The organism is Burkholderia sp. 22313, assembly GCF_052045245.1.
In the GTDB taxonomy this organism is placed as follows: domain Bacteria; phylum Pseudomonadota; class Gammaproteobacteria; order Burkholderiales; family Burkholderiaceae; genus Burkholderia.
The window spans coordinates 1-45,371 of record NZ_JBQEON010000047.1; the positions used below are offsets into that span (position 1 = coordinate 1).

Below are 45,371 nucleotides of genomic sequence, written 5' to 3' on the forward strand. Positions count from 1 at the left end.
CATACAGGCGCGACCTGCAAAGTCGCTATCACAACTGTCTCGCCAATAGCAATTGGACGGGACCTGCTGTTCTGCCAGCAGTAGCCTACTCGATCGTGCGTCGCTGGTAACGGCGGGGTGCGGAGCATCGAGGACAACGACTGGGGCCGCAAGGCCTAGCCCGAGCCGCGAGGCGAAGGCGACACCTGCAAGCATCGACGCGGGAGCCGGAAGGGCTCGGGTGGCACGGTTAACGGAAGTGAATTCTCGCAAGCGTCGTGATTACAGTCCAGCCAAAGATGCTGACAGGCTGAGGGCAAAAGCTACGCGACCGGGTGCATTCAGTCTGTGGTGAATGCACGCAGACCACGGTGTCGCCGGCGTAAAGAGGAAACCGTCGTCATCCCGTTGCGACAGCGGAACAGGGTAAGCCCATCTCGTCGCCCCCAGGGGCAGGCCAACCGCGAGGGAGGCTGCGGGCGGAGCGGGTAAAGGAGGTTGGAGAAAGCGAACGCCAGGCCGTAATGGCCGGGATACGAGCTGAAACATCGCTCGACACGAAAGTGGGCAGACTTCCAACTGGTCTCTCATCACGAGATAACTTGCGTAATCTTTGAAGGCGAGAAAGCAAATGAACGGGCTGTCAACGTGTGCACTGGCCGACCAAGGTACGTCGTGGCACAGCATCGACTGGGACGCGGCCCACGCCATGGTCAAAAGAATGCAAGCGCGTATCGTGAAGGCGACACAGGCCGGTCGCTGGAACAGGGTCAAGGCTCTGCAACGGCTACTGACCACCTCGTTCTACGGCAAAGCGTTAGCCGTTAAACGAGTGACGGAAAACCAAGGCAAACGTACACCGGGCGTTGACAAAGTGCTTTGGTCGACCCCGGATGCCAAATACATGGCAATAGGCTCGCTGACGCGGTGTGGGTATCAACCGCTGCCGCTGAAGCGTATCTATATACCCAAGAGTACCGGCAAGCTGCGCCCGCTGAGCATCCCCACGATGCGAGATCGGGCGATGCAGGCCCTTCACCTGCTCGCCCTCGACCCCGTATCCGAAACGATCTCTGATGGACAATCCTATGGATTCCGAAAAGAGCGATCTACCCATGACGCGATAGCGCAATGCTTCATGAACGCCCGATACCACGGCAACCCAAAAGACCGGGGCGCACGGGTCTCGGCGCAGTGGATTCTCGAAGCGGACATCCGCGGCTGCTTCGACAACATCGACCATGCGTGGCTCTTAAAGCACGTGCCGACGGACAAGGCCGTGTTGGCGAAATGGCTGAGGGCCGGTTACTTGAAGGACGGTGTATTCGCGAGGACGACCGAAGGGACGCCACAGGGCGGCATCATCAGCCCTGTGCTCGCCAACTTTGCGCTGAACGGGCTGGACAAGGTTTTATCGTCCGTTTTCAAATATCCGTCACATCGCGTAGCTCACAAGGTCAATCTCGTGCGATACGCCGACGACTTCGTCATCACTGGAGTGAGTCGGGAAGTGTTGCAGGACACAGTCACCCCGGCAGTCACCACGTTTCTTGCATCTCGAGGACTGGAACTCGCCCCGGAGAAGACGAAGATCACCCACCTGACGGAAGGCTATGATTTCCTTGGCCAGAACGTCCGGCGATACGGCAAGAAACTGCTTATCAAGCCGGCGCGGAAGAACGTGCAGTCCTTCCTGCAAAAGGTTCGAGACATCATCCGAAGGCTAAGACCAGCACCGCAGGACGTGCTGATCGACGCCCTCAATCCTGTGATCACCGGCTGGGCAATGTACCACCGTCACGTCGTTGCACAGGAAGCCTTCACCCGCGTGGACAGCCATATCTGGTACGCAATATGGCAATGGGCCAAGCGACGCCATCCCAAGAAGCCTGCGGAATGGGTGCGGCAACGTTACTTTCATCGGATTGGGCTAAGGCAATGGGTATTTGCCGTCGCCACTGATCATGTGGACGATAACGGACGCCCTATCCTCCGGTCTCTCCGGACAGCGGCGAGTACACCCATCGAACGACATCCGAAAGTCCAATCGGACGCCAATCCCTACGATCGTGAGTGGTACACCTACTTTGCGCAGCGCGCTGCGATTCGAAGTCGGATCTCCCGGGCACGTCGCAAGGGCAACGGCCGCAGCTAGTCTGCACGCTGCCATGAAGCAGGTACATAGGCCGGTCGGTACGTGGTGCCGCCGGGTTGGTTTAATCACTGGCCTTATAGAGGCTTGAGCCGTATGCGGGGAAACTCGCACGTACGGTTCTTAGGGGGCGGCGGCGCAGCAATGCGTCGCTGCTACCCGACTTTTCCACGAATGGCCGAGCGCCACCCTCCCCGGCCTTTCATCGCAGGCAATCCCGGGCTCAGCCGCCGCCCACCATCGCATACGCAATGCACGCGCGCGCGAGCACGTCGGTCGGATCGACGAGCGTCGCTCGCCGGCCGTCGCGCGCGACGTATTCACCGCCCGGCAACAGAATCGGCAATTCGGTACAGCCGAGCACGATCACGCTCACGCCCTCGGCAATCAACGCGTCGATGGCCGCACCGACATCGTCCTCGCACTGTCCGGTCGTGAAGCCCGCCTTGACACCGCGCTTTCCGTAGATCGCTTCCATCACGCGCGCCTGCAACGCGGGCGCCGGCGCCACTTGCCGGAGCCCCTGCGATTCCAGCGCCTTCCGGTAGACCCCGCTTTCGATCGTGCCGGACGTCGCCAGCACACCAACCTCGCGCAACGCCGGCCAGGTGTCGCGCAGGTGGGCGACCGTGACGGTCAGCATGTTCACGATCGGAATGCCGAGGTACGGCTGAATCCGCTCGACGAACGCATGCGCGGTGTTGCACGGAATCGCGATGACGTCGGCATCGCCATCCTCGAGCTTCTTGCAGGTCGCGTACAGGGCGACCGTCGGATCCGCGCCGGCGCCCACCAGGTTCTCGGTTCGATCGGGGATCTGCGGATTCTGTTCGACCAGCAGCTTGACATGGTCCTGATCGCGCGACGCCGGCGTGTTGCGCACGATCTTGTCCAGAAAATCGACCGTCGCGGCCGGGCCGACGCCACCGACCACGCCGATCTTGAACGTCGCCGCACGCGCATCCGGCTGCCCGGTCACCGCGTACTGCGCATACGCCAGATTCGAATCCACGAGCGGCACGCGCTGCGGGCCGATTTCATCGGCGACCAGCGCGATCTCGGTCAGGCCGGGGACGATCACCTGCACGCCCTGGTCGGCCAGGTCCTCGCACGCGCGGCGCAACAGCTCGACCGGACGGCCGCGCAGATTGCCGCGCTTGATGCCGTCGGCGCCGTAGATCGCTTCGGTCACGAGATCGATACCCTCGTGCGACCGCGGATAGACGATGTCGAATTGCGGTGACGGGAAATACACGTCGAACAGGCGCTTGTCCCGCACGTAATCGGACGCCAGCACGCCGATGCGCGTCGCGTCCGGATACTTGCGCCGCACATGGCTGCGCACCGCTTCGACGATATCCACGATCGGCAGGCGGGTGTTCGCCTTCAGCTCGTCGATGAACGTATGGCTCAGGAAACACGGCAGCACGACGGTCGTCACGCCACGCTGCTCGAACCGCCGGATCATGTCGAACACGTACAGCTTGCGTTCGATCGTCGCCGCACTGCCCGACCCCGCCCCCTTGAACGGGTGCTGCTCGAAAATCATCTCGACGTGCTCCTCGTCCGACGACGCCGGCGTCGCCTTCACCATCTTGAAGAACACGTCGGCGCTGCCGAGCGGCCCGAGGCCGCCGATCACGCCGAATTTCCGCCGGGCATTCATGTGATCCGTGCGCATCATGCGTTCAGCTCCGGCTGCTCGAACCCGGCGCCTTCCGACTTCGCGGCGCGCCGGCTCTCCCACTTCGCGATCACCGCCGTCGCCACGCTGTTGCCGATCACGTTCGTCATCGTGCGGCCCATGTCGAGGATCTGGTCGATCGCGAGGACCATCGCGACGCCGGCCACCGGCAGATGGAACATCGGCGCGACCGCCGCGACGACGACCACCGAGCCGCGCGGCACGCTCGCCATGCCCTTGCTGCTCAGCATCAGCACCAGCAGCATGAAGACCTGCTGCGACAGCGGCATGTGCACGCCGAACGCTTGCGCGATGAAGATCGCGGCGAACGCCTGATACATCATCGAGCCGTCCAGGTTGAACGCATAGCCGAGCGGCAGCGTGAAGCCCACGACCTTCTTGTCGACGCCGAACTTCTCGAGCTGCTCGGTCAGGCGCGGATACGCGGCCTCGCTGCTCGCGGTCGAGAAGGCGATCAGCGCGGGTTCGCGCACGGCCTTCAGCAGGCTGCCGACGCGTCGCCCGAGAAACACGTAGCCGGCGCCGATCAGGATCGTCCAGAGCACGAGCAGGCCGAGGTAGAACGCGCCGATCAGCTTGCCATACGTGACGATCACATCGAGCCCGCGCAGCGTGACCGACGCGGCAATCGCGCCGAATACGCCGAGCGGCGCCGCGCGCATCACGTAGTTCGTCAGGCGCAGCATCACCGGCACCATGCCGTCGATCGACTGGATCACGACGCCGACGCGCCTGTCGTGCTTCAGCGCACTCAGCGCGACGCCGAGAAAGATCGAGAACACCAGGATCTGCAGGATGTCGTTGCGCGCCATCGCGTCGAGCAGGCTGGTCGGGAACGCATGCGTGATCACGTCCCGCGCGTTCAGCGCGGCGGTATTCAGGCCGGTGTTGACCTCGCCGGCGGTTTCGGTGAGGTTCAGCCCGGCGCCCGGCTGCAGCGCATTGGCCATGACGAGGCCGAGGCTCAGCGACATCAGCGACGCGCAGAGGAACCACCCGATCGAGCGCAGGCCGATGCGTCCGACGTCCTCGCCGCTGTCCATGCCGGCCAGGCCGGACACGAGCGTGACGAACACCAGCGGCGCGATGATCATCTTGATCAGGCGCAGGAAGATGTCGGTGACGATCGAGAAATAGCCGGCGACCGCCTTGAGCGTGGCCGGGTCCGCTATGCTGGCGTGGCACGCATAACCGGCGACGACACCGAGGATCATGCCGATTGCAATGCTCAGGGTAAGGCGATTTTTCATGTCCATCCGTCCTTGGGTGGCACCCGGCCGCCGGGAGGCGAACGAGCGCTGCGAAGAAGGCCGCGCGACGCCGGTCAAGCGTCACAGTTGCCGCTGGAACGAATGGTAGGGAGGGTCAAAAAATCCGTGATGCCGGTGCAACATGGCGGTATGCGAGTTCCGCATAAGGCGGGAAAACCCTTGCTTATCCTGGCCGGGAAGGCGCCGCGCGCAGATGCTGCCAGAGCGTGTCCAGGAATTCGCTGCGGTTCGACACGTCGCGATACACGCGCAGCTCGACTTCCAGGTTCCACGCCGCCGGCCCGGCCGGCACGAGTTCGCCGGTCGCCAGTTCGGCGGCGATCGCGCTGCGGGGCAGCCATGCGATGCCCTCGCCTTCCATCACGAGTTTTTTCAGCACTTCGGCCATGTCGGATTCGTAGTGCAGTTGCAAGGCCGGGGCATCCGGTGCACGGCCGAGCAGCAGCGCGAGGCAGCGACCGAAGTAGCTGGTTTCCGTGTACGAAATCAGCGGCAGCGGGCTCTGCTTCGTTCCGGGCAGGCGAAACGCGGGCGCCGAGCGCCGGTTCGGCCGGCACGCGGGCATCAACGTGTCGAGGCCCACCGTCAGGTGCTCGTATTTTGCGGGGTCGAGATGAAGCGGCAGCTCCGGATGGTGATAGGCAAACATCAGCTCGCAGTTGCCGTTGACGAGCATCAGGATCGAGTCATGGACGTTGGTCGGAATGACGCGCGCCCGCACTTCGCCGAAATGCGGGGCCAGCGCCTTGAGCCAGGCCGGCAGGAAACTCAGCGCGATCGTGTGGCCCGCGGCGATCTGCAGGCTCTTGCCGGCGATCCGCTGCTCGGTGCGGATGATGGCCCGCGTGTCGAACAGGCGGCTGAGCACGTCTTCGGCCGTCTCGCGAAACAGGCGCCCGGCCGGCGTGAGCACCGGCGGGAAGCTGCTGCGGTCGATCAGTTCGGCGCCGATCCACTGCTCGAGCGACTGGATCCGGCGGCTGAAGCCCGACTGCGTGACGTTGCGAAATTCAGCCGCGCGGGAAAAGCTCTGGTATTGCGCGAGCGCGAGGAAATCCTCGATCCATTTGATTTCCATGTTGGCCTTGGAGGGTCGCGGGGGGATCGGCCTGCGCGTGCCCCAGGTCGGGGGAAGCACAGGCCGGCAGACGCACACATTGTATGTGCTCGATCCCGCGCACCGCGTCGGCCGTCGCCCCGGTGGCCGTGACCGATCCGGACGCCGTCGTTCGGCATCGTCGTCGACGGGACGATGCTCGCAGACGACAGCCTCGCCGACACCGGCGTTTCAGCTGCACGGCCAGCAGGCCCTCCCTGCTTCGCTACGCCTTTTTCGTATAAGAGTTGCACCAGCCTTTCGCACTGACCTGCTTGCCGGCGAAAACAAGGCACGGTCCCGTCGCGGCGCCGGTCTTGCCCTGGAAGAACTGGCAGTTCGCACAGGCCTGGCCCGCCTGAAACTTCGGGAACTTCGCATGGTCGACCCGGCTGGCATCCGTCTTGTAACCGAGCGCCTGGGCATTTGCATCGGATTCCTGCACGACACCGGCATCCGCCGCCACCGCGCGACGTCCAACGGCCAGCGCGGAGGCAAGAAGGGTGGTGGCTGCAATGAAGCTACGGCGTGAAGATCTCATGGGGTTCTCCGTTGAAGTTTGCGTGAACGGACGTCCGGAAGCGTCGTTCCCCGATGACGGGACGCCGTCCGTCCCGAAACGGGGTCGGTCGATGGCGCACGTATCGTGCCCGCCGCCATGCGAAGCGCCCGTCGTCCGGTGCACGGCGGGCGCCGGGGTCAGTGGAAGAAGAGTGCCCGCATGCCGAACGTATGATGCGCTTCGGCGGCCATCAGCACCATGAGCACCAGCAGGCACAGCGGCGGGATCAGGATCGCGTACACCAGCGCCAGCCGTTCCCACATCATGTGCATGAAGATCGACACGATCAGCCCGGCCTTGGCGATCATCAGCACGACGATCAGCACCCAGCGCGGCAGGCCCTGCACGTTGAAGTAATCCACCAGGTACGACAGCGTGCTCAGCACGAACAGCAGGCCCCAGATCTTCAGGTAGAGGCCGATCGGATGCTGCTGGCCGTGCGCGGCGTGGGGTCGATCGGCGGGATCGGAGTGGTCCATGGCCTGCCTCACCACAAATAGAACAACGCGAAGATGAACACCCACACCAGGTCGACGAAGTGCCAGTACAAGCCGGCAATCTCGACGATCTGGAAGTTGCCGTGCTCGGTAAACCCCGGCTGCAGGATCTTGCGTGCGATCAGCAACAGGTAGATCACGCCGCAGGTCACGTGAAAGCCGTGGAACCCGGTGATCGTGAAGAAGCACGCGCCGAACTGTGCCGCGCCCAGCGGGTTGCCCCACGGGCGGATGCCTTCCCGGAAGATCAGGTTGCTCCATTCGAAGGCCTGCAGCGACAGGAAGGTCGCGCCCAGCAGCGCGGTCGCCAGCAACAGCGCGGCGGCGGGCCGGGCGTTGCGCCGGTAGCCGAAGTTGACGGCCATCGCCATGGTGCCGCTGCTGCTGATCAGCGTGAACGTCATGATGGCGATCAGCAGCAACGGCACTTCCACGCCGCCCACGGTGAGCCCGAACACCTTCGCGGTATCGGGCCACGGCGCCGTGGTCGACATGCGCACCGTCATGTAGCCGATCAGGAAGCTGCTGAAGACGAAGGTGTCCGACAGCAGGAAGATCCACATCATCGCCTTGCCCCACGGCACCTTGAAGGCTGCGCGGTCGGCCGACCAGTCCGTGACGATGCCGCGCCAGCCGTCGGGCCCGGCGTCGGCCGGCGCGGTGTCGGCCGATTCGCCGGCCGATTCGCCGGCGGATTCGGAGCGCAGCGTGGGCGAGGTCATGGCGCGGCTCCATACGGCGGCCCGCAGAGGGCGGCGACGATCCCGGGGGTGATCCACCACATCGCCGCCAGCAGCACGAGCCAGACCGCCAGCAGGAAATGCCAGTAGGTCGCGCACAGCGCGATGGCACGCCGGGCCTGGAACGGGTCCGCGCGCCGCGCCGGCACGATCGTGACGGCCCAGGCCACCAGCCCGCCCAGCACGTGCAACGCGTGCAGGCCGGTGAGCAGGTAGAGGAAGCTGTTGGAAGGATTGACGTCGATGGTCTGCCCGGCCGCGGACAGCAGGCGCCAGGCGCTCAGTTGCCCGATCACGAACAGCGCCGCCAGCACCCCGCCGGATACCAGCCACGCCATGCGGTGCAAGGTCAGCTGCCGGGCACGCTGCATCGCGACGCTTGCCAGCGCCAGCGCGCCGGTGTTCCACCACAGCAGCGCCGGATGCGGGATCGGCTGCCAGTCGGGCTCGCGCATGCGCATGCCATAGGCGAGCAGCAGCAGGGAAAACAAGGTCGTGGCCACTGCCATGAAGACGAGCAGGCCCGTGCGGCCCGCATTCGGTGCGACGGGTCGCGCGTCGGGAGCGAAGGGGCGCGGCAGCGTGGTCATTCGTGTGCCTCGCCGGGGTGCAATGTCGGCCGGGCCGGCTCGGGTTCGGGTGCCGTCGCGGGCGGCTGGTTTTGCGGGACGAAGTCCTCCTCCTGCCCCGGCGGGCTGTATTCGTAGGCCCAGCGGTAGACGACCGGCAGCGCGGCGCCCCAGTTGCCGTGCGCCGGCGGCGTTTGCGGCGTCTGCCATTCCAGCGTGGTGGCGCGCCACGGGTTGCCATCGGCACGCTTGCCACGCACGAGGCTCCACGCCAGGTTGAACAGGAACAGGAGTTGCGCCGCCGCGACGATCAGCGCGACGACGGTGATGAAGGCGTTGAGCGTCTGCGCCGAATGCGGAATGAAACTGTAGCCCTGATACGCGTAATACCGTCGCGGCATGCCCAGGATGCCGAGATAGTGCATCGGGAAGTAGATCGCATAGGTGCCGACGAAGGTGACCCAGAAGTGCACGCGCCCGAGCGTGTCGTCGAGCATGCGGCCCGTCACCTTCGGATACCAGTGGTAGAGGCCGCCGAACACCACCAGGATCGGCGACACGGCCATCACCATATGGAAGTGCGCGACCACGAAGTACGTGTTCGACAGCGGAATGTCCACGCTCACGTTGCCGAGGTAGAGCCCGGTCAGCCCGCCCAGCACGAAGGTACTGATGAAGCCGATCGCGAACAGCATCGGCACGGTCAGGTGGATATCGCCGCGCCACAGCGTCAGCACCCAGTTGTAGACCTTGAGCGCGGTCGGCACGGCGATGATGAGCGTGGTGGTGGCGAAGAAGAAGCCGAAGTACGGATTCATGCCGGCGATGAACATGTGGTGGGCCCAGACCACGAAGCTCAACGCGCCGATCATGACGATCGCCCACACCATCATCCGGTAGCCGAAGATGCTCTTGCGCGCGTGCGTGCTGATGAGGTCCGACGCAATGCCGAAGGCCGGCAGCGCGACGATGTAGACCTCCGGATGCCCGAAGAACCAGAACAGGTGCTGGAACAGCAGCGGGCTGCCGCCGGCGTGCTTGAGCGTTTGCCCCATCGACACGACGGCCGGCACGAAGAAGCTGGTGCCGAGCGTCCGGTCGAACAGCATCATCACCGCGGACACGAACAACGCCGGAAACGCCAGCAGCGCCATGATGGTCGCGATGAAGATGCCCCACACCGTGAGCGGCATGCGCATCAGCGTCATGCCGCGCGTGCGTGCCTGCAGCGTGGTGGTGACGTAGTTCAGGCCGCCCATCGTCGCCGCGACGATGAAGATCGCCAGCGACACCAGCATCAGCACGATGCCCCATTCGACCCCCGGCGTGCCCGGCAGGATGGCCTGCGGCGGATACAGCGTCCAGCCCGCGCCGGTCGGCCCGCCCGGCACGAAGAAGCTCGCCACCAGCACCAGCACGGCCACCAGGTAGACCCAGTAGCTCAGCATGTTGAGGAACGGGAACACCATGTCGCGCGCGCCCAGCATCAGCGGGATCAGGTAGTTGCCGAAGCCGCCCAGGAACAGCGCGGTCAGCAGGTAGATCACCATGATCATCCCGTGCATGGTGACGAACTGGTAGTAGTGGTTCGCGTCGATGAATGCGAACTTGCCGGGGAAGCCGAGCTGCAGCCGCATCAGGTCCGACAACACCAGGCCGACCAGGCCGATGGCGATGGCCGTCAGCGCATACTGCACGGCGATGACCTTGTGGTCCTGGCTCCAGACATAACGGGTCCAGAAGCTGCGCGGGGCGTGGTCGGGGTGCGCGTACGTCATGGCATCTGCTCCGCTAGCGCCGGGCCGCGCTGCCGGCGTCCGGCCCGCCTTGCGCCTTGATGTAGGCCACCAGCGCGGTCAGTTCCTGGTCGCTCAGGTCGAAGTGCGGCATGATCGGCGAGAAACCCTTCACGACGCGGGCCGTCGGGTTGCTGATGAACGCGCGCAGATAGGCTTCGTCCACCTTCGCGGTGCTGCCGTCGGCCATCGTCTCGGTCTTGCCGTACAAGCCCTTCCAGGTCGGGCCCACGAGCGGGCTGCCGTTCACGGTATGGCAGGCGACGCAGCCCTTGGCCGCCGCGAGCGTCTTGCCCAGCTCGACAAGCGCCTGGCCGCTGCCGCCCGCGGCGGCCGGTGCGGCCTGCACGGCGGCCTGCTGCCGCTGCGCGAAGGTGGGCTGCCGCGCGAGCCAGCGCGAGAACGACGCTTCGTCTTCCACCACCACCACGCCGCGCATGTTCGAGTGCCCGATCCCGCAGAGCTGCGCGCACAGGATGTCGTAACGCCCTGCCTTGGTCGGCGTGAACCAGAAGGTGGTCACCATGCCCGGCACCATGTTCATGCGCGCACGAAACGGCGGGACGTAGAAGTCGTGCAGCACGTCGCGCGACCGTGTCAGGACCTGGACCGGCCGGTTGAGCGGCAAGTGCACCTCGGGCGCCTCGATCAGGTAGTTGTCGCGACCGTTGGGGTCGCCGGGGTTCAGGCCGAACGGGTTGTCGTTGCTGATGTAGCGCACGTCCGTCGTACCCAGCTTGCCGCCCGGCCCGGCAAAGCGGAAGCGCCACTGCCATTGCTGGCCGAGCACTTCCATCTGCAGCACCTTGGGCGGCGGCCGGATGTAGTCCGCATAGACGAACAGCCCCGGTGCCAGCAACGCGGCCACGCCGATCGAGGTCAGGCCGATCAGCCACCATTCCAGCCGCTTGTTGTGCGGCTCGTAGGCGGCGCGATGACCGCTGCGGTGGCGGAAGCGCACCAGCGCGATCGCGATGAACAGGTTGATCGCGATGAAGAACGCGCCGGTGATGACGAGCGTGATCGCCAGCATGTCGTCCATGCGCACCCAGTTCGACGCGATCGGCGTGATCCACCACGGACTGGCAAAGTGAAACCCCACCGCCAATGCGATGATCAGGACCAGAGCAATCGCAAGGGCCATAGGCCGCCTCGCTGCGTGTCACTCGCCGGTGCCCCTCCGGCACGACGCGCCCGGCGCGTCGTGCCGCGTTACCGTGCTGCGTATTCGTTGTTTGCGTTGTTTGCGTTGTTTGCGTTGTTTGCGTTGTTTGCGTTGTTTGCGTTGTTTGCGCCGATATGTCCGTCACGGCTCTAAAGAAAAGGTAGTCCCCGGCTCCGCGTCGTGCAAGGCAGCGCAACGGGGAAGCGCGCCCCAACCCCGAACCGCCTGGCGGGCGGCGTCGCAGGTCGCGACGGCAGGCACAACGGCCGCTTCCGGCATCGGTTGCCGACGCGGCCGTCGCCCGGGCCGCCGGGTATTCCAGGCGGCAAGGCGGGAATCAAGGCGCCGCGTCAGTCCCCCCTGCTCAGCCTGCGCCATCGCTCCAGCCGGCCGTACGCGACGGCGGCGACCACGCCGAACAGCAGGTTTGCCAGCAAGGGGCCCGAACCCCGTTCCGAGACGAACCACGGGAACACGGCCGTCATCACGTAGAAGTTCCACCCATACGCGACGATGCCGAACGCCAGCCCGATGACCGCCTCCATGCCGACGCTCGAATCGAAGCGGAACGGTGCCATGATCGCGGCGAGCATCATTCCCATGACCGCACCGAGCACGTAGTGCAGCAGCAGCGCCATCGCGACGATTTCGAGGCTGAATTGCGACATCTGGCCGAGCGCACTGCGGCCCATCACCATCGCCGCGATCTTGTGCGTCGGTTGCCACGGGCTTTCACCGATCACCAGGGTCGACCAGAAGAATTCCAGCGCGATCACCAGCGCGCCGCCCGCCAGACCGGCCACGGCAGCGGAGATCCAGTCGGGCGTGCGTCGCTCCCAATGGTGTGATTGCATGTGCAGTTCCATACGACCTCCTTGCTGACGGTTCAGCTTCAGCACTCAGGTTCAGAAGGCGCCATTCGCGTCGGACAGTACGCCCCGTGCGCGATTCGGAAAGGCCGGACACGGCGCCGGCGCACGGCACGAAAGGCGGTGCGCCGCATCGAAAGGCGCCGGCATGCCGCCCAGGGTCGCGGCCGCGCACTCGCGTGTTCAGCGAGTCGCGTCGAGGTGCGCCGATGTTCTTGTATGCGGTTGTTCGCGTGTCAGGGGAAGATCGGCGTCGTGCACTCGCCGCCCTCCCGGTTCGCATTGGGAAAATGCTGGGCGACCATCTCCTCGATTTCCTGCTCTCGCAGCGGCGGCACGTCGGCCATGATCAGGATCTGGCCTTCCTTGATCGCGTCGCGAAAGCGCGCGAGCCGCACATTCGGCTCGGCGATGCCGATCATCCCGGCCGTCCACGCCCCGAAGCCCGCCCCCGCCACCGTCAACGCGACGACGGCGCCGCCCGCGATCACGAGCTCCGCGGGGGGAAATACCAGCGCGACGAGACCGATAAGCGCGCCTGTCGCGCCGCCGAGTGCGACGCCGCGCTCGAGCGCATGCACGACGTCGCTGCTTTGCAACAGCGATGCTTCGGGTAACTGATCGAGTGTGACGCTGTGATCGGCGAGAACGTGAATATGGCGCCAGATGATGCGCGCGCGCAGCAAGTCATCGACGATCGCCTTCGCCATCTTCGTATCGGGTACGAGAAAATAAAGGCGTCTCATGTTGGCACCCCTCTTTTGCCATCAGCTCATACGCAACAGAGCATGCTCTATTTTATGTCAGCATCGGCGCTGCGGTGCCCGCGCGTATACGCGCGTTGGCGCCGCAACACACGCGAACTTCGTCGAACGAACGATCCCGCCCCGGTGCGGTCGTTCAACACGCGTGACCCGTGCGCGTGACAACGAGCCGGCTGCGTCGATGGCGGCGGGTTGGCGCTAGCCGCGCTTGCGCAGCGGCTCCAGCAGGCTCCTCAGCCCGTTATGGTCGATCTCGTGCATCAGCGCGAGTTGCCGGCCGATTTCGCCGCGCGGGAATCCTTCGCGCGCCAGCCAGTTGAGGTAGGGCCCGGGCAGGTCGGCGATGAGCCGACCCTTGTATTTGCCGAAGGGCATGGTGACGGTGACAAGGCATTCAAGATCTGGGGCTCGCATGCCGGTATTGTGCCCGGCTTTTTCGCTCGCGCACGCGCGCCACGGCCTGCATCCGGCCGGGACCGCACGGAAACGGCGCGGCGAACCGCTGCCCCGCTTCCTGCCTGCTAGACTGGAATTTCCCCCTGCAAACGATGGAGGGAATCATGATGTCCATGTACGTCGTGAAGACCGGTGAGCAGTTTCTCTGCGCCGCGGAGGACGGCGACATCGGCATGGCACCGGCCATTGAAAGTGCCACGTCCTTTGGTTCGTATGAAGAAGCGGAAAAGGCCGCCAACACGCATGCCGACCCCGGATACGAAATCGTGGCCGTCTGCGTGATCCGGCACTGATCCGCTGCCCGCGGCGAATGAGGGCAGGCGTGCCGGCCGCGCGTCGTCGTGCGGCAACGTCGTCTGTGCGACGACGGCGACGCCGCACACGCCCCGCGTGACGCGTTGCCTGCCGCGACAGCCGGCGTCACCGGACGGCGCCGCTGCCGCCAGCAAGCCATTCGCTTGCGACGGCCACGCGTGCGGCAACGCGGCCGCCGCGGCTTATTTCCGCAGCGAAATTTCGACCCGGCGATTGCGCGCCCGCCCGTCGGCGGTCTCGTTCGATGCCGCCGGGTTCGCCTCTCCATGCCCCGTCGCGGCGAACGCATCCGCCTTCAGCCCGTGTTCGCGCAGATACCCCGCGACAGCGTCGGCCCGGCGCTTCGACAACGCCTGGTTGTGCGCGTCCGAGCCGGTCGCGTCGGTATAGCCGTCCACTTCCACGCGCGAGAAATGCTTGTCGCCCTGCTGGTTCAGCAGCGTGTCGAGCGCGGTGGTGGCGGCGGACGTCAGCACCGCCGAGTCGGTCGCGAAATACGCGTCGCCCGTCAGGCTCACCTTCTCGACCGGCGCGGCGGCCGCGGCGGCCGGCGCCGGTGCGGCACCGCACTGAAACACCATCGAGTGCGGATCGGCGCCGTCGCGGTACGGCGTCGTGGAATCGACCACACGCACGGCCTCGTTGCCGCACATGCGGGTCGCAACCTTCATGCAGGTCTTCGCGCTCGACAGGATCCCGTGGCAGTCGACGCGAAAGGTCCGGATGCCGTCGCGAGGCTGCAGTTCGTAGGCGTTGTACGTCGGCCCCGACGCACTCGAGCAGGCAGCGAGGGAAACGACGGACGCCAGCAGTGCAAGATGGATGTTTTTCACTTGGTTACTCCGAGAATGCGATGGGTGCGGCGCGGGCGGCGCGATGGCGCGGCCGCATCCGCGTGCGTGTGCGTGTGCGTGTGCGTGTGCGTTCGACGCGGTCCGCGCCGGCCGTGCGAGCCGGAACGAACCGCTGCGCGCGATCACTTCCACTGATACAGCATGCCCGCGCCGACGACGCGCTGGCTGCCGGCGAAGCCGCCATTGATCGTCGCCTTCAGGTTCTCCGTGATGCGCGCCTGCACGCCGACGGCCATGGCCTTCTGACCCTGGAACGTCGCCGTACCGACACCCATCGCGAAGTTCGAATCGCGATCCATGTGCGGGATCGACGCCATCGCGGCGGTGGCGGCGATCCCTTCGCGCGCCATCGAATCGGTCTGCTGGATCTGCTGCTGCATCTGCGTGAGCTGGTTGTTGACCGTGTTCAGCGACTGCGTGAACTGGTTCGACACGGCATTCAACTGGTTCACGTTCACCGCATCCGTGCCCTGCGTGCCCGCCGCGACGTTGACGACCTGTCGCGCCGAATCCGCGGAGCCGACCGCGACGACGTTCGACCGGCCGCCGTCGTTGCTGCCCGCGCCGACCGCCGCCGAATTGCTGCCCGAGGAACTCGCGCCGACGCCGATCGCCGTCGAGCCGTTGCCGGATGCCGTCGAACTGTTGCCGACCGCCGTGCTATTCGAACCCGAGGCCACCGCGCCCGAGCCGCCGGCCGACGAGTTCGAACCGCTCGGCCCCGGCGGCACGTTGCCGCCGGACGGGTTCGACGTGTACGACCCGCCGAGGTTGGACGTGCGCTGGGTAATCAACGTCGTCAGCTGGTTCGCGACCGAATCGAGCTGCGACACGTTGACCGCGTCGGTGCCGTTCTTGCCGGCGGCGAGGCCGGTGATCTGCCGGTTGCCGACATTGACTTCACCGGCCGACGACTGCGGGCTGCTCAGGCCGTACGCGATGTAGTTCGTCAGCGCGCCGACCGTGGTCAGCGAACCCGCCCCCAGCGCGACGCTGTTCGCGAGCGTCGCCGATGCACCGGCGCCGAGCGCGAGCGCATCGGTCGCGCTGCTGTGCGCGCCGGAGCCCAGCGCGACGCTGCCCACGCTGACCGCCGACGCATTGGCGCCCTGCGCGACCGACTGCGCGCCGAGCGCGGACGCACCGCTGCCGAGCGCGATCGCATCGGCCTGCCCGGAGCTCGCCGCCTGCCCGATCGCGACGCCGCCAGGCGCGGTCTGGTCGACGATCGCACCGTTGCCGATGCCCACGCCGTTGTCGCCGTTGACGACCGTCGTCGGGCCGACCGCCACCGATTCCGCGCCGACCGCGAGCGAGTCCGTCGCCGTCGAATTCGCGTGGAAGTACTTCTGGCCCGTGACCGCGAACGACTGCAATGCGCCGGCCAGCTGCCGCACCGTCACCGCGTCCTGCTGTCCGGTGCCGTCCGCGACGTTGGTGATCTGGCGATAGGTCTTGCTCGTCGCGTTGCCGACCGACACCGCACCGAGCAGCGTCTGGTCCGTCGTGTTGAACGGGATCGACGCCGTGCCGTTGCGCAGGATGCCGGACGACGGCGTCGTCGCGCGATCGGATACCGAGCCCGAACCGAGCGCGACGCTGCCGTCCACCCGCGAGATCGCGTTCGGCCCGATCGCCACGCTGTCGACGCCGATCGCCTGGCTGTCGGGCGCGGTCGAGTTCGCGTGGAAATACTTGATGCCGTGCGCGTTGATGTTCTGGATCGCCGAGCCGACGTTGTTGTTGATCGTGGTCGAGCCGTCGCTGTTATACGTCACGTACGACGGCGCCGAAATCGTGCCGGTGGCCGGGTCGTAGGCGGCACCGCCGCCGATCGCGCCGGCCGTGCTGTTGCCGAGGTTGGTGTTGTTGTTCGCGATGGAACTCAGGCCGGTCGACAACGAACTGATACCCGTCGACGTCGCGGTCGACAGCGAGGTCAGGTTGCTGTTCGTCGCGCTCAGGCCGGTGGACAGCGAGCCGACGACCGTCGACGTGGACGTCGACAGCGACGTGATCGTGCTGTTGGTCGCGCTCAGGCCGGTCGACAGGGAACTGATGCCCGTTGACGTCGACGTCGACAGCGACACCACCGTGCTGTTCGTCGAGCTCAGGCCGGTCGACAGCGAGCTGATGCCCGTCGACGTCGACGTCGACAGCGACACCACCGAACTGTTGGTCGCGCTCAGGCCGGTCGACAGCGAACTGATACCCGTCGACGTGGAGGTCGACAGCGACGTGATCGAGCTGTTCGTCGAGCTGAGACCGGTCGACAACGAGCTGATGCCCGTCGATGTCGACGTCGACAGCGACACCACCGCACTGTTCGTCGAACTCAACCCCGTCGACAACGAACTGATACCGGTCGACGTGGAGGTCGACAGCGACACGACCGAACTGTTGGTCGAGCTCAACCCCGTCGACAGCGACGTGATGCTCGACAGCGTCGACGTCGACAACGAAGTCACCGCCTGGTTCGTCGCGTCGAGCTGCGAGCCGTTGATCGCGTCCGTACTGGTCGAATTGATCTGCCCTGCCGCGACGTTGGTGATCTGGCGCTCCTTGCCCGCCGCGCCGACGCTGACGACGCTGGTCGGATTGACGCCGTTGAACGTGTAGGTGACGCCGCCAATCGTGGCGGTCGCCGTCGGATGCGGCGCGGCCGTCACCGAACCGGAGCCGAGCGCGACATCGTTCGCGTTGTTCGCCATCGCCGACGCGCCGAACGCCACGGCACCCGCCGCTGCCGCCGTCGACGTACTGCCCAGCGCGAGCGAGCCGGTGCCCTGCGCAACGTTCGAATCACCGATCGCCACCGCGCCGTCGCCGATCGCGGTGTTGTTCGAACCGGCCGTGACCGCGCCGGTGCCGATCGCGGTGCTCGGGTCGCCGATCGCGACCGCGCCGTTGCCGCTGACGGTCTGGCCGAGGCCAAGCGCGACGGCGCCGGTGCCGCCCAGTACCTTCGAGTTGTTGCCGCCCGCGATCGAGCCGGCGCCGGCCGTTGCCGCGACCGAGTTGCTGTCGCCGATGGCGACGGTGGAGCCGGCCGCCGCGACGCTGTTGATGCCGATCGCGGTCGCATTCAGCGCCGACGCCGTCGCGCCGGGGCCAAGCGCGCTGGCCGACGTGCCGGTCGCGAGCGCGAGATTGCCGAGCGCGACACCGAACTGCTGCGTCGCGGTCGACTGCACGCCCATCGCGATCGAGCTGACGCCCGATGCGTTGGCGTTCAGGCCGTATGCCTGCGCACTGTCGGCGCCGGCCGACGTGTTCGAACCCATCGCGATCGAACTGGTCCCGAGCGACTGCGTGCCGGACCCGGCGACGCCCGCGGTGCCGCCCCAGCCGATCGCGATCGACGTCCCGCCCTTCGCGCCGCTGTTCACGCCCATTGCCAGTGCCGAATTGCCGGATGCCAGTGCGCCGCTGCCCACCGCTACACCGGCCGCACCGGAACTCGTGGACTGGTTGCCAAGCGCGACCGCGCCCTGGTTGATCGCCTGAGCCGAAAAGCCGAGCGCAACGCTGCTGAGGCCCGAAGAAACCGCGCCGAGACCGAGCGCGGCCGCATTCTGCCCGGAGGCCGTGGCATTGTTCCCGAGCCCGACCGCGGACACACCGCTGGCGTTCGCTCCACTGCCGATCGCCACCGCGCCCGTACTGGTTGCGGTCGCCTGATTGCCGATCGCAGCAGAGAACGAACCCGAAGCTATCGTGGCAGAACCCAACGCGACACCGGACACACCGCTTGCGGTAGAACTTGATCCGAGTGCCGTTGCATTGACAGCGCTCGCGGTCGCATGCACGCCAATCGCGTTGGCCCCGCCGGTTCCGTTCACGCCGGTGGCTGCCAACGCGTATGAGCCGATCGCCTGGTCCCATCCATCACTCAGGCTGCCATTCGTTCCCGAAATCGCAGCCTCACCGAGCGCGAGATTGAGGTTTGCATTGCCGTAAGCGGTATTCGCACTACCGATATAGGTGGTTGCCTGAAGTCCTCCACTACCACTCACGACCGAGAACGTCCCGGTCCCGGTGCAGTTGGTCTCCGTTGTACCGGCAGCTGCCCCGCCCAAGGTTCCACCGAATGCAAATCCACACGCATGTGCGTCGAACGCCACGCCACCCATCAACATTGCAGACAACGCGGACGCAAGGAATCGAAGCTTGACCCCGTGGGACGCGACACCGCTCTCTCTTGCCGGGACCGACTGGATGCAAATCGCACCCTTTGTGCGCTTGCCCCGCGCACGATCGAGCTCGGACGCCGCGACCCACGCCCCCAGTGCTTCGTTCCAGATCGACTTGAACGACTTGTTCATCTTGTTTTCCCTCGGTTCACATGTGCTGGATGACGCAACAGCAAACGCGGCCGGGAGCAGACCGCCTCCAACCTCGTTGCCTCCCGTCTCGCGACGCCACGCCACTTGATTTGGATACCTAACCTCACTGCCGAACAGCTCTGCACGACACGTGCGACACACGTCGCGATCACACGACCGCACGCCGCCCGTGCCGGACGACGCGCTGGACGGCGACGATCGCGGGTTATCGAATCATGGAAGTCGACCTCGCCGATCAGGCGGCCGCGCGCCGGGCGGCGCACCGCCGGAAAGCGCGTGCGCACACCATCGCGCCGAACCGTGGGGCGGCGACCTCGGATGTCATGAGAAGGCGTCGTTCAGACGCCGGTTGAACGGATGCCGCGCCGAACCCGCCGGGCGGCCCGTCCTGTGTCATTCAGGGGGCGGATGACGTCGTGCGGCCCCCGGGGCCGAAGCATGCGCCGCCGAACCGCGGACGCTGACAGCCGGCACCGGTTCGGGCGAACCGGTGCTGTGATCTGCCGTGCCTTTCATATTCATGTTGTTCGTGCCGCCTGATTCGAAAGCGCGTCCCGCGCGAGCGCCGCCTGATGGCTCGAACTGCCCGGCGGTCGACGCGAACCCACTCACCCCGTTCCATCCAGGCGCGCGCCGGAGATTCCGGATTTCCGGAAAAACCGACGATGGCCGGATGACCCCTACACCGAATTCATCGACTGACTTTCTTTAACTATTTCTTTTTGCCACGTATGCCACACTCTCATCGGCTTCCATGCCATTCCCTTCAATTCTTATATCAATTCGCTTGAAGGATGGAAGCCTGCCACTGCCCTCGTGCCGACCCTCGTCGCAGCGCCGGAATCCCGGAATTTGAGATTGTCAGCACTCGATGTCACATTGAATATTGAACACTCAAACATGCCGCCGCGATTATGAAATTCGTGTGAAACGCCGTTCTGCCGAAGAACCGATCCCATCCGCGTCGGGCCTAGTGTGCCGGGATTCCATCGATCAGATCTTTTCCGGAGCGGACAAAATGTTTTCCCGGCCGGACGATATTTACATTCATACATATCGACATCGCAATCGGCCGTAACGTGAAAGTATTTTTAACCGTCAATCGATAAAATTTTAATCATGGAGACACGAAATTGACGAACTTTATCGATGCCGGGTCAAACCACCGGCACGATATATTCCATTGCCATCCATCATTCGGGCCAATTCGATTTACGTCAATTCAAATCGGAAACAACGACCGAGATTCGATATCCGGCGCGGCACTTCTTTCCAGTCCATTTTTCCGGTGCGGCCGCAGGGTCGCGAAGGCCGCGCGCGTTGTCGAACATGCCCACACGAATCGCACGGAATCCTCACCGTCGGCGTTTTTGTCGGCATATAATTTTTTGCAACAATCGGGCACATGGATGCATCGCGTCTGACCCCGGCCCACCTCTCTACGCGTTAGCAATCATGTCATCCCGCTCGTCCAGTCCGGCGTCGCTTCGCGCCACGCCGGATCTCGTTGGCGCACATATTCTTGTCGTCGACGACCGCCCGAACGACCTCCGGCTCCTGACGGAGATCCTGCGTTCGGCGCGGTGCCGGATCAGCGTCGCGTTCGATGGCCTGCAGGCCTACCACCGCGCGCAGGCGATCGCGCCCGACCTGATCCTGATGGATGTCCGGATGCCGCGCATGGACGGCTTCGCCGCGTGCCGCCTGCTGGCGTCGACGCCGTCGACGCAGAACATCCCCGTCATCATCCTGACCGCCGCCGGCGATCTCGAGGATCGTATCGCGGGGCTCGAAACCGGCGCGCTGGACTACATCGTGAAGCCGTTCGAGCCGGTCGAGGTGATTGCCCGGATCCGCAATCACCTGAAGCGCATCGGGCGCAGCCGGCCGTTCGCGCACCTGCCCGAGCTGCCCGACCATCCGGACGCCGCGCTGGTGCGCGCGGCCAGCGACGTCCTGCTGCGCGAATTGCGCAATCCGCCGACGCTCGAGGAACTGGCACGGCAGGTCGGCACCCACGAAAAGCGGCTGTCGCGCCTCTTCCGCGACCATCTCGGCCAGACCGTGTTCGAATACCTGCGCGACACGCGGCTGCGCGCCGCGAAGCACTTCCTCGCCGAAACGTCGATGGGAATCGGCGACATCGCCGAGGAAATCGGCTTCTCGACGCCCGGCAACTTCGCGACGGCGTTTCGCGAGCGGTTCGGCATCACGCCGTCCGACTGGCGGCGCCAGCGTCCGGTGATCGACGCCCTGCCCGCGTCGCACGATCGTTCGCGCGATGCCTAGGCGCCGCGCATCGGGCTGGCACGCCATGCTGCTGCTCGTGGTGGCGCTGGTCGCCTGCGCGACACACCGGGCCGAAGCGGCGGACAACCCCGCGCAACTGCAGGCGGTCTCGATCGTCGAGGATCCCGGCACGACGATGTCCGTCGACCAGGTGGCCGCGCGACTGGCGGCACCGCCGCGCGGCACGTCCACCGCGGCGCAGCCGTCGTTCAACATCGCGTTTTCCCGGTCGGCATGGTGGGTCGGCGCGACGCTGGCCAACCGCGACCGCGTCGAGCGTCCGCTCGTGCTCGCGCTTCGCGACGCACGTCTGGACCGCGCGGACTTTTACGCGAACCGCGGCGGCACGTGGACGCGCGTCGGCCGCTTCCCCGCCGAGGCAGGCGCGGCCGGCGCCGTTCGCGCGCAGTCCCGCTACCCGGTGCTCGACCTGACGCTGCGTCCGGGCGAGCAGGTGCCGATCCTGATCCGCGTCGCGTCGCGCAAGGAAATGCGGCTCACGCCGGTCGCCTTCACCCGCGACGCGTGGGAGGCCGCGGAGCTGCGCGCCGCCATGTGGGATTTCGGCTTTTTCGGCGGGCTGCTGGCACTCATGTGGTGCGCGTTGCTGATCGGCTTCTTCTCGCGCAGCAGCGTATTTCACGTGCTGGCCGGCATCGCGTTGTGCACGACGCTGTTCGAGGCGACGTATCGCGGTTATATGACGCTGATCCCGTGGCCCGTCGCGCGCGAATGGTGGGCGCGCGGCGAGGTGATCTTCGCGTCCCTCGCGATCGCGCTGTTCATCGTCTTCCTGCTGACCGTCGCGCATCGCGAAAAGGCCCGGATTCCGCTGCGCGCGGTCTACCTGACGATCCTGGGCCTCGAATGCGCAGGCCTCGTCGGCGCGGCGTTCGGCGACCTGCTCACCTTCACCTGGTTCTGCCTGCGGCTGGCCACCGTGTCGGGGGTCGTCAACCTCGGCGTCGCGCTGACGCTCGCGATCCGCAGGACGCCGACCGGGCGCGTGATGCTGATCGCGGTCGCGGTCGCGAGCTTCAACATCCTGATGCGCATGCTCGACGGCATGGACGCCGTGCCGGCCTGGCTGTTCTGGCTCAAGTCCGACATCTATCCGAACCCGGTCGTCGCGATCGTCGGTCTCGCCACGCACCTGCTGGTGCTGGCCGCGTGGATCCACCACGTCGGCCGTCAACGCACCGAGGCACGCAAGCGGCTCGAGCACTGGCAGCTCACCGAACAGGACCGCCTGCGCGACGAGGTCGCGAAACGCACGGTCGCGCTCAACGACGCGCTGCACCAGGTCCGCACGCACATGCAGCAGAAGATCGAGACGCTCGGCTATGTGAGCCACGACCTGCGCGCGCCGCTGTCGACGATCAACGGCTACGCGAAGCTGCTGCTGCAAAGCGCAACGCGCAGCCAGGCGCGGCTGATCCGCTCGATCGACCGCAGCATCCACTACCAGCTCGCGCTGATCGACGAACTGCTGCAGTACACGAAAGCCGAGCTGCAGCCGCTCGGCATCTCGCCGGACGCGACCGACCTGCCGGGCCTCTTGAACGACATCGTCGACTATGCGGTCGCGCTCTGCGCGCAACAGGACAACCGGTTCGACTACCGGCCGCTCACGCCGTTGCCGCGCAAGCTGTCGATCGACGGCATCCGGCTGCAGCAGGTCCTGCTCAACCTGCTGTCGAACGCGTCGAAGTTCACGCGCGACGGCACGGTCACGCTGTCGGTCGGCGCCTATCCGGACGACGGCGCGTGGCGCATCGTGTTCGAGGTCGCCGATACCGGGATCGGCATCGACATCGGCAAGACGACGGACATCTTCCGCGCCTACCAGCAGGTGCAGGCCGTCAACGGCGGCACCGGGCTCGGGCTGTTCATCGCGCAGCGGATCGTCCGCGCGATGCACGGTGAGCTGGCCGTGTCGAGCCAGCCGGGCGTCGGCACGTCGTTCACGTTCCAGATCGTCGCGCCGGCGATCGGGCATGCGCTGATCCCGGCGTCGGCGCTCGTGCGCTCGTTCGAGCCCGTCGAACCCGACGAGCCGCCGCGTGCCGCGCATGCGATGCGCTGCCCGCCGCCGGGTGCGCTCGACGAGCTGGCCGTGCTCGCCAGCGAAGGTCGCCTCACCGACATCGAGGAATGGCTCGGCCAACATGCGCACGCGCCGCGCCATGCCGAGTTCGTGCAGGCGATGCGGGAGCGTCTCGACGCGCTGGACCTGCACGCGATCGAGCGGCTGGCGGAAGGGCTGAAACGCCTGGGCATCGTCGACGCATCGCTCGACGCCGAACCGGATCTGGCCGGGCCCGCGTGATCGCCGGCGGTGCGCGGCCGTCGCGCAACGGGCGTCATCGGCGTGTGAGGCGTGTGAGTCGCAACGCGCAGGACACCGCCTGCCCGGCAGCGACAGTCATGAAGCCGACGACACCGGTCCGTGCGATCCATCGCAGGCGCTCATGCGAGCGCAATCGCGCCGAACCCGACAATCGCTACAACCGGCGCATCGTCGCCACCAGCGCGGCATCGTCACCGGGTGCCGCGGGCGTCACCTGGGCGGCATCGCGCTTGCGACGTTTCGGGTCGAGCCCGGTCCCGCCGCTGCGCCGCCGCGCCGCATGCCGCTCGATGACCCGCTGCAGCAGGCAGAACACGCACAGCAGCGCGCCGATCACGATCCGCGTCCACCACGAGCTCAGCGTGCCGTCGAACGTGATCAACACCTGGATCGTGCCGAGAATGCCGACGCCGAACACCGAGCCGATCACGTAGCCGACGCCGCCCGTCAGCAACGTGCCGCCGATCACGGTCGCGGCGATCGCGTCGAGCTCCATCCCCTGCGCCTGCAGCCCGTAGCCCGACAGCACGTACAGCGTGAACACCACGCCGCCGAGCGCCGAACAGAAGCCGCTCAGCGCATACACGCCGACCTTCGTGCGCGCGACCGGCAGCCCCATCAGCAGTGCCGAGCGCTCGTTGCCGCCGACCGCATACACGTTGCGGCCGAAGCGCGTGAAATGCGCGACGTAGATCGCGGCGGCCAGCGTCGCCAGCGCGATCAGCGCGCCCGCGCTCAGCATCCCGCCGCCGACCGGCACGCTGATGCCCGCGAGCGCATGGAACGTCGGTTCGTTGATCGTGATCGACTGCGTCGTGATCAGGAAGCATGCGCCGCGCGCGAGAAACATCCCGGCCAGCGTGACGATGAACGGCTGCAGCCGGAAATAATGGATCAGCGCGCCCATCGCCGCGCCGTACAGCGCGCCGAACACGAGCACGAGCGGCACGATCGCCCAGACCGGCCAGTGCCACCGCTCGGCGCCGACCGCGCAGAAGATCGTTGTCAACGCAACGACCGAGCCGACCGACAGGTCGATGCCGCCCGACACGATCACGAACGTCATCCCGATCGCGACGATCAGCAGGAAGGCGTTGTCGACGAGCAGCCCGGTCAGCACCTGCATCGAGAAGAAGCCCGTATACATCACGGATCCAAAGCCGAACAGCGCGGCGAACAGCGCGATCGTCACGACGATCGGCAGCGTGCGCGGGTCGGCGAGCCGTGCGAGGAATCGGTTCATCGCGGCGTCGCTCCGGTGGTGGCGCGCGAACGCGCAGAAGGCAGCAGCCGCGACGCATGCCGGACCAGCAGCGCGCGCGCCGCGTCCGACTGGATCAGCGTCACGACGATCACGACGATGGCCTTGACGACGAGCGTCGCCTCCGGCGGCACGCCGATCGAATAGGTCGTGTAGGTGAGCGTCTGGATGATCAATGCGCCGAGCACGGAGCCCGCGAGGCTGAAGCGGCCGCCGAGCAGCGACGTGCCGCCGAGCGTCACCGCGAGGATCGCGTCGAGCTCGAGCAGCAGCCCCGCGTTGTTGCCGTCGGCGCTGCGCACGTTCGAACTCGCGAGGATGCCCGCGAGCGCCGACATCACGCCGGAACACAGATACACGCCGAACACGACCGCCCCCGCGCGCAGCCCGACGAGCCGCGTCGCGACCGGGTTCACGCCGATCGCGCGGATGAACAGGCCGAGCGCGGTGCGGTTCACCAGCAGCGCGGTCGCGGCGATCGTCGCGACCGCGATCCAGACCGAGCACGGCACGGCCGCGAGATAGCCGCCGCCGAGTTCGAGGTAGCCGGGCGCGCCGATCGGGATGATCTGCCCGCCGGTCAGCAACTGCGCGACGCCGCGCCCCGCGACCATCAGGATCAGCGTCGCGATGATCGGCTGCATCCCGACGAACGCGACGAGCACGCCGTTCCATGCACCCGCGAGCAAACCGACGCCGAGCGCGGCGGCCAGCGCCGTGCCGAGCCGCGACGGATCGCCGTCGAGCACGATCGCGGCCGCCGCGCCGGCGATCGCGACGATCGCGCCGACCGAGATGTCGATCCCGCGCGTCGCGATCACGAGCGTCATGCCGAGCGACACGATCACGAGCGGCGCCGCGCGGTTCAGGATGTCGATCGGCGCGCCGAACAGGTGGCCGTCGAGCAGCGAGATCGACAGGAAGCCCGGCCGGTGCGCGACGTCGAGCGCGAACAGCAGCGCGAGCGTCAGCACCGGCCACACGAGTGGATGACGAAGCAACGCACGGAGCCGCGTCATGACCGGCCTCCCGCGATCAAGTGGTACACGTGTTCCTCCGATGCGTCGTCGCCGGTCAGTTCGGCGACCTTATGGCGGTCGCGCAGCACCGCGATCCGGTGGCTCACGCGCACGACTTCGCTGATCTCCGACGAGATGAACAGGATCGCGAGCCCCTGCGCGCACAGCGCGAGCACCCGCTCCATGATGTCGAATTTGGCGGCGACGTCGATCCCGCGCGTCGGCTCGTCGAGGATCAGCAGCTTCGGTTCCGTCGCGAGCCAGCGCGCGAGCAGCACCTTCTGCTGGTTGCCGCCCGACAGCAGCCCGATCGGCTGCTCCGCGTCGCGCGCCTTGATGCCGAGCCGCGCGATGTACGTATCGGCGAGCGCCTTCTGGCGCGCGCGGCCGATCAAGCGCCACCAGCCGCGCCGCGCCTGCAATGCGAGGACGATGTTCTCGCGGATCGACAGCGCGGCGACGATCCCCTCCTTCTTGCGATCTTCCGGGCAATACGCGATGCCGTTGCGGACCGCGTCGTGCGGCGACGCCAGCCGCTTGCGCACGCCGTCGATCTCGATCGAGCCGGTGTCGGTGCGCTCGGCCGCGAACGCGAGCCGCGCGGTTTCCGTGCGCCCCGACCCGAGCAGCCCGGCCAGCCCGACGATCTCGCCGGGCCGCACGTCGAGATCGAGCGGACTCATCATCCCGCGCCGGCCGACCCGCTGCATCGACAGGAACGGCGCGGCCGCACGCGCATCCGGCGACGCGGCCGCCGCGCCCGCCTGCAGCGTGCCGGACATCGGTTCGCGGCCGGTCATCTTCGCGACCAGCAGGTCGACGGGCAACTCGCGCGCGAGATACTCGCCTTCGCGCTCGCCGTTGCGCATCACCGTGATCCGGTCGGACACCGCATAGGTCTGTTCCAGAAAGTGCGTGACGAACAGGATCGCGATGCCCGACGCCTTCAGCCGGCGCAGCACGGCGAACAGGCGCGCGACTTCACCGTCGTCGAGGCTCGACGTCGGCTCGTCGAGAATCAGCACGCGCGCGTCGACCGACACGGCCCGCGCGATCGCGACCATCTGCTGCACCGCGATCGGATAGGCGTCGAGCGAGCGCGTGACGTCGAGCGACAGGTCGAGTTCGGCGAGCGCGTCGCGCGCACGCGCATGGATCGTCTTCCAGTCGATCGCGCCGCGCCGCATCGGCTGCCGGCCCGCGAAGATGTTCTCGGCGACCGACAGGTTCGCGCACAGGTTCACTTCCTGGTACAGCGTCTGGATCCCGGCCGCCTCGGCCTCGCGCGGCGCGGCGAAATTCACCGGCGCGCCGCCGACGCGAATCTCGCCCGCGTCGTGCGCATGCACGCCGGTCAGCACGTTGATCAGCGTCGACTTGCCCGCGCCGTTCTGGCCCATCAGCGCGTGGATTTCACCCGGAAACAGCCGGAAGTTCACGCGCTGCAGCGCGTTCACGCCCGGAAACGCCTTGTCGATGCCGATCATCTCGACCACCGGCGGATTCGTCATGGATCGCCCTCGATTCGAAACGGTTGCCGGACGGCGGCAACTGCGCCGCCGCCCGCGGTCGGCGCGACTCAGTACTTGCGGGTCGGCAGCACCTGCGCCGCGACGTTCATCGGGAACACCGTCTCGTTGGTGACGATGCGCTTCGGCAGCTGCTTGCCGGCCACCACGTCCTTCACCGCCGTCATCAGCTGCGGGCCGAGCAGCGGGCTGCATTCGACGTCGACGTTGATCTTGCCGGCCACCATCGCCTGGAAGCCGCCCTTGGTCGCATCGAACGACACGACGCTCACGTCCTTGCCGGGCTTGATGCCGGCCTCCTCCATCGCCTGGATCGCGCCGAGCGCCATGTCGTCGTTGTGCGCGTAGACGACGTTGATCTGCTTGCCGTAGGTCTTCGCGAACGCTTCCATCACCTGCTTGCCGCCGGCGAGCGTGAAGTCGCCGCTTTGCGACGCGATCACCTTGAACTTCGGATTGCTCTTGATGACCTCGAGCAGCCCCGCGCGGCGGTCGTTGGCCGGCGCGGAGCCGACCGTGCCCTGCAGCTCGACGATGTTGATCGGGCCCGGATCGTTCTTGTAGTGCTCTTCCATCCAGTGGCCGGCGCGCCGCCCTTCCTCGAGGAAGTCCGAGCCGATCATCGTCACGTACAGCGACGGGTCCTTCACGTCGACGCCGCGATCGGTCAGGATCACCGGAATATGGGCCGCCTTCGCTTCGGTCAGCACCGGCTCCCAGCCCGACTCGACGACCGGCGAGAACGCGATCACGTCGACCTTCTGCGCGATGAACGAGCGGATCGCACGGATCTGGTTCTCCTGCTTCTGCTGCGCGTCGGAGAATTTCAGGTTGATGCCGGCGTCCTTGGCCGCGCTCTTCACCGACACGGTGTTCGCGGTGCGCCACGCGCTCTCCGCGCCGACCTGCGAGAACCCGAGCGTGATCGGCTTTTGCTGCGCGTGCGCGCCGGTGGCGAGCGCCGTCGCCGCCGCGACGATCGCGCCGGCCGCCAGCTTCCTGATGAATGTCATGGTCCGTCTCCGATGGTGTCGTTGTATGCCGCGGCGCCGGCCTGGCGCCGTGCTCTGCTGCGCTGTTCTGTTTCTGCGTGGCGCGGGCGCGGTTCGGGCGGCGCCGGCCGGCGCGTGCGGCCGGCCCGGTATGTACGCCCCGGATCAGTCTAGGAACAAGTCCGATAACCTTCCAATGAAATATTGGATTGAAACGATATCGGTATCGGCATACGTATAAACACCTAAGCGGATGGGGCCGCATCGGCCGGCCTGCGCGAAACCGTGCGTGGCCGACGCGGGCAGGGTCCAGCCGGCAGGCGAACCGTCGCCGGCGCACGAATCTTGCTGCCGCGCTGGCAGGCCCGCTCGCCCATCGCGGCGGCCCCGCCGACAACAAGGAGAACAGCGATGCCCGCCGTGCGTGAACCCCGATCGCCGCGCAGGGATGGTGCAGCATGACAAAGCGACCGTCCGGTAAGGATGGCCCCGCCGGCGCGGGCCTGGCCGGGCCGCTGCGCCATGTCGACGACCGGCATCCCGGCTACACGCGCCGGCGGGTGCGCAACGGCTTCGCGTACTACACGCGGGACGGCACGCGGATTCGCGATGCCGACGAAATCGCCCGCCTCGATGCACTCGCGATTCCGCCCGCGTACACCGACGTGTGGATCTGCATGGACCCGCGCGGCCACTTGCAGGCCACCGGCCGCGACGCACGCGGGCGCAAGCAGTACCGCTATCACCCGCTGTGGCGCGAGACCCGCGATGCGAACAAGTACGCGCGGATGGCGGCCTTCGCCCGTGCGCTGCCGCGCATCCGTGCACGCGTCAAACGCGATCTCGCGTTGCCGGGGATGCCGCGCGACAAGATCGTCGCCACCATCGTCCGCCTGCTCGACACGACGCTCGCGCGGATCGGCAACGCCGAATACGCACGCGAGAACGCGTCGTTCGGGCTGACGACGCTACGCAAGCGCCACGTGACGATCCGGCCGGGGCAGGTGCGCCTGCGCTTCACGGGCAAGAGCGGCATCGAACACGACGTGACGGTGGAAGACCCGCGCGTCGGCCGGATCGTGCGGCGCTGCGCGGAGTTGCCGGGGCACGAGCTGTTCCAGTATCTGGACGACGACGGCGCGCGCCATTCCGTCGGCTCGTCCGACGTGAACGACTATCTGCGCGAGGCCGCGGGCGCGGCGTTCACCGCGAAGGATTACCGGACGTGGGCCGGCAGCGTGCAGGCGCTTGCGTTGCTGCGGCGCATCCCGCATCAGGGCGTCACGCATGCGCGCAAGCAGATCGTCGAAACGGTGCGGATCGTCGCGGAGATATTGCGCAACACGCCGGCCGTGTGCCGGCGCTGCTATATCCATCCGGTGGTGCTCGAGACGTTCGAGGGCGGGAGGCTCGCGGCGCTGGAGGTGCATCGCACGCCGAGGGGGCTGCACGCGGACGAAGCGGCGTTCGTGGCGTTGCTCGAAGACGCGGCGCGACGATCGGCGAAGCGGTCGACAAAGTGATGCACGCCGATCAGGCATCCCGTCCCGCTCAACGTCCGATCGAATTCGCGACACTGCGAAAGATCAACGGCCGTTCGTCCTGCCGCCCTGCCCGCCGCGCGAACTGCACGGCTTGCTCGACACGGCCGTGCTGCGCGGACTTCGCGCACACCGGATCGGCCTCAGCCGGATCGCCCGCGAGCAGGTACGCCTGGCAGCGGCACCCGCCATGATCCGCATGCCGCTCGTCGCAGGTGCGGCAAGGGTCGCGCATCCAGCCGTCGCCGCGAAATGCGTTGAACGCATCGCTGTCGTACCAGATCTCCTTCAGCGAGCGATCGCGCACGTTCGGCAGCGCGAGTCCGGGCAGCGCGCGCGCCGCATGGCACGGCAGCGCGGTGCCGTCCGGTGCGACGCCGAGGAACACCGAGCCCCAGCCGTTCATGCAGGCCTTCGGCCGCTGCTCGAAATAGTCGGGCACGACGAACAGGATCTTGCACCGCTCGCCGACCAGTTTCCGGTAGCGGTTGACCGTTTCCTCGGCCTCGCGCAACTGTTCGGCGGTCGGCATCAACTGGTCGCGATTCAGCATCGCCCAGCCGTAGTACTGGGTATTGGCGAGTTCGAGAAAATCCGCGCCCAGGTCCAGCGCCATCTCGATGATCTGGCCGACGTGCGGCAGGTTGTAGCGATGCAGCACGCAGTTCAGCACCATCGGATAGCCGTGCGACTTGATCAGCCGCCCGACGTCGCGCTTGAGGTCGAAGGTGCGCGTGCTCGTCAGGAAGTCGTTCAGCTCGCGCGTCGAATCCTGCAGCGACAGCTGGATATGGTCGAGCCCGGCCGTCTTGAGGCGGTCGATGCGTGTCGCATTCAGGCCCACGCCCGACGTGATCAGGTTCGTGTAGAAACCGAGCGAGCGCGCATGCTGGACCAGCACTTCGAGATCGCCGCGCTGCAGCGGCTCGCCGCCGGAAAAGCCGATCTGCGCGGCGCCGAGCGCACGTGCGTCGCTGATCACCGTGCGCCACGCGTCGGTATCGAGCTCCGCGCCGTGCGTCGCGAAGTCGACGGGGTTGTAGCAGAACGCGCAATGCAGCGGGCAGCGGTACGTGAGCTCGGCGAGCAGCCACAGCGGCGGGGACGGCCGGTTCGGTGCGGGGGTCATGTCCATGTCGGGGTCCGTGTCAGTCCAGCCAGCCGCGCAGTCGCGCATGATCGAGGAAGCGATAGACGTCCGACGCAAGGTCCGACGTGCGGAACAGCCGCTCGAGTTCGTCGATGATGTCGTCGAGCTCGCGCGTGCCGTCGCAGCGCGCGAGGATCTCACCCGCACTCGGGTTGAGCCGGACCATGCCTTCCGGATAAAGGAGCACGTAGGCATCCTGGGCCGCCTCCCACTGCAGGCGGTACATGCCCCTCAGCGAGGGACGCAGCGGCACGCCGCTGACGGCATCGTTGGCGTTCATTCCGGATAGGCCTTTTCAATCGCATCGAGGATCGACCACAGCACATCCAGCTTGAACGCCAGGATGTCGAGCGCGCGCCGTTGCGCGTCCGGTGTCGTGAAATGCTTCAGCGTGACCGCGAGCCCATGCTCGACGTCGCGCTGCGCGAGCGGCACGCGGCTGCGGAAATACTGCAGCCCGTCCGCGTCGATCCACGGATAGTGGGACGGCCAGCCCGCGAGCCGGTCGAGGTGAATCTGCGGCGCGAACATCTCGGTCAGCGACGAGCACACGGCTTCCTGCCACGGCGCGTGCCGCGCGAAATTGACGTACGCGTCGACCGCGAACCGCACGCCGGGCAGCACGTGCGCGAGCGACCACAGTTCCGCGCGCTCGATGCCGACCGCCTCGCCGAGCCGTGCCCAGGCCTCGATCCCGCCTTCGTGGTCGCCATGGCCGTCGTGATCGAGAATCCGCTCGACCCACAGCCGGCGCGTATCGCGATCCGGGCAATTCGACAGGATCGCCGCGTCCTTCAGCGGGATGCTGACCTGGTAGTAGAAGCGGTTCGCGACCCAGCCGCGAATCTGCGCCGGCGAGCACGCGCCGGCATTCAGGCGGCGGTTGAACGGATGGTGAATGTGGTAGCGCGATTCGAGCGCGCGCAGGCGCGCCTCGAATTCCTGCTCGCTCCAGGGCGTCGCGTGCAGCGCCGCGGCGGGAATCGGTGCGTTCATGTTCAAACCTCGAATTGCATGCCGTCGTGAGCGACCTCGATCCCGTGCTCGCGCAACTGCGCACGCTGCGCGGAACCGGGGTCGAGAATCGGATTCGTGTTGTTGATATGCGTGAGGACCTTGCGCGTGCGCGCCGGCAACAGCCGCAGCCGGTCGATCATCCCCGGCCGCGCCGCGTCGCCGCATTGCGCGAGGTGGCCCATGTCGGCCGCGTGCTTCGACGACAGGCCAAGGTCGATCATTTCGGTGCCGGTCCAGAACGTGCCGTCCACCAGCACGAGATCGGCGTCGCGCATCGCGGCGCGCACGCCGTCGTCGACGTCGGCGAGCCCCGGTGCGTAGAACGCTTGCCGGCCGGTTGCCGCATCTTCGATCAGGAGTGCGATGTTGTCGCCGGGCATGCCCGCCGCGCGGCGTGGCGAATAAGGCGGCGGCTTGCTGTCGACCGGCACGGCGGTGAAGCGAATGCCCGCGGCACCCGGGATCGCGAACGGTGCGCCCGGCACGACCGGATGCACGTCGACGCCGCAGTAGTGGCCAAGCAGCGGCACGAGCGGCAACCCCGTCGACAGATCGTCGAGCACCGGCGTGCTCGCGTAGAGCGGCAGCGGCGACGTGCGCTCGCGCAGCATCAGCAGGCCCGTCACGTGATCGATCTGCGCGTCGCACAGCACGACGGCGACGATCGCGCTGTCGCGGATCGCACGGGCCGGCTGCAGGTCGGGATCGGCGCGCAATTGCGCGAGGAGGTCCGGCGACGCGTTCACCAGCACCCAGTCGATACCGTCGCCGCTGACTGCGATCGACGATTGCGTGCGCGGCACGATGCCGCCGGTGCCGGCCCGCGCGCGACGGCAATTGCCGCAATTGCAGTTCCATTGCGGCAACCCGCCGCCGGCGCCCGAGCCGAGTATCTTGATCTTCATCTGGGGGTGCTCCCGATGCCGCCCGCATCGTGTCCGTCGATGCGGGCGGCACTGTGCGCGTCGATCAGCGGTTGGCGATGTACATCGTGATTTCGAAGCCGAAACGCAGGTCGGTATAGGCGGGGATGGTCCACTGCATGGTGTGTCTCCTTGTTGAGTACGTGAGTCGAAAAACCGCATCGATCGAGCGGCCGATACTCATTCAGCAAGGAGCGTGCCGGGGCGGGAGGCGCGTCGCGCGGCGGCGTATGAAGGCGTGCGGCAACCGCCGGGTGGTCACGCCCCTGGCATTATTACGTTTTACCAACATGAATATTTCAAAATCGGTCGCGCGACAGCTCGCTGCGCGCGCAACCTGTTCAGCACCTGTTGAATCGTTGAACACCGGGTGTTGCAACCTGACACACCCGTGTGACAGTCGAGGCGGCCGTCAGGGTTCGTCCGGCTCCAGCGGCTCCGGCCCGGCGGCCGGCATCTTGCGATAGATCGTGTTGCGCGACACCCCGAGCGCGCGTGCGGCGGCCGACACGTTGCCGCCATGACGCGCGAGCGCGGCCGCAATCGCGGACGCGGCCACGTCCTGCAGCCGCGCGTCGCAGCCGGCCTGCACGGAGGCGAACGCGGCAGCTTCCGCGGCGAGCGGTGCCGGCGCAGCACAGCCGCCGTGCGCCGCCTGCGCGCCCTCGCGCCGCACATCGTCGAAGAAATCGTCGGGCAGATGCTCGCAGCGGATCTCGCAGTCGTCGTCGACCATCGCGGACGCCGTGCGCAGCAGGTTCGCGAGCTGCCGGAAGTTGCCCGGCCACGCGCAGCGCTCGAACAGCGCCATCACGTCGGGCGCGACGCTCAACGGCCGGCGGCCGGGCCCCGACAGCGTCTCCCGTTGCAGCATCTTCTGCACGACCACCGCGAGGTCCGTGCGGTCGCGCAGCGGCGGCAGGCGCACGACGAGGCCGTTGAGCCGGTAGTACAGGTCCTCGCGGAAACGGTTCTGCGCAATCATGTCGCGCAGGTCGCGGTGCGTCGCGCAGATGATCGCGATGTCGACGCCGATCGCCTTGGTCGAGCCGAGCGGATTGACGATGCGCTCCTGCAGCACCCGCAGCAGCCGCACCTGCAACGGATACGGCATGTCGCCGATCTCGTCGAGGAACAGCGTGCCGCCGTTGGCCTGCAGCAGCTTGCCGGTCGCGCCCTTGCGGCGGGCGCCGGTAAACGCGCCCTCCTCATAGCCGAACAGCTCGGACTCGATCAGCGTCTCCGGAATCGACGCGCAGTTGACGGCGACGAACGGCCCGTCGCGACGCGGCGAGTCGTTGTGGATCGCCTGCGCGAGCAGCTCCTTGCCGGTCCCGGTCTCGCCGGTGATCAGCACCGGAATGTCCTTGCCGATCACCTTGCGGACCTTCGCGATCACCGCCGCGACTTGCGGATCGCCGGTGTCGAGATAGCTGAGCCGCGACAGGCTCGCCGCGTTCTGCGCGGCAGGCGGCCGCGCGGCCGGCGCGGCGCCGTCGTGCACTTCGGCGGGCCGGCTGCCCTCGGCCCGCGACGCACGCCGGAACTGCACGCGCGCGCAGACCACCGCGCCGTTGCCGAGGTTCAGCGCCACGTGCGGCTCGGTGCTCGCGCGCATCCGGTCGATCAACTGCGCGCTCGTCACGTCGAACAGCGACGCGAGCGTATGCGCGCGCAGCGCCGCGAGCGGCATCCCGAGCTGGAACTGCGCGCTGCGGTTGGCCGACAGGAAGCGGCCGTCGGCGGTGAACGCGACGATCCCTTCCATCAAGGTGCCGAGGAACTCGGGACGGCCGTGGAACGACACCTGCAACGTCTCCTGGAAGGTCGTCGTGAACAGGTGGTTTTCGATCATCTGCACCGACATCTTCGCGAGCGCCATCGTGTGCTGGTGATAGCTGCGGTGGTCGCCCGTCACGTCGAGCACGCCGATCGCATCGCCGTACGGATCGAGGATCGGCACGCTCGAGCACGTCAGGAAATGGTTCGCGGCCAGGAAGTGCTGGTCGCCGTGCACGACCATCGGGCACAGCTCCGCGAGCGCGGTGCCGATCGCATTGGTGCCCTGCCGGCTCTCGGCCCAGTTCGCGCCGGGGCGCAGCGCGACCCGTTCCGCGCGCCGCAGGAAGTCGTCGTCGCCGATCGAATGCAGGATCAGCCCTTCCGCATCGGTCAGCACGATCATGCTTTGCGTATTGACGATCTGCTCGTGCAGCGTCTCCATCACGGGCATCGCGTGCACGCACAGCACGCGGTTCTGCTCGCGCTTGAGCGCCAGCGCGGCGCCGGACAGCAGATCGTAGTCGGGACGTACCGACGCCTGCAGGCCGAACGTCTCGGACCGCTCATGGGATTTCTGGATCGTCGGCGTCGGCCAGCCGGGCGCATGCGCAGCCCGCGTGTCGACCGTCGGATGAACGTCATCGCGCATTGTCTCCTCCGGGGATCCTTCCGGTCGGTGCCGGACTCTTTGGCATGGATACAAGCAAGCATCGGGCCACGACGGGGCCAGCACGCGGGCCGACCGCCGTGCGTCACTGCCTCGATGCAAATGAAAGCGAATTGCAAGCAACAACCCGTCGCATGCGCCACGAGCGGCGCGTCGAGCGCCGATGTGATATCCATCGGGAATCGATCCGTTGCCGTTACCGGTCGATTCCGATCGTCGTCGCTGGCGCGGTTCTGGCTTTGATGTCGATCAAGCCTTGACCGGTTCGTGCTCGCCCGCGTCATCGGTCATTACCCTGATTCCGACGCGCCAACGACATTCCGAGGATACGCCGACGACATGACGCACCGACCGCACGAACTGCTCCGCTCCGCTTCCGCCGCCCGCCCTGCGCTGTCGCGCGACGCGTGCCGGATTGCGTGGACGGAAGCCGGCAACCCGCTCGGCCAGCCCGTCGTCGTGCTGCACGGCGGCCCCGGCAGCGGCAGCCGGCCCGCGATGCTGCGGCTGTTCGACCTGACGCGCATGCGCGTCGTGCTGGTCGACCAGCGCGGCGCGGGTGCGTCGACGCCGCGCGGTGGCCTGCGTCACAACAACACGATGCGGTTGATCGGCGACCTCGAGGCGCTGCGTGCGCGGCTCGGCATCGCACGCTGGGGCGTCGTCGGCGGATCGTGGGGCGCGGCACTCGCGCTTGCCTACGCGGGGCAGCATCCGTCCCGCGTGACCGGCGTCGTGCTGCGCGGGCTGTTCCTCACGTCGTCGCGCGAAGTGCGCGGGCTGTTCGTCGGCGCGCGTGCGCGCGCGCCGCGTGCCTGGCAGCGCCTGACGGCCGCCGCCGGTACCGCGCGCGCCGATCGCCTGATCGCCTGCTGCGCACGACGCCTGCAACCGGGCGCCGGCGCGGCGCGGCAACGCGCGCTGGCGCTCGCGTGGAACGCGTATGAAGACGCGATCCTGACCGGGCGGCCGGCGCGCGGCGCGCGACCGACCCAACGCACGATCGATCGACTGGTCGACAAATACCGGATCCAGGCGCACTACCTGCAACGCCATTGCTGGCTCGGCGAGCGCCGGCTGCTGGCATTGGCGCGACACGCCGCGCAAGCCGGCGTGCCGGTGCATGCGGTCCATGGCACGCGCGACCGGGTATGCCCGGTCGATAACGTCGACCGTCTCGCGCGTGCCGTGCCGGCCGCGATCGTCGAACGCGTGCAGGCCGGGCATCTGGCGAGCGACGCTGCGCTCGCGCGCGGCGTCGCGCGTGCGGTGCGCGACACGCTGACGACCGTCACGGCAGACGCGCCGCCACGGTCCGGGCCGCCCGGTCACTCCCGCGCATAACGCGCGCCAACCCACCCGCCGCGCGGCGCGCCCGGCCCGACGAACTGCTCGTTGACGGGATGACGTCCGTCGAAAGTGTGATGCGGTCCGTTGCAGAAGTGCTGCCCGACGCGCCCGAAGCTCGCGTCGCGCTTGTCGAGCAGGTTGATGACCGTCGCGAACAGTTGCAGTGCTTCGTGACCTGCCACGTCGTGTCGAGATTGCTCAGGAAATCGCCAGGAATCCTGCCGTTCGCATCGTGGTTGCGCTCGTCGCCGCATGCGAATTCGCCGCTGCGATGCCACACCCCTGTTGCAGTTCGTTCCACCCTGACGCAACTGTGTCAATTTTGATCAGCGGCACGATGCTCGAGCCGTCGTGCCGGTGATCGCCGGCCGGATCGAGCGAGCACCCTGGTGCGCACCGTCCGCCGCGATGCGTCGGTCGCATCGGATAACCGGATATCGAATTCGGCCGTCGTCCGCGTTTAAGGCCCCTCGGCCGCATCTCGACGCGCTCACGAAACACTCACGGACGACCACCGCCGTTCGTCACGCGTCGCGTGCGCCGCACCGCCCCGCACATTGTCATGTTTCGCAACACTCCGCCCGCGGCTGTCCCCGAACGCAACACACGCGGGTCACCCGCGCCGCGCCGCCCGCATCGCCTCGACACGCTCAATCGGCCGCTTCGCCTTGTGCGGCAATGCTCGCACTGCGATGGCATGCGATTTGCGTGACTGGCTGCGCACTGGATCCGGAACCCACCCTGCCGGCCCGGCCAGACGTTGGCCGCGGTGCGACCACAATGACTCAGGAGACAATCATGCAAAAATTCTCGGCTTCGACGAGCCGACTGGCCACGATCGGCATCGCGGTAGCGGCCGCCATCGCCTTGAATCCCGGCCTCGTGGATGCCGCCGCGGATTATCCGGCCGTCACGTACCAGCGGCTCACGGATGCGCAACGCGATCCGGGCTGGCTCACCTACTACCGCACCTACAACGGCCAGGCGCATTCGCCGCTGAAGCAGATCGACCCGTCGAACGTGAAGCAGCTCACGCAGGCGTGGAGCTACAAGTTTCCGGCCGAGCTGAAGCAGGGCTTCGAGGCCACGCCGATCGTCAACGGCCGCTACCTGTTCGTGACCACGCCGAAGGACAACGTCTACGCATTCGACGCGGCCACCGGCGCGCAACTGTGGAAATTCGAACCGAAGCTCGGCGCCGAATCGTTCAAGACGGCCTGTTGCGACGTCGTGAACCGCGGCGTCGCGCTGTACGGCAAGAACGTCTACGTCGCGATGCTGAGCGGCGAAGTGGCCGCGCTCGATGCGCAAACCGGCGCGCTCGTGTGGAAGAAGCAGATGTTCGAACCGGGGCTCGGCTACGCGTTCTCGCTCGCCCCGCTCGCGCTCGACGGCGCGATCGTGGTCGGCAGCTCCGGCGGCGAATACGGCGCGCGCGGCTTCATCGCGGCGCTCAGCCCGAACGACGGCGCGCTGCTGTGGAAGCGCTTCACGGTCCCCGGCCAGGGCGAGAAGCACGCCGATACCTGGCCCGACGGGATGCAGGCGCACGGCGGCGCCCCGGCCTGGCTGACCGGCACCTACGACGCGGCGACGCGCACGCTGTACTGGGGCGTCGGCAATCCGGGGCCGTGGCTCGCGGACCTGCGCCCGGGCGACAATCTGTACTCCGATTCGCTGCTCGCGCTGGATCCGAAGAACGGCGACCTCAAGTGGCACTACCAGTACACGAAGCACGACACCTGGGACTATGACGGCGTCAACACGCCGGTACTCGCGACCATCAAGTACAAGGGCAAGGAACACGACGCGATCATTCACGCGGACCGCAACGGCTATTTCCACGCGATTGACCGCGACACCGGCAAGCTGATCTATGCGGAGCCGTTCGTGAAGGCGACCTCGGTCACCGGTTACACGGAAGACGGCGCGCCGATCCAGGATCCCGCGAAGTATCCGAAGGTCGGCACGACGATCGACACGTGCCCGAGCTTCCTCGGCGGCAAGAACTGGTGGTCGGTGTCGTACGACCCCGAGCGCCATCTCGCGATCGTGCCGTCGCTGCATGCGTGCATGAGCCTGTCGGGCAAGTCGGTCAACTACATGGAAGGGCTGCCGTATCTCGGCGAAGGCTTCGAGATCAAGCCGGAACCGGGCAGCGAAGGCTACGGCGAGCTGCAGGCGATCGACGTCAACACCGGCAAGAAGGTGTGGAGCCACTGGAGCAAGCTGCCGTGGAACGGCGGCGTCGCGACGACCGCGAGCGGCCTCGCGTTCAGCGGCTCGCTCGACGGCCACCTGTATGCGTTCGACGTGTCGACCGGCAAGGTGCTGTGGGAAAGCCCGAAGCTCGCGAGCGGGATCATCGCGCAGCCTTCCGTGTTTGAAGTCGACGGCAAGGAGTACGTAGCAGTGCTGGCCGGCTACGGCGGCGCGAACCCGATCTGGGGCGGCCCGATGGCCAAGGCCGCGGACGACGTGCCGCGCGGCGGCACGCTCTACGTGTTCGCCCTCGACCGCGGCTGATCCAGGCCCTCCGCAACGGGCCCTCCGCAGTGCGCCCGCGCCGCCGGCGCGGGCGCCTTCCCCTCGTTCCAACCGAGCGCACGATCATGAACCTCCGACTTTCCCGCGTTGCCGTAGCCTGTGCGCTCACGGCAGCCACCGCGCTGACCCCGGCGCTTGCCACGGCCGCGACGCCGGTGCGCGTCTGCTCGCTGCCCGGTACGCCGACCGCCGCGCTCGACAAGGCCGTCGCACGCGACGTGTTCCGCACGGCCGGCATCGCCGCGACGTTCGCCGCACACGACGCCGGCGGCAGCGACGACGACGGCGTCTCCGCGCACGAACTCGCCGGCATCCTCGAGCGCGATTGCGACGTGCTCGCCGGCTTTCCGCGCTCGGCGATCGCCGACGCGTCCGATACCAAGCTGCTGTTCTCGCAGGGCTACCTGCGCTCCGGCTACGTCAGCGTCATGCGACGCGATGGCGGCACGCCGCCGAACGGCCGCGAAATCGTCGCGGCCACCTACGCGAGCCCCGCGCAGTTGATCGCGGTCCAGCAGAAAAACGCGCGCTTCGATCTCGAGAACACGTCCGAGCAAACGGTCGACGCCGTCGCGCGCGGCCGTGCGAACCGCGCGATCGTCTGGTATCCGGCCGTCGTCGCCTATCAGGCCGCGCATCCGAAACAGGCGTTCCGCATCGGCGCGACGTCGTCGCCGTACGCCGAGTGGCAACTCACGTTTGCGTTCGCGGCACGCTCGGCCGCGTTGCAACAGCGGATCGACGCGGCGCTCACGCAAATGCAGAACGATGGCCGGCTCGCCGCGCTGACCCGCAAGTGGGCGCTGCCCGGCAGCGCGCTCGAAGCGCACGAATCGCGCGCGTCGCGCACGCCGTCGCGCTTCCTCGACGGCGCGATGGCGGCCGGCAGCCACACCACTGGCGGCCTGCTGCGTGCGCGCAACCTGCCCGCCGGCGGCGGCTTCATCCGGATCGCCGCGAGCACCGGCGACACCGCGCCCGCATTCGACGCCGCCCAGGCCGCACACGGCAAGCAAATCTACGGCAACGCATGCGCGAAATGCCACGGCGCCGACCTCGAAGGCAACACCGCGCCCGCGTTGAGCGGCACGTCGTTCGCGCCGCTGTCGCATTCGCACCTGACGATCGGCGGCGTGTTCGGCTACATGGCGACCAACATGCCGGCGGACCAGCCAGGCAAGCTGAAGGACGACGAATACGCGGACCTGATGGCGTTCCTGCTCGCCTCGAACGGCTATATCGCCGGCAACACGAAGCTGACGGCCGATATCGCACGCGCGTCGAGCGCGCCGCTCGTCGTCGGCCCTGCCGGACACAAGGACGCCAGCCAGTAACGCGGGCCACGCGGCTTCGCCATGCGATGCGGGCCGCGCCCTTCCCCACGATTTCATTTTCACCAGGAAACGACCGTGACATACCCGACCTCCCGCAGAACCTTCCTCATCCACACCATCGGCCTGTGTGCGACGCTCGCCGCCGCGCGCACGGCCTTCGCGGCGCCGCCGCTCGTCGACGAGAACGACCCCGCCGCGAAGACGCTCGGCTATCGCGCCCGCGCGTCGAGCGTCGATACCGCGCAATTCCCGAAGTACCAGGCCGGCCAGCGCTGCGCGAACTGCCGTTTCTACAAGGGCGAAGCGGCGGATGCGAGCGGCACGTGCCCGATGTTCGGCGGCAAGTCGGTCGCGGCGGACGGCTGGTGCAACGTGTATGCGAAGCGCGCGTGACGCGTCGCGCGACGCGTTGCCGGTGCGGCACGCCGCGGCACCGGCATCCGCAGCCGCCATCGATGACGGCGCGCCGCCGCCCGCCGGCGCGCCTCTCCACGCGCTGATCGCGACCGGCCTGTCGCGCGGCTTCGTCACGCGCGGCGACATCATCGACGCGCTGCCCGACGAAGACGCGAACGAAACCGGTGTCGATGCGGCGGCCGCGGCACTCGGCGAACTCGGCGTCACGGTGTGCGACCGTGCGGATCGCGCGAGCGGCTGGACGCTCGAACGCCACTTCCGTCCCGCACCGCCCGCGCGCGCGTGGGCCGACGGCGCCGGCGCACTGGCCGCCGATCTGCTCGCGCCACGCACGACCGATCCGGTCCGGCTGTATCTGCGCGAGATGGGCACGACGCCGCTCCTCACGCGCGACGAGGAATTCGCCTACGCGCGGCGGATCGAGCGCGGCCGCTCGGCATCGGTCACGGTACTGTGCGGCGATCCGGACGCGCTCGACGCGCTGGTGGCGATCCGCAACGAGATCGCCGAATGCCGGACTGCCGCATCGACCTATGTGCTCTGTCTCGCCGACGGCCCGCGCGACGCGGTATCGTCGTCGAATGCCGTCGTGGACACTTCGCCTGCCGCCACCGGCGCGCCCACACGCGACGACGCAAGCGACGACGCCGACACGCAGCAGAACGATTCCGCCTGGCGCACCGCGGTCGTGGCGCGACTCGCGTGCATCGACGCCCTCGCCAGCGGCATGCGCGCGGCGCTGGCCGCCGGCGGCACCGCTTGCGCCGCGTATCGCGCACACGTCCGCGATACCGCGGCGTTGCTCGGCACGCTGCACCTGTCCGCGCGCGCGCTCGAACGGATGAGCGAGCCGTTGCGCGGCCGCGCACGCCGGCATCGCGCGTTGCGGGGCCGGCTGGAGCGGCTGCTGGCCGAGTTGGGCGTGCGGCCGCCGATCGAGCACGCGGCCGACGACGACCACGCCGGCTGGCTCGCGTCGTGCATCGCCGCGCACCCGGACTGCGAGACGACGCTGACACGACGGGCAGCCGTGCTCGTCGATGCACGCGACGCGATCGTGCGGGACGCCCGTGCGTCGGCGCTGCCACCCGGCGCGACCGCGTCGCTCGATGCACGGCTCGCGGCAATCGAACGCGCGATCCAGCCGGCGCGCACGGGGTTGTTCGACGCGAACCTGCGGCTCGTCGTGTCGATCGCCAAGCGCTATCCCGATCGCGGGCTGCCGTTCGCGGACCTGATCCAGGAAGGCAACATCGGGTTGTTGAAGGCCATCGAGCGCTACGACTACCGGCGCGGCTTCCGGTTCTCGACCTACGCGACCTGGTGGATCCGGCAGGCCATCACGCATGCGCTCGCCGATCTCGGCCGCACGATCCGCGTGCCGACGCATACGGTCGATGCGCTCAACAAGCTGACGCGGCTCGCGCGCGAGCACCGGCAGCGCGCGGGCACGCCCGCGACGCCCGCGCAACTGGCCGTGCACATGGGCGAGCCGGTCGACAAGGTGCGCGACCTGATGGCGATCGTGAAGGAACCGATGTCCGCCGACGTGCCGGTGTCGCCGGAAGGCGACATGACGTTCGCCGACGTCGCGCCGGATACGGCGACGCCGTCGCCCGAAGACGCCGCCGGCGCCGCGCAGTTGCGCAGCACGATCGCTGCCGCGCTCGATCGGCTGCCGGCGCGCGAAGCGATGGTCGTCCGGCTGCGCTACGGGTTGCATGCGGACGAAGGCTGCTCGCTGCGCGACATCGGCCGCCAGCTGAACCTGTCGGCCGAGCGCGTGCGCCAGATCGAGGCGTCGGCGCTCGCACGTCTGCGCGCGACGGACGCGCTCGGCGCGCTCCGGCCGTTCATCGAGTAGCACGACGGCCGGCAGCGCGGCATTCACCGTGTTGCCCCCTGCAACACCCGCTGCTGCGTTTCGACGCAGTCTTCCGCCAGACCGGCACGGCGGATTTTTCATCGCCCAATGCTTTGCAGTACCTATCGAATAGGCGTGACCCGCGCGGCAACGCGCGCACCCGCCGTTCCAGCCGAATACCTGCGCGATTGGCATGCATGTTGCGTTTCGACAGTCAGCCCTCGATGATTTTCATGGAGAACACCTTGACTGCCCTCGTATCGATCCTTCAGGAACGCCGAATCTTCGAACCGACGGCCGACACGCGCGAACGCGCGACCATTTCCGGCATGCCGGCCTACCGTGCGCTCGCCGCCGAAGCCGAGCGCGATTACGAAGGCTTCTGGGCGCGTCTCGCCCGCGAAGGCCTCAGCTGGCACAAGCCGTTCACGAAGGTGCTCGACGAGCGCGACGCACCGTTCTACAAGTGGTTTGACGACGGCGAACTCAACGCGTCGTACAACTGCCTCGATCGTCACGTCGAAGCCGGCAACGGCCAGCGCGTCGCGGTGATCTTCGAGGCCGACGACGGCACCGTCACGCGCGTCACCTACGCCGATCTGCTCGCCCGCGTATCGCGCTTCGCCAATGCGCTGAAGAAGCGCGGAATCGCCAAGGGCGACCGCGTCGTCATCTACATGCCGATGTCGATCGAGGGCATCGTCGCGATGCAGGCCTGCGCGCGCATCGGCGCCACGCACTCGGTCGTGTTCGGCGGCTTCTCCGCCAAATCGCTGAACGAGCGGCTCGTCGACGTCGGCGCCGTTGCGCTCATCACCGCCGACGAGCAGGCGCGCGGCGGCAAGACGCTGCCGCTCAAGAGCATCGCCGACGAAGCGATCGCGATGGGCGGCTGCGAAGCGGTCAAGAGCGTGATCGTCTATCGCCGCACCGGCGGCAAGATCGACTGGCATGCCGGACGCGACCTGTGGATGCACGAACTCGCGGACGGCGAGTCCGACACGTGTGCGCCGGAATGGGTCGGCGCCGAGCATCCGCTGTTCATCCTGTATACGTCGGGCTCGACCGGCAAGCCGAAGGGCGTGCAGCACAGCACCGGCGGCTACCTGCTGTGGGCCGCGCAGACGATGAAGTGGACGTTCGACTGGAAACCCGACGACGTGTTCTGGTGCACGGCCGACATCGGCTGGGTGACCGGGCACACGTACATCACGTACGGCCCGCTCGCGTGCGGCGGCACGCAGGTCGTGTTCGAAGGCGTGCCGACTTATCCGGACGCCGGCCGCTTCTGGAAGATGATCGGCGACCACAAGGTCACGGTGTTCTACACCGCGCCGACCGCGATCCGTTCGCTCATCAAGGCCGCGGAAGCCGACGACAAGGTCCACCCGAAGAGCTATGACCTGTCGAGCCTGCGCATCATCGGCACGGTCGGCGAGCCGATCAATCCGGAAGCGTGGATGTGGTATCACAAGCATGTCGGCCAGGAACGCTGCCCGATCGTCGACACGTGGTGGCAGACCGAAACCGGCGGCCACATGATCACGCCTCTGCCGGGCGCGACGCCGACGGTGCCGGGTTCGTGCACGCTGCCGCTGCCGGGCATCATGGCCGCGGTGGTCGACGAAACGGGCCAGGACGTACCGAACGGGCAAGGCGGGATTCTCGTCGTCAAGCGCCCGTGGCCGGCGATGATCCGCACGATCTGGGGCGACCCGGAGCGTTTCAAGAAGAGTTACTACCCGGAAGAACTCGGCGGCCGGCTGTACCTCGCCGGCGACGGCACGGTGCGCGACAAGGACACCGGGTACTTCACGATCATGGGCCGCATCGACGACGTGCTGAACGTGTCGGGCCACCGGCTCGGCACGATGGAGATCGAGTCGGCGCTGGTGTCGCACGAACTGGTTGCGGAAGCGGCGGTGGTCGGCCGTCCGGACGACACGACGGGCGAGGCGGTGGTCGCGTTCGTGGTGCTGAAGCGCTCGCGCCCGGAAGGCGAGGAAGCGGCGGCGCTCGCGAAGACGCTGCGCGACTGGGTCGGCAAGCAGATCGGCCCGATCGCGAAGCCGAAGGACATCCGTTTCGGCGACAACCTGCCGAAGACGCGCTCGGGCAAGATCATGCGGCGCCTGCTGCGCTCGCTCGCGAAGGGCGAGGCGATCACGCAGGACACGTCCACGCTCGAGAACCCGGCCATCCT

35 protein-coding genes and 3 pseudogenes are annotated in these 45,371 nt (G+C 67.4%); 12 read left to right on the plus strand and 26 right to left on the minus strand.

The features are described 5' to 3' along the window. Positions 1-610: 610 nt before the first annotated feature. The gene (gene ltrA / locus ACTJKF_RS28375; RefSeq protein ID WP_440621833.1) at positions 611-2,134 is read left to right on the plus strand and encodes a group II intron reverse transcriptase/maturase; all 1,524 of its coding nucleotides are present in this window, start codon (positions 611-613) and stop codon (positions 2,132-2,134) included. Between the two features lie 220 nt (positions 2,135-2,354). Here the strand turns inward: ltrA and ACTJKF_RS28380 are convergent, their stop codons facing one another. From ACTJKF_RS28380 to ACTJKF_RS28435, 12 genes are all read right to left on the minus strand, one after another. Continuing rightward, entirely contained in the window at positions 2,355-3,815 is a 1,461-nt protein-coding gene (locus ACTJKF_RS28380) for an amino acid racemase (RefSeq protein ID WP_440628114.1), read from the minus strand. After that, positions 3,812-5,086: a dicarboxylate/amino acid:cation symporter gene (locus ACTJKF_RS28385; RefSeq protein WP_440628116.1), complete on the minus strand. Its 1,275-nt coding sequence runs from the start codon at positions 5,084-5,086 to the stop codon at positions 3,812-3,814. Before ACTJKF_RS28385 ends, ACTJKF_RS28380 begins: the two co-directional genes overlap by 4 nt. A gap of 184 nt (positions 5,087-5,270) precedes the next feature. Continuing rightward, entirely contained in the window at positions 5,271-6,185 is a 915-nt protein-coding gene (locus ACTJKF_RS28390; protein ID WP_440628118.1) for a LysR substrate-binding domain-containing protein, read from the minus strand. A 244-nt stretch (positions 6,186-6,429) separates the two neighbouring features. Next, positions 6,430-6,744, minus strand: a complete 315-nt coding sequence (locus tag ACTJKF_RS28395; protein ID WP_440628120.1) for a high-potential iron-sulfur protein — start codon at positions 6,742-6,744, stop codon at positions 6,430-6,432. 158 nt (positions 6,745-6,902) lie between these two features. Further along, entirely contained in the window at positions 6,903-7,244 is a 342-nt protein-coding gene (locus ACTJKF_RS28400; RefSeq protein ID WP_440628122.1) for a cytochrome C oxidase subunit IV family protein, read from the minus strand. 8 nt (positions 7,245-7,252) lie between these two features. Beyond that, entirely contained in the window at positions 7,253-7,984 is a 732-nt protein-coding gene (locus ACTJKF_RS28405) for a heme-copper oxidase subunit III family protein (protein WP_440628124.1), read from the minus strand. Then, positions 7,981-8,592, minus strand: coding sequence for a cytochrome c oxidase subunit 3 (locus ACTJKF_RS28410; RefSeq protein WP_440628126.1), 612 nt, complete (start codon positions 8,590-8,592; stop codon positions 7,981-7,983). The genes ACTJKF_RS28405 and ACTJKF_RS28410 overlap by 4 nt, the downstream gene beginning before the upstream one ends. Further along, entirely contained in the window at positions 8,589-10,349 is a 1,761-nt protein-coding gene (gene ctaD / locus ACTJKF_RS28415; RefSeq protein WP_440628128.1) for a cytochrome c oxidase subunit I, read from the minus strand. Before ctaD ends, ACTJKF_RS28410 begins: the two co-directional genes overlap by 4 nt. Before the next feature lie 13 nt (positions 10,350-10,362). After that, positions 10,363-11,511 carry a c-type cytochrome gene (locus ACTJKF_RS28420; RefSeq protein WP_440628130.1) on the minus strand — a complete coding sequence of 383 codons (1,149 nt, stop codon included), beginning with the start codon at positions 11,509-11,511 and terminating at the stop codon, positions 10,363-10,365. A 371-nt stretch (positions 11,512-11,882) separates the two neighbouring features. Next, positions 11,883-12,398 (minus strand): hypothetical protein, encoded by a 516-nt coding sequence (locus ACTJKF_RS28425; protein WP_440628173.1) that lies wholly within the window; start codon positions 12,396-12,398, stop codon positions 11,883-11,885. Between the two features lie 239 nt (positions 12,399-12,637). After that, positions 12,638-13,147, minus strand: a complete 510-nt coding sequence (locus tag ACTJKF_RS28430) for a DUF1269 domain-containing protein (RefSeq protein WP_440628132.1) — start codon at positions 13,145-13,147, stop codon at positions 12,638-12,640. Between the two features lie 216 nt (positions 13,148-13,363). Then, on the minus strand, positions 13,364-13,579 hold the full coding sequence (locus ACTJKF_RS28435) for a DUF3820 family protein (protein ID WP_057928232.1): 216 nt from the start codon (positions 13,577-13,579) through the stop codon (positions 13,364-13,366). Positions 13,580-13,725: 146 nt separating this feature from the next. Between ACTJKF_RS28435 and ACTJKF_RS28440 the strand changes: the two genes are divergently transcribed. Next, a complete protein-coding gene (locus ACTJKF_RS28440) occupies positions 13,726-13,914 on the plus strand; it encodes a hypothetical protein (protein ID WP_440628134.1) in 189 nt (62 codons plus the stop codon). A gap of 204 nt (positions 13,915-14,118) precedes the next feature. Here the strand turns inward: ACTJKF_RS28440 and ACTJKF_RS28445 are convergent, their stop codons facing one another. The 3 genes and pseudogenes from ACTJKF_RS28445 to ACTJKF_RS28455 all read right to left on the minus strand — a co-directional run. Continuing rightward, positions 14,119-14,769: an OmpA family protein gene (locus ACTJKF_RS28445; protein ID WP_440628136.1), complete on the minus strand. Its 651-nt coding sequence runs from the start codon at positions 14,767-14,769 to the stop codon at positions 14,119-14,121. 143 nt (positions 14,770-14,912) lie between these two features. Further along, positions 14,913-18,608 (minus strand): annotated as a pseudogene (locus ACTJKF_RS28450) (YadA-like family protein); the annotation flags it as partial. A gap of 456 nt (positions 18,609-19,064) precedes the next feature. After that, positions 19,065-19,115: pseudogene (locus ACTJKF_RS28455) on the minus strand (ESPR-type extended signal peptide-containing protein); the annotation flags it as partial. Positions 19,116-20,591: 1,476 nt separating this feature from the next. Here ACTJKF_RS28455 and ACTJKF_RS28460 point away from each other — a divergent pair. Together ACTJKF_RS28460 and ACTJKF_RS28465 are read left to right on the plus strand one after the other, a co-directional pair. Further along, on the plus strand, positions 20,592-21,425 hold the full coding sequence (locus tag ACTJKF_RS28460) for a response regulator transcription factor (protein WP_440628138.1): 834 nt from the start codon (positions 20,592-20,594) through the stop codon (positions 21,423-21,425). Continuing rightward, a complete protein-coding gene (locus tag ACTJKF_RS28465) occupies positions 21,418-23,754 on the plus strand; it encodes a sensor histidine kinase (RefSeq protein ID WP_440628140.1) in 2,337 nt (778 codons plus the stop codon). Before ACTJKF_RS28460 ends, ACTJKF_RS28465 begins: the two co-directional genes overlap by 8 nt. Before the next feature lie 175 nt (positions 23,755-23,929). Here ACTJKF_RS28465 and yjfF read toward each other — a convergent pair whose 3' ends face one another. From yjfF to ACTJKF_RS28485, 4 genes are all read right to left on the minus strand, one after another. After that, positions 23,930-25,018: a galactofuranose ABC transporter, permease protein YjfF gene (yjfF, locus tag ACTJKF_RS28470; RefSeq protein ID WP_440628142.1), complete on the minus strand. Its 1,089-nt coding sequence runs from the start codon at positions 25,016-25,018 to the stop codon at positions 23,930-23,932. After that, positions 25,015-26,055, minus strand: coding sequence for an ABC transporter permease (locus tag ACTJKF_RS28475; RefSeq protein WP_440628144.1), 1,041 nt, complete (start codon positions 26,053-26,055; stop codon positions 25,015-25,017). Before ACTJKF_RS28475 ends, yjfF begins: the two co-directional genes overlap by 4 nt. After that, positions 26,052-27,566: a sugar ABC transporter ATP-binding protein gene (locus tag ACTJKF_RS28480; protein WP_440628146.1), complete on the minus strand. Its 1,515-nt coding sequence runs from the start codon at positions 27,564-27,566 to the stop codon at positions 26,052-26,054. Before ACTJKF_RS28480 ends, ACTJKF_RS28475 begins: the two co-directional genes overlap by 4 nt. Before the next feature lie 68 nt (positions 27,567-27,634). Next, positions 27,635-28,597, minus strand: coding sequence for an ABC transporter substrate-binding protein (locus ACTJKF_RS28485; protein ID WP_440628148.1), 963 nt, complete (start codon positions 28,595-28,597; stop codon positions 27,635-27,637). Between the two features lie 437 nt (positions 28,598-29,034). On the opposite strand from ACTJKF_RS28485, the gene ACTJKF_RS28490 reads away from it, so the two are divergent. Next, positions 29,035-30,099 carry a DNA topoisomerase IB gene (locus tag ACTJKF_RS28490; protein ID WP_440628150.1) on the plus strand — a complete coding sequence of 355 codons (1,065 nt, stop codon included), beginning with the start codon at positions 29,035-29,037 and terminating at the stop codon, positions 30,097-30,099. A 28-nt stretch (positions 30,100-30,127) separates the two neighbouring features. Here ACTJKF_RS28490 and pqqE read toward each other — a convergent pair whose 3' ends face one another. From pqqE to ACTJKF_RS28520, 6 genes are all read right to left on the minus strand, one after another. Continuing rightward, entirely contained in the window at positions 30,128-31,246 is a 1,119-nt protein-coding gene (pqqE, locus tag ACTJKF_RS28495) for a pyrroloquinoline quinone biosynthesis protein PqqE (RefSeq protein WP_440628175.1), read from the minus strand. Positions 31,247-31,265: 19 nt separating this feature from the next. Further along, positions 31,266-31,547 carry a pyrroloquinoline quinone biosynthesis peptide chaperone PqqD gene (pqqD, locus tag ACTJKF_RS28500; RefSeq protein ID WP_440628152.1) on the minus strand — a complete coding sequence of 94 codons (282 nt, stop codon included), beginning with the start codon at positions 31,545-31,547 and terminating at the stop codon, positions 31,266-31,268. After that, on the minus strand, positions 31,544-32,263 hold the full coding sequence (pqqC, locus tag ACTJKF_RS28505; protein WP_440628154.1) for a pyrroloquinoline-quinone synthase PqqC: 720 nt from the start codon (positions 32,261-32,263) through the stop codon (positions 31,544-31,546). The genes pqqD and pqqC overlap by 4 nt, the downstream gene beginning before the upstream one ends. Before the next feature lie 2 nt (positions 32,264-32,265). Then, complete coding sequence (gene pqqB, locus ACTJKF_RS28510; RefSeq protein ID WP_440628156.1) at positions 32,266-33,189, minus strand: pyrroloquinoline quinone biosynthesis protein PqqB; 924 nt, start codon at positions 33,187-33,189, stop codon at positions 32,266-32,268. Positions 33,190-33,253: 64 nt separating this feature from the next. After that, positions 33,254-33,328: a pyrroloquinoline quinone precursor peptide PqqA gene (gene pqqA / locus ACTJKF_RS28515; protein ID WP_175719594.1), complete on the minus strand. Its 75-nt coding sequence runs from the start codon at positions 33,326-33,328 to the stop codon at positions 33,254-33,256. Between the two features lie 291 nt (positions 33,329-33,619). After that, positions 33,620-35,638, minus strand: a complete 2,019-nt coding sequence (locus tag ACTJKF_RS28520) for a sigma-54-dependent Fis family transcriptional regulator (protein WP_440628158.1) — start codon at positions 35,636-35,638, stop codon at positions 33,620-33,622. A gap of 44 nt (positions 35,639-35,682) precedes the next feature. On the opposite strand from ACTJKF_RS28520, the gene ACTJKF_RS28525 reads away from it, so the two are divergent. Both ACTJKF_RS28525 and ACTJKF_RS28530 read left to right on the plus strand, forming a co-directional pair. Continuing rightward, positions 35,683-35,916 carry a hypothetical protein gene (locus tag ACTJKF_RS28525; RefSeq protein WP_440628160.1) on the plus strand — a complete coding sequence of 78 codons (234 nt, stop codon included), beginning with the start codon at positions 35,683-35,685 and terminating at the stop codon, positions 35,914-35,916. A 79-nt stretch (positions 35,917-35,995) separates the two neighbouring features. Next, entirely contained in the window at positions 35,996-37,000 is a 1,005-nt protein-coding gene (locus tag ACTJKF_RS28530) for an alpha/beta fold hydrolase (protein WP_440628162.1), read from the plus strand. On the opposite strand, the pseudogene ACTJKF_RS28535 reads toward ACTJKF_RS28530, so the two are convergent. Further along, positions 36,985-37,280: pseudogene (locus ACTJKF_RS28535) on the minus strand (TonB-dependent receptor); the annotation flags it as partial. The gene ACTJKF_RS28530 and the pseudogene ACTJKF_RS28535 sit on opposite strands and share 16 nt — an antisense overlap. A gap of 524 nt (positions 37,281-37,804) precedes the next feature. Here ACTJKF_RS28535 and ACTJKF_RS28540 point away from each other — a divergent pair. The 5 genes from ACTJKF_RS28540 to acs all read left to right on the plus strand — a co-directional run. Next, the gene (locus tag ACTJKF_RS28540; protein ID WP_440628163.1) at positions 37,805-39,532 is read left to right on the plus strand and encodes a methanol/ethanol family PQQ-dependent dehydrogenase; all 1,728 of its coding nucleotides are present in this window, start codon (positions 37,805-37,807) and stop codon (positions 39,530-39,532) included. 86 nt (positions 39,533-39,618) lie between these two features. Next, entirely contained in the window at positions 39,619-40,887 is a 1,269-nt protein-coding gene (locus ACTJKF_RS28545; protein ID WP_440628165.1) for a c-type cytochrome, read from the plus strand. Positions 40,888-40,962: 75 nt separating this feature from the next. Then, a complete protein-coding gene (locus ACTJKF_RS28550) occupies positions 40,963-41,280 on the plus strand; it encodes a high-potential iron-sulfur protein (protein WP_440628167.1) in 318 nt (105 codons plus the stop codon). Next, entirely contained in the window at positions 41,264-43,168 is a 1,905-nt protein-coding gene (locus tag ACTJKF_RS28555; RefSeq protein ID WP_440628169.1) for a sigma-70 family RNA polymerase sigma factor, read from the plus strand. The genes ACTJKF_RS28550 and ACTJKF_RS28555 overlap by 17 nt, the downstream gene beginning before the upstream one ends. 233 nt (positions 43,169-43,401) lie before the next feature. Further along, a partial coding sequence (acs, locus tag ACTJKF_RS28560) for an acetate--CoA ligase (RefSeq protein WP_440628171.1) occupies positions 43,402-45,371 on the plus strand: 1,970 nt, incomplete at its 3' end.

Bases quoted from the DNA above. Each gene is read 5' to 3' on its own strand.
- ltrA (WP_440621833.1), top strand. From the start codon at position 611: ATGAACGGGCTGTCAACGTGTGCACTGGCCGACCAAGGTACGTCGTGG.
- ACTJKF_RS28380 (WP_440628114.1), bottom strand. From the start codon at position 3,815: ATGATGCGCACGGATCACATGAATGCCCGGCGGAAATTCGGCGTGATC.
- ACTJKF_RS28385 (WP_440628116.1), bottom strand. From the start codon at position 5,086: ATGAAAAATCGCCTTACCCTGAGCATTGCAATCGGCATGATCCTCGGT.
- ACTJKF_RS28390 (WP_440628118.1), bottom strand. From the start codon at position 6,185: ATGGAAATCAAATGGATCGAGGATTTCCTCGCGCTCGCGCAATACCAG.
- ACTJKF_RS28395 (WP_440628120.1), bottom strand. From the start codon at position 6,744: ATGAGATCTTCACGCCGTAGCTTCATTGCAGCCACCACCCTTCTTGCC.
- ACTJKF_RS28400 (WP_440628122.1), bottom strand. From the start codon at position 7,244: ATGGACCACTCCGATCCCGCCGATCGACCCCACGCCGCGCACGGCCAG.
- ACTJKF_RS28405 (WP_440628124.1), bottom strand. From the start codon at position 7,984: ATGACCTCGCCCACGCTGCGCTCCGAATCCGCCGGCGAATCGGCCGGC.
- ACTJKF_RS28410 (WP_440628126.1), bottom strand. From the start codon at position 8,592: ATGACCACGCTGCCGCGCCCCTTCGCTCCCGACGCGCGACCCGTCGCA.
- ctaD (WP_440628128.1), bottom strand. From the start codon at position 10,349: ATGACGTACGCGCACCCCGACCACGCCCCGCGCAGCTTCTGGACCCGT.
- ACTJKF_RS28420 (WP_440628130.1), bottom strand. From the start codon at position 11,511: ATGGCCCTTGCGATTGCTCTGGTCCTGATCATCGCATTGGCGGTGGGG.
- ACTJKF_RS28425 (WP_440628173.1), bottom strand. From the start codon at position 12,398: ATGGAACTGCACATGCAATCACACCATTGGGAGCGACGCACGCCCGAC.
- ACTJKF_RS28430 (WP_440628132.1), bottom strand. From the start codon at position 13,147: ATGAGACGCCTTTATTTTCTCGTACCCGATACGAAGATGGCGAAGGCG.
- ACTJKF_RS28435 (WP_057928232.1), bottom strand. From the start codon at position 13,579: ATGCGAGCCCCAGATCTTGAATGCCTTGTCACCGTCACCATGCCCTTC.
- ACTJKF_RS28440 (WP_440628134.1), top strand. From the start codon at position 13,726: ATGATGTCCATGTACGTCGTGAAGACCGGTGAGCAGTTTCTCTGCGCC.
- ACTJKF_RS28460 (WP_440628138.1), top strand. From the start codon at position 20,592: ATGTCATCCCGCTCGTCCAGTCCGGCGTCGCTTCGCGCCACGCCGGAT.
- ACTJKF_RS28465 (WP_440628140.1), top strand. From the start codon at position 21,418: ATGCCTAGGCGCCGCGCATCGGGCTGGCACGCCATGCTGCTGCTCGTG.
- yjfF (WP_440628142.1), bottom strand. From the start codon at position 25,018: ATGAACCGATTCCTCGCACGGCTCGCCGACCCGCGCACGCTGCCGATC.
- ACTJKF_RS28475 (WP_440628144.1), bottom strand. From the start codon at position 26,055: ATGACGCGGCTCCGTGCGTTGCTTCGTCATCCACTCGTGTGGCCGGTG.
- ACTJKF_RS28480 (WP_440628146.1), bottom strand. From the start codon at position 27,566: ATGACGAATCCGCCGGTGGTCGAGATGATCGGCATCGACAAGGCGTTT.
- ACTJKF_RS28485 (WP_440628148.1), bottom strand. From the start codon at position 28,597: ATGACATTCATCAGGAAGCTGGCGGCCGGCGCGATCGTCGCGGCGGCG.
- ACTJKF_RS28490 (WP_440628150.1), top strand. From the start codon at position 29,035: ATGACAAAGCGACCGTCCGGTAAGGATGGCCCCGCCGGCGCGGGCCTG.
- pqqE (WP_440628175.1), bottom strand. From the start codon at position 31,246: ATGACCCCCGCACCGAACCGGCCGTCCCCGCCGCTGTGGCTGCTCGCC.
- pqqD (WP_440628152.1), bottom strand. From the start codon at position 31,547: ATGAACGCCAACGATGCCGTCAGCGGCGTGCCGCTGCGTCCCTCGCTG.
- pqqC (WP_440628154.1), bottom strand. From the start codon at position 32,263: ATGAACGCACCGATTCCCGCCGCGGCGCTGCACGCGACGCCCTGGAGC.
- pqqB (WP_440628156.1), bottom strand. From the start codon at position 33,189: ATGAAGATCAAGATACTCGGCTCGGGCGCCGGCGGCGGGTTGCCGCAA.
- ACTJKF_RS28520 (WP_440628158.1), bottom strand. From the start codon at position 35,638: ATGCGCGATGACGTTCATCCGACGGTCGACACGCGGGCTGCGCATGCG.
- ACTJKF_RS28525 (WP_440628160.1), top strand. From the start codon at position 35,683: ATGGATACAAGCAAGCATCGGGCCACGACGGGGCCAGCACGCGGGCCG.
- ACTJKF_RS28530 (WP_440628162.1), top strand. From the start codon at position 35,996: ATGACGCACCGACCGCACGAACTGCTCCGCTCCGCTTCCGCCGCCCGC.
- ACTJKF_RS28540 (WP_440628163.1), top strand. From the start codon at position 37,805: ATGCAAAAATTCTCGGCTTCGACGAGCCGACTGGCCACGATCGGCATC.
- ACTJKF_RS28545 (WP_440628165.1), top strand. From the start codon at position 39,619: ATGAACCTCCGACTTTCCCGCGTTGCCGTAGCCTGTGCGCTCACGGCA.
- ACTJKF_RS28555 (WP_440628169.1), top strand. From the start codon at position 41,264: ATGCGAAGCGCGCGTGACGCGTCGCGCGACGCGTTGCCGGTGCGGCAC.